Below are 57,671 nucleotides of genomic sequence, written 5' to 3' on the forward strand. Positions count from 1 at the left end.
ACGCACCTTATGAATGTTCTATTGGTAGCGAATGGAGTAGGAGCTACTGACAAGCATTCCTTGTCAGTTCAGCCAGCTGGTGGGCGTGTAAGCCATCGACAAGAAGCACAGATCAGTTTCTTTCTGCGCTGTGATGTGCAGAAAGAATGCAGAAAGAGAATGTCATGAAGCTGAAATTCAAAACCCAAGCCTACCAGACCCAAGCCGTAAAATCGGTAGTGGACTGTTTTGCCGGTCAGCCACCCCTCGATGGCTTGAGCTATAGAATAGACCCCGGAGAAGTGAAGAAAGGGCAACATATCCGGCCAGAGTCGGAATTCGAGGGCTTTAAAAATGCTAACCTGGAGCTCAGCGAAGCCCAGCTGCTGGAGAACATGCAGGCTGTTCAGCGCCGCCAGAACCTGCCGGCCTCGCAGTCGCTGACCGACTTCACTAAATATGACAACAAGGGTAATCAAGTGCCGGTAAAGGCGGCCTATAAGAGGGACGCCCTAGCTGCCACCCGTATTCACCTCGACGTGGAGATGGAGACCGGCACTGGCAAAACCTACTGCTATATTAAGACCATTTTTGAGATGAACAAGCTCTATGGCTGGAGCAAGTTCATCATCATGGTGCCGTCTATTGCCATCCGTGAAGGGGTCTACAAGTCCCTGCAGATCACCGCAGAGCACTTTGCCGAGAGTTATGGAAAGAAGGCGCGCTTCTTCATCTACAACTCTAAGAGTCTTCATGAACTGGAGAGTTTTTCATCGGATGCCGGCATCAACGTCATGGTGATGAACATCCAGGCATTCAATGCGCGGGGCAAGGACAACCGGCGTATCTACGAAGAACTGGATGACTTCCAGTCTCGCAAACCGATAGACGTTATTGCCGCCAACCGGCCGATTCTGATTCTGGATGAACCGCAGAAGATGGAAGGCAAGGCCACTATGGAAGCCTTGCCCCAGTTCAAACCCCTGATGATCCTGCGCTATTCGGCCACGCATAATACCCAGCACAATCGCATTCACCGCCTGGATGCGCTGGATGCCTACAACCAGAAGCTGGTCAAAAAGATTGCCGTGCGTGGCATCCAGGCGCGGGGGCTAGCAGGCACCAATGCGTACCTTTACTTAGAGGGCATCGACGTCTCCAGGCAGGCCCCAGTCGCCCGCATTGAGCTGGAAGTGAAGCTCAAGTCTGGTGAGATCAAACGCCAGCTACGCCGCTTGCGGTTCCGGAATGATCTGTTTGCTGAGTCCGGCGAGCTAGATCAGTATCGTGACGGCTTCACCATCAGCCAGATTGACGCCACTAACGATACCGTGGAGTTCACCAACGGTTTGGTTCTGAAAGCCGGGGAAGCCAACGGTGACGTGTCTGAACGTGATATTCGGCGAATCCAGATCAGAGAAACCATCAAGGCACATCTGGATCGAGAAAAGCAGTTGTTTGCTCAGGGCATCAAGGTGCTATCGCTGTTCTTTATCGATGAGGTGGCTAAATACCGCGACTATGATCAGCCGGATGAGCAAGGTGAGTATGCACGTATCTTCGAAGAAGAATATCAGCTGTTGAAAGATGAATACCTGTCTGAGCTGGCTATCGAGAATGAAGCTTACCGAGCCTATCTGGACGGCATCGATCCAGCAGCCACCCACAACGGTTACTTCTCCATCGACAAGAAGACAAAGCGCCTGAAAGATCCTGCTGTCGGTGCGCGCTCCGTTGATTCCGACGATGTAGACGCCTACGACCTGATTCTTAAAGATAAAGAAAGTCTTTTAGCCTTTCATACGGTACCGGACGACGCAGAAAGCAGTGCTAAACGGCAGGTTAGATTCATTTTCTCCCACTCTGCTCTGCGCGAAGGCTGGGATAACCCTAATGTTTTCGTAATGTGCATGCTCAAGCACAGTGACAACACTATTTCACGCCGCCAGGAGGTGGGGCGCGGGCTGCGCTTGTCAGTGGACCAGCACGGCGACCGCATGGATAACCCTGCAGTGGTACACGACATTAATGTGCTCACGGTGATTGCGAGTGAAAGCTATAAGAATTTTGTGGCCGGCTTGCAGCAGGAGATCAGTGAAACTCTGAGCGCAAGGCCACGCCAGGCGACCGAAGCCTACTTTACCGGCAAACAGCTGGCGACCGAGCAAGGCTCAGTAGACGTGACCGCCGCCATGGCCAAGCAGATATACCGCTACTTGGTTAAGAACGACTACACTGACGATGCGGATCATATCGCTGACCTTTATCATCAGGCCAAACAAGAAGGCAACCTGGCCGCATTGCCGAGCGAGCTGCAACCCTATGCGAACCAGGTCTTCGAGTTGATAGACAGCGTCTACAGTGAAGCCCAGTTGCCAAAACCGGAAGATGGCCGTAAACCGAAAACCAACCCTCTTAACGCCAACTTCGATAAGAAAGAGTTCCAGGCGCTGTGGCAACAGATCAATCGAAAAGCGGTATACCGCGTCGATTTTGACTCTAATGAGCTGATACGCAAGTGCATTAACACTCTGGACAAAAGCCTGCGCGTCACCCCGCTACAGTACACCGTCCAAAAAGGCATCCAGCAGGATGGCCTGACCGATGAACAACTGAAGCAAGGCGATGGTTTCAAGGTTGATGAAACTGCCACTGAATATGGCGACTCAATTCACTCGCGGGTTCGTTATGATCTGCTCGGTAAGATAGCCGAAAATTCTCAACTGACACGCCAGACGACGGCAAAAGTTCTACAGGGTATACAACTTTCTGTATTCCAGCAGTTTCGACAAAATCCTGAGCACTTTATTGCCGAGGCTTCGCGGATAATCACTGAGCAAAAAGCCGCCATGGTGATCGAGCGCCTGGCCTACGATGAAGTTGATGAGCGTTACGACGTAGATATCTTCACCGCCAATCAGACGGGGCAGGACTTCTCACGTGCCACCACAAAGCTGAAGAACCATGTCTACGACTACGTCATAACCGACTCTAACGTCGAACGGCGCTTCGTTAAAGAGCTCGATACCAGCAGCGAGGTGGTGGTGTATGCCAAGCTGCCCAAGGGGTTCCTGATTCCCACGCCAGTAGGCGACTACAATCCAGACTGGGCAATCTCCTTCCGTGCTGGTAGCGTGAAACACATCTACTTCGTCGCCGAAACCAAAGGCAGCATGTCATCTATGAAGCTGCGCGAGATCGAAAAAACCAAGATTGAATGTGCCCGTAAGTTCTTCGACGATATCAGCCAACAGATAACCAGCAATAAAGTGAAGTACGACGTGGTGACGGACTACGCCAAGCTAATGGACATAGTTGGGCCAAAAATGCACGTCTAAGCCTGACAACTTGGGGGCTGCTGAACGTCAGAGCCCCCAGACTGACCTAAAAGCAACTGTCGAGGATTACTTGACAGTTCAAGGAAGGTCAACCAAGTGGCATACAGCGCTGCTTGCAGGCTAGCCCTATGGGATGGCCCAACCTGTACCGAGATGGCACCTTCAGCGGTACAACAGCGGTACACACACCAGCTTCGTGTGCTATCCTCAAATTTCGCTAAGCTACTGATTCCAAAGAACTGTGCCTTTCGCTTGATTACGGTCTCTTTTCCTTGGGTATCAGCATCTTATAGATTTACAAGCGAACTCATAATCCCTTGGTCGCTGGTTCGAGTCCAGCTGGGCCCACCACATTAAGCCCCAAGCCCTTGCGGCGTGGGGCTTTGCTTTGTCTGTTACACATGTGGCGCGTCGTGAACATAGCGACGCCGCGACACTTGAATTGGGGCGCGTACGGGCTAGCTCAGCCACGAGATCCTGCTGCGGATAGGGTTGCTCCTCTTCACTTTCTTTGCTGGCGGCGATTCCTTCCAGGCATCAGTTTTGCAAACGGGGCGGGCCTTGCTGGCACCGGCCCGGCGCCTCTCACCAGCCTCGCGGTTTGCTCTGCCTGCCGCTCAGCTTCCGTTTGCCCTTGCTCAATGGTCACCGGCTCAATCTATGTCCCATGCCTGCTTCAGGCGCGTCACTGTATGATCCCATTTTGGTGTCGTGGGTTTGCAGACAGTGTTCTGATTGCCGAACAGGCCGACTTCGCTGAATGCCTGCGATACAGGAAATGAGGCGATCCAGCGGACCGGCACGAGATATTCCGCTGCCTCCTCGTCACCTTCATCGATCACACCGTGGATCTGCGGGTACTCGGTGGCCGTAGTAAGATCCTGGAGTCGCTGACTTCCCTGATCGGTTTGCACCGTGAAATGGTCGCCTCGGCAACGCTCCCCGGTCACCTCGGCCACGCCTACATAGCCGGTCTTGGGGATGTTGACCCAGACCCGGTCTCCCTCCGAGAGCATGGCGAGGGTCTTCGAGTACCAGGCCGCACCGCCGCCGGCGATGAAGCCGTAGCGTCGTGCCAGCTCCCAAGGGCGGTTATCACCGAAGGAAGCGTAGAACTCGCCGTTCCAGGGCTCCTTGCGCGTCTTGCGGGCGGCCGGCTGAGTTGGCTCGTCCGGGTCGATCATCCAGGCGCGGCTCAGGTAATGGTTGCCCTGGTCCTCGAACGCGGCGAAGAACATGGCGTTGATCGAGAGCTGGGCATGCTCGTTGAGGTAATTGATGATCCGCTCGCTGCTGGCGTCGAGCTGGGTGGCCACGACGACCAGCTGGTGATTCTCGTTGAGGGTGACACTGTCCAGCGTGATGCCGAACTTGGCCTCGAAGGCGTCCTCGAGAGACGCGTGAGGGCGCTGATAGCGTTCGGCGAAGGCCTGGTAGATCTCGATCAGCTGGTAGTCGGCCAGGGTGACGACCCAGGAGGCATAGTCGATGGCCTGAGCGACCACGTCGCGGGGCGTCTTGTCGCGCTTGAGCTCGATGACGATGACCGTGCCGTTGGCGTCGATCGCCATCAGGTCGATCAGCTCGTCGAAGCCGGTGCGTACCTGCCGGCCAATCAGCAGCCAATCCCGATTGAGGATCGAGACATCCTGCATGATCTGCTCTTCCAGCCGCCCCTCGTCGGCCAGCCCCGTGGGCCGCAGCTTCTGCGGCAGCTCGCCCGCATTACCTGCAAGCTTCCAGATACCTTGTTCGATGGCCATCCAGGTGCCTCCTTGCGCTTGGTAGAGAAAAGCGTTGCCTCGCCCAGGGTGGTGCTCTACCATGGTTGTCAACACGGCCCCCGCCTCTTGGCTCTCACGAGCTTACGCGGGGGTTCTTATTTGTGTTCTCACCGCCTCATTCGGTCCACCAGCGCTCCCAGCCCGGTGGAGCCCCCATGTCCTCCAGCGATAGCCTCCGCCTGGAATGCGGCACCGGGAAACGTTCCAGATGTGCCTGTAGGCGTCGATGCCACCCGGTATTGGGGCAGACCACCAGGGTCATGTGCCGAACGATGCTCAGTAGCAGGAAAGGACGGGCGAGCCGCTGCTCGTCATGGAACGCATCGCACCATACTATCTCGCCTGGCTTGGGCAGCCTGGGCTGGTCGATGACGTTGCGGTTCCAGAGCCGGCTGTGGTGGGCACAGACGTTGCGCAGGTAGTTCAGCGAGCGAAGCCAGCTCTGGAAGACCTTCCAGTCCTGAACGCCGTATTTCTGCGCGATCCGTATTTGGTCCGGTACCTTCATCATGGCGAAGAGCTGCGAGAGGGTGCCGAAGTCCCAGGTCTCGACGGCGACCCAGATCGGCAGCCGCGGCCCGTGCTTTTGCCGATAGTGCTTGACGAAGTCCTCTTTGGAGCGTCGCTCCATCCCCTCGCAGCGCTCTTGCCACTTCTCGAAGCTGTCGCGCGGGTCACGTCCGGATTTGCGGCGGGCAAAGGAGGGATGGAAGGTGGCGCGATGCAGGTGTGCGAAGGCATCGCTCTCGCCCAATAGGTAGGCGATATCCACGCGCAACGCGATCTCGATGCGCTCCAAGGCATCGGTCAGGCGAAGCCGAAGCTCCTTGTCGAAGAGGTATAGTCGCACCGCGTAGACGAACTGGGTGCCGGGAACGAACTGATCCGTTGCTCTGGTGATTGGGCGGTCATGTCGGTCATGACCGACCGTCTCGAAGACCCGGAAGGGATACCAGTAAGCACTCAGCCGGTAGTAGCCGACGCGCTCCAGATACTCCAGGGCGGCGCTTTCATCGCCGACCTGCATTCCGCGCACGGTGAGCAGGGCCAGCTGCTCTTGAAACGACTTCCAGGGGCGATCGTAGGCCATCAGCTCACCGCCTGTTCCACAACCGTTTTAGCCAGTTGGGCGCGAGTCTCACCAGCTTCACCCAGACGTGCCTTGAGCTGGTCGCAGAGGGCCGTTAGCTCTTCGAATTTCTCGGTGATCCTTTGTTGCTCTTGTTTCGGGGGAAGGCCAACGACAATACTGTTCATCTTTGCCTGATTCATTTTCGGCTGAGCAGTCCCGGTCACATAGGGTTCGAGCGATATAGCATTGATGTAGAGACAGAGGTATTTCAAAAAATCTTCACTTATCCCGTCTATGACATGTGCGTGATTGTTGACCCAGTATTTTCCTCTGGCTATAAAAGCAATCGGTGTGGAGCGGTTTATAAGATTGGCGCCATCTTCTCCGATCAGCAGTAGAGGCTTGTCGAATAAGTATTCGTCAATTTTATCGATAACGCCTGATGCTCCATAGTAATCATATCCACCCTGCCGGCGTGACCTGTCGTCAACCGATAATGGAATGCGCTCCGAGTCCCTGTTGAATGTTATCGTTCCAAATCTTATCCATCTCCATGTTTTAGGTAGAAAAAAAGCTTTTTGATTTTTTTCTATTTCAGGAAGTGGTTTCGATTTCTTGATCTTACCTTCGTTCAACAGCCGTGCTTTCTCCTCAGCGATACGCTCCAGTAGCACGCTGACGGGCTCGTCATTGGGATCCTGCTCTACCAGTCGTCCCATCACCGCCAATTGGAGGATGGTCTGCTTGAGTTTGTCGATGCTGGCCTCAGAAGTGAAGAGGGTATCGAAGTGCTCGGCCACGCGGGCCCAATTCTCGGCTAGCTCGGCAGCATCGGTGGAGCGGGCCAGGGCGTCGAGCAGGGTGTCAACCAGTATCTGATGGGCTTCCCACTGGTCGCCGATCTGCTGTTCCAACCGATCGCAGAGGGCCATCAGCTCGTCGACTTTTTCGACGATGCGGTGTTGCTCATCAAGTGGAGGAAGAGGAGTCGGGAGAGAGCTGACATGTTTTTGATTGACTGTCTTTTGCCCGGCTGTACTGACAAATAGCTCTTTTATTCTGGAGCGAAAGATAGATGAGGCACTTAAAAGACAGAGGTACTCGGTTGCCACCAGACTTTCAGGAATTCTTACCCTTATGAAGTGATCGCAATATATCGCGTTGAGGTTGTTTCTGACAGGAATTAGCTGGCCCACCAAGTCTTGGCTGCCGTTGACTCGGATGATTAGTATATCATTTTTTGTGACGCTGTATTTTTCTATAGATTTTCTGTCTATGGGGAGCAGGCGTGTATTTTCTAGGGAAATTTCAAGATTATCTATGTCGGCAAGCCGAATTACGGCGACCTGTTCGCCATCATTGTCACCTCGACTTGATGCTCCGTTTTGAAAGCTGGGAAATAGATTGCCAAACCTGACCCACTTCCAATTTTTGGGGGCCGCGTAAGGCATATCTTCCGTAGCAATCTCCGGCAGTTTCTTCGGCTTCTTGATCTTCCCTTCCTTGACCAGCCGGGTCTTTTCTTCGGCGATACGATCCAATAGCACGCTGGCGGGCTCTTCGCTCGGGTCTTGCTCCACCAGTTTGCCGCGCACGGCGAGCTCGAGGATCAGCTCGCGCAGCTTCTTGATACCGGTAAGCTCGATTTTCCCGTTCTTACCCGATGCATTCCGCCCTGAGCCGTTCTTGTGCGTCACGGCGCTAGTCCAGAGGTCGAGATGGTCGGTGATCAGCTTCTGAGCGCTCATGCCGGCTCCTCCGCTTGCTGGGGGGCTGGCTGATCCTGAGATGTATGACTGAGCGCGTCGCTGAGTACAGTCTTCAACTGGTCACGTAGCTCCTGGATCTCGGCCTGTTGGCGAGCGTATTGCGCGAGCAGCTCTTCCGGGTCGTGGCTGACCTGCTCTTCCTGCCAAGGGTTCTTGATGTCCAGGTTGTAGTTGCGTGCCTTGATCTCGTCGATACCGACCTTCCAGGCCTGCTCGGTTTCCTGGCGGCTGGCAAAGCCATCAGCCTCGTCGCCCCACCAGTCGATCTCGGTGGTGAACTCCTCGACGCGCATGGGCTTGGTCTTGCTGTAGTTCTTGTAGCCCTCGGGGTAGGGGTGCTCGTAGTACCACACCTGTTCGGTCGGCTGGCCCTTGGTAAAGAACAGCAGGTTGGTCTTGATACCGGTGTAGGGGTTGAACACGCCGTTGGGCAGGCGAACGATGGTGTGCAGGTTGCACTCGCTGAGCAGCTTTTCTTTGAGGCGCGTCTTCATGCCCTCGCCGAACAGGAAACCATCCGGCAGCACCACGGCGGCGCGGCCATCCTGCTTCAGCAGACGAATGAACAACGCCATGAACAGGTCGGCGGTCTCACGGGTGCGGAATTCCGCCGGGAAGTTGTTCTCGATGCCGTCTTCCTCGGTTCCGCCGAACGGCGGGTTGGCGACGATCACATCGACTCGCTCATTCGGGCCCCAGTCCCGGTAGGGACGGTTCAGGGTGTTGTCGTGACGAATTTGGCTGGGGACCTCGATGCCATGCAGGATCATGTTGGTGGTGGCCAGCAGGTGCGGCAGCGGTTTCTTCTCCCAGCCGTAGATGCTGTGTTGCAGCGTCTGCTCGTCGGCGGGCGTCTGCACATAATGTTTACGCTTGTGCTCGATAGCGCAGGTGAGGAAGCCGCCGGTGCCGCAGGCCGGGTCCATCACGCTCTCGGCAAGCTTGGGATCGACGCGGTTGACCATGAACTCGGTCACGGCGCGCGGCGTGTAGAACTCACCGGCATTACCGGCGCTTTGCAGGTCCTTGAGGATCTGCTCGTACATCTCGCCGAAGGCGTGACGCTGCTGAGAGGCGTTGAAGTCGATGCCTTCCTGAATGCGGTTGATCACCTGGCGCAGCAGATGGCCGGACTTCATGTAGTTGTAGGCATCCTCGAACACGCTGCGGATGACGGCGGCGCGGGCGTCGCCGCCGGCATCCAGCTGTTGCAGTCCGGGAAAGAGGGTGTTGTCGATGAAGCTCTTCAGGCCCTCGCCAGTCAGCCCCTCCGGGTCGGCGGCCCAGCTGCTCCAGCGCAATTGCTCGGGGATGGGGCTGACGTAGTCGTCGTAGTCCAGCTCCCATTCCTGTTCGCGGTCATCGTAGATCTTCAGAAACAGCATCCAGACCAGCTGGCCGATGCGCTGGGCGTCGCCGTCGACGCCGACGTCCTTGCGCATGATGTCCTGGATGCTCTTGATGGTGGTGCTGATGCTCATGGGAATCTCGTCTCGATAACCGAAAGCGCGCCGGTGTGGCTGCCGGCGCGCAGAATGCGACGTATTGTACCTAGCTGTGTCAGCCGGCTGTAGCGGCGTCGTCGTAGAGCGTTTCCTCGAGGGCTCTCACGGCCTCGCGATAGCCGGCCTTGCCGCCGAAGGCCTTGGCGAGCTCCACGGGGGTACCGAGCTGGTCCAGCGGTGCCAGTTTCAATACCTTGGTGTCCTCGATGGTGGCCACGCCGTTGTCGGCGTACTTGTCGAGCAGGGCGTCCAGCACGGCGCGGGCCTGGCCTTCATAGCGAGTGAAATAGTCCGACTGGCGGGCCTTGGCCGCGCGCTGGCGACGGGTGAGTGCAGGCTGGCCGTAGACGATGTGTACGATGGCATCGAAGGGGTCCGGTGTATCGCCGAGTGTCTTCTCGACCTCGCTGGTGAGTTCTTCCCAGAACACGCCTTGTTCGGCCAGCTCATCCAACACGGCCTGCTTGCGGTCGCTGGCCTCCCAACGGCGCAGGAAGTCCTTCAGGGTGGCGTAGTGGGCGCGTACCGTCTCGCGGGTGTAGTCGGTCAGCTCTTCGGTGATCAGCTTGCCGTCCGGCCCCAGGTACTGCACGCGCCGGCCGATGACCGCCACGGTGACGTCATCGACGACGTATCGCTTGGGCGGCTCGCCGATGCCGCCGTCTTCGTCATCCACCCAGCCCCCTTCGGGGGGCAAGGCGGGATCGTTCGGTGACTCGTCGTCGGGGGATGCGCCGTCTTCGTCAGCGGGCGCGTTTCCATCGCCGCTGTCCTCGGCTTCATCGTCGTCGTCCGGTAGTAGCGGGTCGCCTTCGCCAGGTACGTAGACCTTTTCTGGTTCGCCATCGAAGGCAGGGTCGGCGAAAAGCTCCGTGGCCTTGCGGAAGTCCAGAATCGTGAACCAGAACTTATTGTGCTCTGCGTCAATCCGCGTGCCGCGTCCGATGATCTGCTTGAACTCGGTCATCGACTGGATGCGCTGGTCGAGCACGATCAGCTTGCAGGTCTTGGCGTCGACGCCGGTGGTCATCAGCTTGCTGGTGACGGCGATGACGGGGTAGGGCTCTTCGGGGTCGATGAAGTGGTCGAGCTCGGCCTTCCCCTCGAGCTCGTCGCCGGTGATGCGCATCACGTACTTGCGGTTCTTGGCCACGTGTTGAGGGTTGAGATTGACCAACGCCTGGCGCATCCGCTCGGCGTGGTCGATGTTCTCGCAGAAGACGATGGTCTTCTGCATCGGGTCGGTCTGGGTCAGATAATCGGTGACGGTTCGAGCTACCAGCTCGGTGCGTTGCGTCAGGATCAGGTGACGGTCAAAGTCGCGCTGGTTGTAGATACGATCCTCGATCACCTCGCCGTGGATGTCGGTCTGGCCGTCGCTGGGGCGCCATCCCTGCAGGTCACGGTCCAGGTCGACCCGAATCACCTTGTAGGGCGCCAGGTAGCCGTCGTCGATGCCCTGTTTGAGCGAGTAGGTGTAGATGGGCTCGCCGAAGTAGTGGATGTTGGAAACCTCGGTGGTCTCCTTGGGCGTCGCAGTCAGCCCGATATGGGTGGCCCCGCTGAAGTAGTCCAGGATGGCGCGCCAGGCGGAGTCTTCGGCGGCGCTGCCGCGGTGGCATTCGTCGATGACGACCAGGTCGAAGAAGTCCGGACTGAACTGCTTGTAGATGTTCTTTTCTTCCTCGCTGCCGGTGACGGCCTGATACAGCGAGAGGTAGATCTCGTGCGACTTCTCGATCTGGCGCTTGGAGATCTTGGTCATGGCCGCGCCGAAGGGCTTGAAGTCGCCGCTCTTAGTCTGGTCGACGAGTACGTTACGATCGGCCAGAAACAGGATGCGCTGCTTGCGGCCGGCTTTCCACAGTCGCCAGATCAGCTGGAAAGCGGTGTAGGTCTTGCCGGTGCCGGTGGCCATCACCAGCAGCAGGCGATCCTGCCCTTTGGCGATGGCTTCGACCGTGCGATTGACCGCGACCATCTGGTAGTAGCGGGGCGTGCGGCCGCTGCCGTCATCGTAGAAGGGCTGCTCGACGACCGGGCGTGTCTCTTCACTTAGGCCTTTCCAGCGGCGGTAGCCGTGCCAGAGCGCATCGGGCCCGGGGAGCTGATCGAGCGCCAGGTTGGTCTCGGCCTGATCGAAGACCAGGCGGTGGGGGTCGCTGAACAGGAAGCCGCTGCCGTTGGAGCTAATGGCGAAGGGGACATCGAGCTTCTCCGCGTAGGCCTGGGCCTGCTGCATGCCATGGCCCAGGCTGTGGCTGGCGTCCTTGGCCTCGATGACGGCGATGGGCTGGTTCTTCTGGAAAGACAGCACGTAATCCGCCCGACGCGGGTGAGCCCGGTGGTGCATGCGGCCGCGTACCATGATTCGGCCATCGCTAACCGGGAACTCTTCGCGTACCTGGGTGTGGATGTTCCAGCCCGCCCGCTCGATAGCGGGGGTGATGAACTTGGTGCAGATGTCCCGTTCGCTGAAAGCTTGCCTTGTCATAGCTGCTTCCCTGCTGCGTCTTATAGATTAGTTTTTCACTCTTTCCGCTAGCTTACGTGAAGTTGAGCAGATACGCATGCGGGCGAGGAAAGGGGCCGGCAAGCCTCAAGCCTCACGATTCTGAGAAGCAGCGCCTGGCTGGGGTCATCAACCGGCTCAATGATCTCCATGGCGCCGAGGTCAGCGACGATAACAAGCTGCTTTTCAGGAAAATTATCCAGCATCAGGTTTAAAATCTATAGATAAAACGGCTTTTTATGGCGATTTTAGGCTTGAAGATAAACCGGTATGGTTTATTCTTCACTTTGAAGACGGAATTTAAGGCCGCTTTTATACGTGAAAATAAACCAGTTGCTGCACAAGATACCGTATGGCGCCGTCGTGACGACCGCCTGGCTGGCGTCACACGGCGTCACCTCGGATCAGGCGCGTAAGCTGGCCGGCAGTGGCTGGCTGCAACGCGTGGGGCACGGCGCCTACTGCCAGGCGGGGGAGCCTCTTACCTGGGAGAGCGCTGTCTTCGCTCTGCAGACGAGCGACGACACGGGCTTACCACCGCTTTGGCCGGGTGGCCAGACGGCTCTGGCACTGCATGGCTTTGCCCACTACCTGCCCATGGGGGAGAGCACGACGCACCTGTATGGCAAGGATGCCGCTCGGCTGCCCCGGTGGTTGAATGATGCCGAGTGGGCAGGGCGGATGGTGCTCCACTCTGAAAAGGGCCTTCCAGCGCAGCTTCCCGGCAGCTTCACGGACTACGCGCCGGATGGCAGGGCCTTTAGCTTGCAGGTATCGACCCCAGAGCGAGCCGTCCTGGAGTGGATCGCCGTGACGCCGAATGAGCTGCTGTTCAGCAGTGAGCTGGTGGACACCTTCGGTGGGCTCAATACGCTGCGTCCGCGACGGTTGCAGGCATTGCTGGAGGGATGCCGTTCGGTGAGAACCAAGCGGGCCTTCCTGGTGCTGGCTCGCCACGCCGGGCATGCCTGGTACGGTCGTCTGGAACCACGTCGACTGGATCTCGGCAAAGGCAAGCGGCAGCTCTGCCAGGGCGGCAAGCTGGACAGAGAATATCAGGTCACGGTGCCGGAGGCGTTCCTGCATGCCGATTGAAGCTCACTGCCACGAACAGGTCAGGCTGCTGGTCTCGCTGCTGCCGCTTCTCAATGACGAGCCGTGCTTCGCCCTGAAGGGCGGTACGGCCATCAACCTCTTCGTGCAGCCATTACCCCGCCTTTCGGTCGACATCGACTTGGCCTACCTGCCGCTGGAGCCCCGTGACGAGGCCCTGCGACGCTGTCGTGAGGCTTTACAGCGGCTGTCGCAGGCCATCAGTACCCGACTGTCAGATGTGCGGGCCGAGCTTCAGGACAATCGCCGAGATGAGCTGAGGATCCTGGTGCGCCGAAGGCGTAGTCAGGTAAAGGTGGATATAGGTACGCTTTCGATTAGTATTCATTGATTAGAGAAATTGCGCTTCCTGACACTAATGCTAATGTATCGGTCATTGAGGTCAATGCCACAAAAACGAGCATAACAGAGTGGAGCGAAAGGCCTGGAACCCATGCTGTAAAGGGTTCAGGCCTTGAGTTACAGCTGCTGAGTGAATCACTTTGCTTGGGGGCGTAGTTCACTGCTTGGTGGTTTTATTTGCTTAGGAAACCTAATAAATAAAAGAGCAAATCTTCAGTTCGCTTGGATGCCCCTTTCAGACGATGAGGGATTAGGTTCGATATTTTCAGTTGTACGCCAGATGGCGATGTTGGCGTAGCCGTAGAAGATGGAAATTGCAATGACCAGCATGTGATACCACAGGAACGGCAAGTATCCGAGAGTGGAAACCCCCAAGGTCGTTGCCATGAACACACCGCCATCTGTCCAAGGCACCATCGGTGTAGTAATAGTACCCCCAGCCTCGGCATTGCGTGACAGTACTCGGCGGTCAACGCCTTGATCGTCGTAATTTTTTTCAGTAATGGTGCTAGCGGTAATCAGAGACACATAGGCCGCGCCACCGAAGAAATTTCCAAAGAAGCCACCAAGCATGGTTGAGATGGTCAACCGTCCGGGGTTATTGGCCCAGCGCAGGAAGCCGTTGCTGATGGCTTTCAGAATTCCGACTCGCTCCATCAGACCGCCGAGGCCGAGAGCAAACAGTATCAGGGCTACAACGCCGAGCATGGACTCGATACCCCCCCGATTGAGAAGGGTGTTAAGAAACTCCACGTTCGATTGCATAGCGTTGCCTACATAGGCGATCCGTATGGCCTCGACAGGGCTGACCCCCTGTGCCATCCAGGCACAGATGCTGCCAAGCACCGCACCAAAGGTTATGACGGGAATGGCGGGAAAGCGACGAGTCAGAAGCCCGATTACGATAACTGCCGGCAGGAGAAGCCAAAGGCTGATAGTGAAGTGGCTTTCCAGTGCTTGCATGGCAATAGTCGTGCGAGAGGTGTCGACACTACCGCTGATGTAAAAAAATCCAACAACAATGAACAGAACCGAAGCGATCAGGATTGCCGGTGCGCTAACCAACGACATCGAGCGAATATGATCGATGAGATTGACCTTGCATAGCGATGCCGTCATGACTGTCGTATCGGAAAGCGGAGACATCTTGTCGCCGACATAAGCGCCGGAGATGACTGCGCCGGCTACCAGCGGGAGAGGAATGCCGAAGCTGTGGCCAATACCCATCATGGCAACGCCTGCGGTACCGGCCGTGCCGAATGAAGTGCCGGTTGAAAGAGAGGTCAGGGCGCAAATGATGAAGGCAGCGAACAGAAAGATCTGCGGATTCATGACCGACAAACCGTAGTAAATGATGCTGGGAACAATGCCTCCAGCAATCCAGGTGCCAATCAGGGCGCCCACGGTGGTTAGCACAAGCACGGCTTCCATGCCATTGTGTATGCCATTGATCAATCCGCTCTGCATGCTTTCATAGGAGATCTTCAGCCTCACCCCCAAGGCCATGACCAGGAACCAGGATGCGAAGAGGGCAAGCTGAATGGGGAGGCCCAATACATTGATGCTGACAAACATGATGGCAATGAAGCCGACCATGACAGCAAGAACTTCTGTCATGCTGGGGAGTCTTGTGGAACCCATCTGTGAGGACATGTTTGCTCCTTGTGAGTTGTTTTGAATTGGCGTTAAGTGGCGTTCAAGAGAAGCGATCTAGCCGGTACGGCCTGAGATCAGGGATTGAATGACTGGTGTTTTTCTTGCTGGGATCTCCGTGGTTGGTCAGGTGAGTAATGATATCGGCGGTAATAGCAGCCTGGGTCAGCCCAAGATGATGATGGCCGAAGGCCAGCAGCACCTTGCCACCGTTAACGCTGTCGATGATGGGCAGTGAGTCGGGAAGGGAAGGGCGGAACCCCATCCATGGGGTGGCATCCGAAACGTCAAGATCGGTCTTGAAGAGCCCCTGGCTCAAGCGGTGAAGCTGCCAGGCGCGCTGCATTCTGGCGGGGCGCTGGAGTCCGGCGAACTCAACGGTGCCTGCCAGGCGCAAACCTTCTGCCATGGGGGTCATGATGAAGCGGCGCTCGAAAGAGGTGACTGCAACCGGCAATCGCCCCTGCTCCTCCGGAAGCATCAGGTGGTAGCCACGTTCAGTGTCTAGCGGAATCTTGACGCCGGTGAGCTGCCTGGTCAGGGGCCCTGAGTGTGCGCCGGCTGCCAACAGCATTCTGCGTGTATTGATACGTTTTCCGCTCTGGGTAATAAGTTTCACGCCCTGCGCCGTTGTGTCCGCCGTGGCGAGGTGCTCCTGCTCGAAAATGGCCCCGTGATGCTTGGCGGCTTCGATCAGGGTTTTGACCACCCTCCCGGGGTCGACGACGTGCCCGGTACGCGGAAAGAACAGCCCGCCGAGGATGTGGTCCGACAGTTGCGGTGCCTGCTTGCGGATGGTGTCGCCTTGCCAGGCTTCGACGTCGACACCCTGCTGTGACATGCGTGCGCCTAGGGCGGTGATAAGGTCGCGAGATTCCGGCTTTTCATAGATGAGGAAAGAGCCATCTGCTTTAAGTTGCTCGGACTCGTCTAGGCTGGACAGCAGGCGCTGCCAGGCCCCCAGGCTACGTTCATTGAGGGCGCGAATTCCTGCGACACTGTTCTGGTAAGGGTTAGGGCGCAGGTTCCACAGCAGGCGGGTGAACCAGGGTAAAGCCTGGGGAAAATACCGCCAATCCAGGCGCAGCGGCCCCATGGGGTCCAGCAACATGCGGGGCAGCTGCATCAGGATCGAGGCATCCGCTATCGGGAATACTTGCTCGGTGGCCATGTGCCCGGCGTTACCCCAGGAAGCTCCCCTTGCGGGTACATCCTTGTCCAATACCAGGACTCGCCAACCCTGACGGCTCAATGCCAGTGTGCAGGCTACGCCTACGATGCCCGCGCCCACGACTACGATATCGGCATCGATAGATCGGCTATCGGTCGCGGGTGTACGGGCGTTTTCGCAAGCGGGCATGGAAGTCCTCGTAGTCTGGCTGGAGCCTAAGTGTCATCTCGGCAACTGGGAGCTTCTTCATTGGGGCGCAGCTTCCCAGAGGCGGGTCTGTTTTGAAGATTGTATAAAATATAAGATACACGAATGAGCGACACAACCTCGACTAAAGTCTACGTTTGCCACGCGATCCGCCACATGCGGCTCATACGGGGGTAACGATGGGAAGGCGAGGAGGGAGAACGGCGATAGTGCAGCTATGAAGAGCGCCGTCTAAGGCTCTCTACGTAATGAACAGGACTGAAATACTGAACAAGAAGGGGGAGGCACAGCCGAAACGGCTGGCAAGGCGTCTGTCTCGGGCATGCAAATAGTGAGGTGAGAGGGGCATTCGACGTCAGGCTTGTTGCATCATGGCCTTGGCCCGATTTTCCAGCACGGCGACGATACCTTCGCAGGCTTCCTGAATGTGTGTCTCCAACAGCGCACAGGCCTGGTCAGCATCGCCTTGGCGAGCAAAGTCGAGAAGACCGTGGTGCTCCTTCTCGGCTTTCTCGATTTCCTGGGTATACAGCAGCTGCATGCGGATATAGCGGTCAGACTTGGTGTTCAGCTGGCTGATGAGCGCCATGGTTTCCGGTAGCTTGGCGGGCGCATACAGCGCCTCGTGAAAGGCAAAGTTGTATTCACTCCAGTTGCCGATCTCACCTCCGGAATTCAGCGCTTCATCATACTTGATGAGAATGCTCTCGGCCTTGTCCAGGTCGGCCTCGGTCAAGTTGTCTATGGCTCGCCGGAGAATGTGAGTCTCGAGCAGTACGCGCAGCTCGAACAGCTCGCGGATCTTGCTGACGGAAAGCTCTGTGGTAAAGGCGCCGCGGTGCGCGTGAAACTCCACCAGACCCTCCGACTCGAGGGTCAGTAGGGCTTCACGTACGGGAATGCGGCTGACCTCATAATCCTTGGCCAGGGCATCCTGGCGCAGTTGGGTGCCGCCTTGGAACTCACCACCCAGAATTCTCTGACGCAAGTCGTCGGCAACGAACTGTGCGCGTGTCTTGTATGTCGCCATGGCCGTGCCCCTCAGCTGTTACACTGCACATTGTATACAACCTGCAATAAATGTCCATTTGCCAAATCCGACATTATTTTCCCAGACAGGAGAGCAGGTTATGGCACTGCCAGGCACATGCCATGGAGATCGGGCCAACGCTGTGAAGCAGTCCGCCCAAGGGAGGGGAGTGAAGGCAGGGATGAGAAAGGGAGCAAAGTTCGAATAACCGCGAGGCAGCGAGCCGTACCCGAGCCGCTGCCAGGCAGCAGCTCGGGCAACAGGGCTTACGGCTCTTCGCGTTGGCCGTCGACCAGGCGTCTGAGCGACAGCGGGTTGTTGGCTCGCAGGGCCTCCGGCAGCAGCGCCTCCGGCAGGTCCTGATAGCAGACGGGGCGCAGGAAACGGAAGATTGCCGCCGTGCCGACGGACGTCGTGCGAGGGTCCGACGTGGCCGGGAAGGGGCCGCCGTGCACCATGCTGTCGCAGACCTCAACGCCGGTGGGCCACCCATTGACAAGAATCCGGCCGGCCTTGCGCTCCAGGATCGGCAGCAGGACACGCGCGGCGTCGAGATCGTCGGCTTCCATCTGCAGAGTTGCCGTCAGCTGTCCCTCAAGGTGTTCGGCGACCTGCCGCAGTTCGTCGGCATCGTTGCACTCCACGATCAGCGAGGTCGAACCGAATACCTCGGCCTGCAGCGCCTCGCTGGCCATGAAATCCCGGGCTGCGGTAGCGAACAGGCCCGCCTGACACTGATTGGGGGCGTCGCCCGGCTGTCCGCGTGCAATCTCGCGAGCCTGGCCGCTGTCGGCCAGGGCGCTGACGCCACCTGCATAGGCGTCGAAGATGCCGGGCGTCAGCATGGTTTGTGCAGAACTGGCCTCCACGGCTTCCTTCGCCGCAGCAATGAAGGTATCGAGCTCTGGTCCCTTGAGAGCGATCACCAGGCCAGGGTTGGTACAGAACTGGCCTGCCCCCATGGTCAATGAATTGGTGAAAGCCTCGCCCATGGCCTTGCCGCGAGCCTTTAGCGCCGCGGGAAGCAGGAACACCGGATTGATGGAGCTCATCTCGGCATAGAAGGGGATGGGCTCCGGACGCGATTGTGCCGCCTGCCACAGGGCCAGGCCGCCGCTACGGGAACCGGTAAAGCCGGCGGCCTTGATTCTGGCGTCGGTCACCAGGGCGTGGCCGACTTCACGGCCTGCGCCGAAGATCAGCGAGAAGACACCCTGCGGCAATCCGCTTTTCGCTACCGCCGCCTGAACGGCTTTACCGACCAGCTCGCTGGTACCGGGATGTGCCGAGTGGGCCTTGACGATTACCGGGCAACCGGCGGCAAGAGCAGAGGCGGTATCTCCGCCTGCCACCGAGAAGGCCAGCGGGAAGTTGCTGGCGCCAAACACGGCGACCGGACCGAGAGCCACATGGCGCTGGCGCAGATCGGCGCGCGGGAGTGGCTGGCGTTCCGGGAGGGCCGGGTCAATGCGCACGTCCAGCCATTCGCCAGCGCGCACCGTGCGTGCGAACAGGCGCAACTGGTTGCAGGTGCGCCCACGCTCGCCCTGAATGCGCGCCTGCGGCAAGCCGGTCTCGGCTACGGCGCGTTCGATCAGGGTGTCACCGATGGCTTCGATCTCATCGGCGATCGTCTCGAGAAAGCGCGCACGTTTCTCCAGCGTGGTTTCGCGGTACTCATCGAAGGCTTCCCAGGCCAGTGAACAGGCGCGTTCAACGTCTTTGCGGCTACCGCCGGGGTAGGCTGGATCGAGACGTGCGTTGGTGGTCGGGTTGATGGCATGGATGGGATCTTGTGTTCCTGCCACGGCCTGTTGGCCGATCAGCATCTTGCCTTCCAGTGTCATGGTCGTCTCCTTGATAAGCGGGACATCGAATGGGATGTGCGCTTGCGGGTGAATCTGTCGGCGTCGCTGGTCAGGCCAGCTGCTGCAACTCCAGGTAGAGGCTGTCGGGAATCTCCACTCCCTGCGTGAGGCTTCGCTCGCGCGCTTCATAGCGACGCTGCGACGGCAGCCTGGCGCCCTGGGCGGTCATGGCGGTGAACAGCGCCTCGGCACGCTGCAGGTGCTCGGTGGCGCTGTCGCCCAGAAAGCGTCTCGGGTCCAGTGCCAAAATCAGCTCTCCATGATAAGGCGAGGCGCCCTTGCCCTCGTCGTGGGCCAGGGATTCTGCACTGGTCAAGTCCCCGATCAGCGGGCCGGCAATCAGCTCGATCATGGCCGCCAGGGCAGATCCTTTATGGCCGCCGAAGGTGAGCATCGCGCCCTCGAGCACCGCGGCGGCGTCCTGGGTCGGTTGCCCATGGCGATCAATCCCCCATCCATGAGGAACGGGTTTACCTTCACGTCGATGCAACTCGATATCGCCACGCGCAATGGCGCTGGTCGCAAAGTCGAAGATGAACGGTGGCTGGCCATCGGGTCGCGGCCAGCCGAAGGCAATCGGGTTGGTGCCGAAGAGGGGCTTAGTGCCGCCGGCGGGGGCCACCCAGGCGTGGCTGGGGTTGCAGGCCAGCGCCACCAGGCCGCATTGAGTGATGGCTTCGATTTCGACCCACAGGGCAGAGAAGTGAACGCAGTGATTTATGGCCAGCGCGGCGATACCCTGTTGGCGCGCCTTGCGTGTTAACTCGGGCAGCCCGGCTTCGAAAGCCAACTGTGAGAAACCGCCCTTGGCGTCGACGCGAACAATACCGGGGGCCTGGTCATGTACTTCCGGCCTGGCATGGACATTCACCTTGCCGGCAGCCAGGGTCGAAACACAGTTCAGCAGGCGATAGAGGCCATGAGAGTGGCACTCATCGCGTTGCCCGGCGATCACGGTATGGGTCAGGGCGCGAGTCTGCTCCTGACTGAAGCCCTGCCGGCGGAGCACCGCTTCGCTCAACTCGGTTGCGGCTTCCAGCGTCATGCGAACCATACAACGTTTCCTGTCGAGAAGTGGTCGGCCGAGCGGGATGGCTCGGCCGCGCGTGTCGGAACTCGAGTCGGCACGCAAGTGTTATCAGGGGCTCGAGTGGACGGTGAACGACAGTGAGAGGGGCGTTATGCCGCCTCGAGCGTGGTCAGCCAGTTGCGGTACCAAGTGCGGAATAACTGGTATTGCGTTTCCACATAGCGGCGCTGTGCCTCGCTGAGTGCGTCACTTTCATTGAAGTGCAGGGCGTACTCCTCGTCTCCATTGAGCACCATCAGGTGCTTGTAATAGAGGACCAGATCCGCTCCCTCGTCGAAGGATGAGAGCACGTGCAGCGCCTTCTCCAGCTCGAGCGCCTGGCGGCGCGCCTTGACGTCGCCCTGAGCGGCTTTCTTGCTCAATGCCACCAGGTGCAGCACCTCCCGCGGCAGCGCGTTGCCGATACCGGTGATGGCGCCAGTTGCGCCACAGTTGACGAAGCCATGGAAGACCGTGGTGTCGACACCGACCATTAACGTGATCGTTTCGTCCTGGGAGGTGATGTTCTCGGCGGCATAGCGTAAGTCATCCGCACCACCGAATTCCTTGAAGCCGATCAGGTTCGGGTGCTGGGCACGCAGCTCGAAGAACAGGTCGGCGCGAGTCGCAAAGCCGTAGTAGGGGCTGTTGTAGATCACTGCCGGCAGGTTGGGAGCGGCCTCGAGAATGGCCGAGAAGTGGGCCTTCTGAGCGGCCACGGAAGTGCCGCGGGACAACACGCGAGGAATGACCATCAGACCGTGGGCGCCAACCTTGGCGGCATGAACGGCGTGAGAGACCGCCTCTCTGGAATTGACCGCCCCGGTGCCGACGATCGTCGGTATGCCGGCTTCGACCAGCCGTGCAACGCCTTCCTGGCGCTGGGCTTCAGTCAGCAGTGGCCAGTCGCCCATGGAGCCGCAGTAGACCACGCCGCTCATGCCGATATCGATGAGCTCCTGGCCTTTTGCCACCAGGGCATCGAAATCGGGCTGACGGTCGGCATTGCAAGGCGTCATCAGGGCAGGGATGCAGCCAGTGAAAATGTTGTTCCTCATGTTGGGATCCTTATTGGTTTGTCACGTCATCGCACGGTGAATAGCGACCCTACTACCCGTTACCGGAGGGCGCTGGAAGATACCGGCTACCCTTGGTGTGAGGCCGGTGGTATCGATTCATGAGGCGTTGATGCCCCAAGCAAAGTCATCCTGCTCGTCGATAAGTAAAGTGGCCTCGGCGCTCAGGTGGGCGCGCCCTTTGATGTAGGGGCGAATGGCGTCGCCTTCCCACTCGTAGTGCCCCTCGAATCGACTGCCGGTGATGCTGGCCTGCGTCCACGGCTGTCCGGGAGCCAGCTTGCCGTCGGCGGCGAGGCAGGCGAGCTTGGCACTGGTGCCGGTGCCGCAGGGAGAGCGGTCGTAGGCCTTCCCGGGGCAGAGCACGAAATTGCGGCTATCCACCGCGGCATCGCTGGTGAACAACTCGATGTGATCGATCGGGCTACGGTTTTCGCCGGTGATGGATTGCGCCTCGAGCGCCTGGCGAATGGCCCAGGTGAATGCGGTCAGTGCCTCGACATTGTCCAGCGTCAGAGACTGGTCGTGATCACTGACGAGAAAGAACCAGTTGCCGCCCCAAGCGATGTCGCCCTGAACCGGGCCGAACCCTGGGACATCGACGATGACGTCCTTGCGATAACGCCAGGAAAGCACGTTGCGAACTGTCACGGCGCCGTCGTCATGCAAGGTGGCGCCGACCGGCCCTACTGGCGTGTCGATCTGGTGCGATCCGGGTGACAGCTTGCCGAGATGGTGCAAGGAGGCGACCAGCCCAATGGTGCCGTGCCCGCACATGCCCAGATAGCCCGTGTTATTGAAGAAAATGACACCACAGCTCGCATCCGGGGATTGCGGTTCGCAATACAGCGCGCCGACCAGCACGTCATGGCCGCGTGGCTCGAGCATGCAGGCACGACGCCACTTGTCGTGGTGGTAACGCAAGACATCACGCTTTTCCGCCATGGTGGTTCCTGGCAGTGCGGGAAAGCCATCCATCACCAGCCTTGTCGGCTCGCCTCCGGTATGGCTGTCGATCACATGCACGCGTTTCATAGGGCACCTGTTGTCGTTGATCTCGTCTCGGTGGCCGCGGTCAGAGGCAGTCACCTTGATTTTTATATTTTATACAATCTTCAAAATGATTTGTGAAGCCTTGGAGCGCGGTGAAGGTGCGCTTCGCGAAGTGACATAGGCCCCTCTATGGAGCAAGATCTTGTTCTGGCGCAGCTTTGCCGCTCGCCGACGCGACTTCGGGGCACAATTACACTGGACTAAGGTATAAGTTCATGAGAACAGCGCAGCGCCTCGGAGCACATGACGCTTGAAGCAGCGCTCAAGCGTTACCTGGCCGACGTTATCCCTACCAAGAAGCTCTGCACCCAGAAGAGCGAGCGGCACAATGCAAGCATGCTGACCGAGCACCTGGGCTAGCTTCAGCCGGTTAATGTGGTTTATTCGAGTCCAGCTGGGCCCACCACCCTCTTTCAAAAATTCCTACACCCGATCTCCTGTCCCTGTGGTGGTGGTTTGATTTCGCCCACCCAGCCTAGCTGACAGGAATGCCGCTAGCCTGACTTTGACGCGCATACCTAGAGGCAAGAACGGCACACACCATCAGTTGGATTTGGTGAAAGATCATGAGTGGTAGCAGGGCGGGGCCCAAGGCGCTTCCTGAAAACAGGATCTGTGCCAGGGGGACTCCCGTGGCCATGCTCTTCTTGGAGGCGCAGAACACGATGGTGATTTCGTCTTCGCGGGGGAAGCCCAGTGATCGAGCTAGCCAGGTGGTGCTACTGAGCACCAGGGCCAGGAGCAGGCAGCAAACCACGCTCAAGGTTACCAGCGCTGACAGTGACACCATGCGCCACAGCCCGTCCACGACTGAAGCACTGAAAGCGGTATAAACGATCAGCAAGATCGAACTCTGGTCGACTCTTCCCAACCAGGTGCGATGCCGGTCGACCCACGCGCCGAGCCATGGGCGAGATAGATGGCCTGCCACGAAGGGTAATAGCAGTTGTGCGCTGATCTTGAGTGCCGCTTCCGCTGCTGAAAAGCGCTCCCCTACACCCTGGGTATCGAGTATCCACACCATCAGCAGTGGAGTTAGCAGAATGCCGATCAAACTGGAGGCGGAGGCGCTGCAGATGGCTGCCGGCACGTTTCCGCGGGCCAGGGAAGTGAAGGCAATCGCCGACTGCACCGTGCCGGGCAGCACGCACAGGTAGACAAGACCGCGTGTCAGGGCTTCGCCCAGCAGCGGTTCCAGCACCGGTATTGTTGCCCAGCCGATGAGGGGGAAGGCGACAAAGGTGAAGAGAAAAACCAGTAGGTGTAATCGCCAGTGCACGACACCGGCGATAATGGCGTGGCGTGAAAGCTTGGCGCCATGCATGAAGAACAGCAAGGCAATGGCCAGGGCGGTCAGTTTTTCGAAGAACGCAACCCCCGCTCCGTGTGCCGGCATCAGCGTGGCGGTTACTACCACGAGCAAGAGTATCAGCGTGAAGTCATCGAACACGAGTCTCAGACGTTGCAGCATCACCAAAACAACTCCATGAAAATATTTTCCAAATTATTATAAGGTAATGCGTAATGTGAGTATTTCGGAAAAAAGACGTGAAGCATCGCCAAACGGACACGCCGGCTGCCGTGGTAGCGCCAGAAGAACCCAGCCGCCTTGCGGAACTGGTCGAATTGCCCCGCCCCCTTTATGGCAGTACGCACTCCTTGCCGAACCGGGCCATTGTGGAGCCCCACGACCATCCTTGGGCGCAGCTGTCCCACGCGCTGCGTGGCACGCAGCGCGTCGAAACCGAGACAGGCCATTTCCTGGCGCCACCCGGGCGGGCAGTGTGGGTGCCGGCGGGCATGCGGCATGCCGTTACCTGTTCGCCCGGTACCCTCATGCGCAGCCTCTATATCGAGCCTGCGGCCATGCTTAGGCCACGCCCCGAGTGCGAGGTGATCGTGGTCAGTCCATTGCTGCGGGAGTTGATTCAGGCATTCAGTGAGCTACCTGTACGCTACGATGACGCGGGAGCCGATGGGCGACTGGTCGGGGTCTTGTTGGATCGGCTTGCTGTCGCCGAACAAGCCGGCTTGATGCTGCCTTGGCCCGAAGATCCTCGGCTTGGGGATATCTGTCGCCAGCTGCAGGAGAAACCAGCGGACCGCTCGTCAATCGAGGACCACGCTTGCCGGCTCGGGGTATCGGGACGCACGCTGAGCCGCTGGTTCCTGCATCAAACCGGCTTGACGTTTCGCCAGTGGCGGCAGCGGTGCCGTGTGCTTGCCTCCATACCGGCACTGGAGCGGGGCGAGAGAGTCACCGATGCCGCTCTGGGTAGTGGGTATGAGAGCATGTCGGCCTTTATTGCTGCCTTCCAAGAACAATTGGGCGCCACACCCAAGGACTTCTTTTCCTCCGATTACTAAGATCAGGCGCACTTGCCGATATCCCGTGCATGCACTGGTGAGGCCTATCAGCGGTTGGTTCGAAGCGCGCTGGACGAAGGCTCGGCCCCTCGACCGAATGCGTTCAAGCCTCGCCAGCGGGCCCTACCATGTGCTTCACCTCCAGAAATGCCGCCAGGCCCCATGGGCCCAGTTCCCGACCGATCCCGCTGCGCTTGAAGCCGCCCCAGCCGGTCTGGGGTAGCACCAGCTGTTCGCTGTTGTACCAGATGCTGCCGGCCTTGAGCTGGCGGCCGATACGTCGGGCCCGCTCTGGATCCCCGCTGATCACGGTGGCGGCGAGGCCGAAGTCGGTGTCGTTGGCGAGGGTGATGGCCTCAGCTTCGTCGGCCACGCTACGGGCGCAGAGTACCGGGCCGAATATCTCCTCTCGCCATAGTCGGCTGGTCGAGGGTACGTCGCGGTAGAGCGTGGGTGCCAGGAAGAAGCCGCGGTCGGGCAGGGTGCGGTGGCGTGCATCGCGTACCGCCAGCAGCCCTTCACGCTCGGCGATGGCGAGGTAGGCCTGCACCGCGTCGCGCTGTCGTGCGCTGGTCAGCGGGCCCATGTTGCTGCCCTCGGCCAGCGGGTCGCCCAGTTCGAGGGCGTCGATGCGTTTTGCCAAGGCTGCATAGAGCGGCTCCGCCACGTCCTGATGGACCAGCAGCCGCGACGTCGCCGAGCAGATCTGCCCCGCGTTGTAGTAGATGCCCGCCATCACCCAGTCCGCGGCCTGCTCGGGGTCGGCGTCCTCCATGACCAGCACGGGGGATTTCCCGCCGAGTTCCAGCGATACCCTAGCGGTGCGGTCGGCCGCGGCGTGCATCACCGCTTCGCCCACCCGGTTGCTGCCGGTAAAGGAGATCTTGTCGATATCGGGGTGGGCGCACAGCGGGATGCCGATACCCTGGCCGTCGCCGAAGAGCAGGTTGAGAACGCCCGCCGGCAGTTCTATCTCGAGGGCGATCTCGGCGATGGCCCGTTCGGGCAGCGGCGTCACCTCCGAGGGCTTGAGCACCACGGTGCAGCCCGCGGCGAGTGCCGGGGCGACTTTCCAGGCGCTGGTCACCAGCGGGAAGTTCCACGGCGTGATGAGCCCGACGACGCCGACGGGGTCGTGATAGCAGCGCGCCTCGACGCCTTCCATGTCGAGTCGCACCGGCTCGCCCTGGCGGGCGTCCAGAGCGCGTGCCTGCCGGGCGTAGTAGCGATAGCAGGCGATGGCGTCGTCCAGGTCGATGAACGCTTCCGCCAGCACCTTGCCGTTATTGGTCGACGACACACGTGCCAGCTCATCCCGCCGGCGCGTCAGCGCCTCGGCGAACGCCTCGAGATACCGGCCGCGTTCGGCACCACTGAGCGACTGCCAGGCGGGGAGGGCGCGCTTGGCCGCGTCCACGGCGGCATCCACGTCGCGCGGGTGGCCGGCCGTCACCTCGGCGATGAGCTCTTCCGTGTAGGGGTTGGTCACGGCCAGGCGGCGTTCGCTTGCCGAGGCGACCCATCGGTTGTCGATGAACTGGTGTTCCAGGTGGGTCATACGGGCTCCTTGGCCGCGGTTGCGTTGTCCCCGCACCAGGCCATCCAGGCATTGGCATCGACCTCGATGAGTAAAGGCCCGTCGGAGGGGCGGCTCTCGAGTGCCTTGGCCAGCTCGGGGGGCGAGTCGACCCGGGTGGCGAGGCAGCCGAACCCGCCGGCGAGCGTGATGAAGTCGGGTGCCTGGATGTCGACGCCCAGGCGCTCGACGCCGTGAGCGTCCATGTAGCGCCGAATCTCCTCGTAGCCTTGGTTGTGCCACAGCAGGATCACCACCGGCAGGCGGTATTCGACGGCGGTGGCCAGCTCCGAGAGGGTGAACATCACACCGCCGTCACCGACCAGCGCAATCACCGGCAGCTGCGGCTGGCCGAGCTGGGCGCCCAGCGCTGCCGGCAGGCCGTACCCCAGCGTGCCGTAGCCGGTGGAGGCGTTGAAGAAGTGGCGGGGGGCCGGCAGTGCCAGCAGATGGTTGGCGGCATAGACCGGCGCCGTGGAGTCGCCTACCCAAATGGCCTCCGGCAGTACCGCGCGCAGCGTCTCGCACAGCGGCACGAAGGGAGCGAGGGTGGTGTCCTGGGCAAGATTCAGCGCCTCGCGGGTGGAGCTGGCGCGGGCGAAACCCTGCTTGTCCAGCGGGATGGGGAAATGCGCGAGCAGTCCCGTGATGGCCTGCGCCGCATCACCGACCAGGCCCAGCGACAGCGCCTGGTTGCGCACCAGCTGCTGGGCGTCCAGGTCGATGCGTATCAGCCGGCCGGTGAGGGCGAAGCCGTCGTCGAAGACCACGTCGTAGTCGGTCTCGCCCAGCTCGGTACCAATGGCCAGGATCACGTCGGCCTCGCGGGCCAGCTTGCGTACGGCCGGCAGCCCTGTGTTGGCGCCCAGGTCGAGCGGGTGCGCATCGCCCAGCAGGCCCTTGGCGTTGATGGTGGTCGCCGTCGGTGCGTCCAGGCGGGTGACCAGTTCCCTTGCCGCCGCGGGTGCCTTGACGCAGCCGCCGCCGAGCAGTACCAGCGGGCGCCGGGCGTCACGCAGCCACTGCGCCGCCTGGGCCAGTCCGTCGGGGTCGGGTGCCGCTGGGTAGATTGTCGGTGCGCTCCACTCCCGCGGCGGGCTGACGGGGGCGTCGAAGAGGTCGATAGGAATCTCGACATGCACCGGCCCCGGCCGCTGGCCCTGGAAGACGGCGAAGGCCCGGGCCAGCACTTCGGGCAGGCCGGCGGGATCGAGCAGGGTATGGCTGAAGCGTGCCACGCCGGCCACCAGGTTACGCTGGCTCTCCAGTTCGTGCAGCCGGCCCTGGCCGCGGCCCAGGGTGTCCCGGCGGTTGACGCTGGAGATCACCAGCATGGGCACCGAGTCGGCCAGGGCCTGGCCCATGGCGGTGGCGATGTTGGTCATGCCGGGCCCGGTGATGATCAGGCAGACGCCGGGCCGGCCCGTCGCCCGGGCGTAGCCGTCGGCCATGAAGCCGGCGCCTTGCTCGTGGCGCGGCGTGACATGGCGCACACCGCTCGCCTCGAGCCCGCGATAGAGCTCCACGGTATGCACTCCGGGGATGCCGAACAGCGTATCGACGCCGTAGCGGTCGCGCAGCAGGCGAATGAGTAGTTCAGCACAGGTCATGTCATGACTCCGTAAAGCGGCATTGTCGTGGCGTATCACGAGGCCAGGGTGGGAGGTTGGCCCTGCCAGGTGGCCTCCAGATCGAAATCGATCAGCGTGCGGTCGCGGTCGTAGACTGGCTGGCCCTGTAGGAAGCTCAGCTCGACCTGGGTGCGGTGCAAGTTGCCGCGTACCTCCCGCGTGAATGGATTGTGGTCCAGCACGATGAGATCGGCCGACTTGTTCACTTCGAGCGAGCCGGTTTCATGTTCCAGGCCCATGGCGTAGGCGCCGTTGAGCGTGGCGACACGTAGCGCTTCCTCCAGGCCGATCGGCGTGCCGAAGCGCTCCTCACCCGGTTCCCAGGGGTTCTGGCGCGTCACCAGGGTTTCCAGCGCCAACCAAGGGTCGATGGAGGCGACCGGAAAATCGGTGCCGAAGACCGCCACGCCGCCCGCATCCAGCACGCCGCGCAGGTTGTAGGCGCGCGACAGGCGCTCCGGCCCATAGCCGGCCCGGGCCCCCGAGGTGAAGCGCGAGGGATACCAGGCCGCCGGGGAGAACTCGGCAATGACGTCCAGCTCGGCGAAGCGGGCGAGGTTGGCGTCGTGCAGGATGGTGCTGTGGGCGCACTGATGACGCACGCCGCTGGATCCGTTGATGCGCCGGATGGCCGCCACTGCATCCAGGAACAGGTCGGAGGCGCCGTCGCCGGTGCAGTGGGCGATGACCCGAATGCCGCGGCGGTCCATGTCTATCAGCATATCGCGCAGGTGTTCGGGGGTCAGGTTGATCTTGCCGCGCCAGTCGTCGCCGCTCTCCCACGGCGTGAGCAGGAAGGACGAACGCGGCTCCACGGTGCCGTCGAAGTGGAACTTGACGGCGTTGGCGTTCAGGCGGCTGCTGGCGTAGTAGTGGCGTTCGCCGCAGAGCAGCTCCCAGCGCCGCTTGACCGGGAATATGTCGTCCTGCCAGCTGATGGCTGCCTCCACCCGCAGGCTGAGCTTGCCGGCATCGTCGAGCTGCTTGAGAGCGGCCAGCCGCTGTTCGCACACGTGCACGTACTTGGTCGCCGTAACGCCGCGGCTGGTCTGGAAGTGCATGCCCTCCTGATAGGCCTTGCGCAGCACCTCTACCGGCGTAGGCGGCATGGCGGCGTGGATCATGGCATAGGCGCCGTCGATCATCAGGCCGGTGGGCTCGCCGGTCAGCGGGTCGCGCTCCATGTAGCCATTGCGCGGGTCCGAAGTGTGGCGGTCGATACCGGCCAGGGCCAGCGCCTTGCTGTTGGCCATCATGGTGCCCCACATGCGGTCGAGGATGGCCACGGGGCGGTCGGGCATGAAGCTGTCCAGCCATTCCCGGCCTGGCGTCAGCCCGGCCTGACGAAAGGTGTAGCGTACGAAGTAGGCGCCGTGGATCCAGCCGTCGCCGGGGTGGCTGGCGGCATAGTCGAGAATGGCTTGCTTGACCTGCTCGGGGGTGGGGTCCTCGATGCCGATCTTGAGCGCATCGTCGTACTTGGCGGCCAGCCCCAGGTCGGGGTGGGTATGCATGTCGTGCAGGCCGGGCATGACGAAGCGACCGCCCAGCGGGATCACGCGGGTATCGGGGCCGATCCACTCCTGCATGGCGCTGTCGTCTCCCACCGCGCACAGCCGACCGCCGGCCATGGCCAGCGCCTCGGCCCAGGGGCGTGCGGGATCGAGCGTATAGATCTTGCCCCCTTGCAGCACGATATCGGCATGGCGTGGGGCGGGCGCATGGCTGGAGCGCCAGGGATCGAACATGGCATTCACCTCTAATTGTTGTGCAAGATTCACCATAAACCAGAGAAAAAGGCCATGAGGTGTTAATTTCTTGCGCCTGAGGTGAACGTTCTTGCCGCTTCAATCGCTCAACTGGACACGGCTGAAGCGCCGAGCAAGCTCTCCAATAGCTTCTTCAGCCAATCGCTAAAGGCCTGCACGTTGGGGTCCTCCAGCCGGCTATGCGGCGTGACCAGATAGTAGGCCCGGTCGCTGGGGATCTTCTCGCCGAAGGGGCGAACCAGCTGGCCATGACGCAGGCTGTCGCCACATACCACGTCGTCGCCGATGGCGACTCCCTGGCCGGACAGGGCCGCTTGCAGTACCAGCAGAATGTTCGAGAAGTACAGCCCCGATTCCACCTTGATCTGGTGCTTGCCGCCGCAGCCAGCCAGCCACAGCTGCCAGTCGTGGGCATCGTGCAGGTGCAGCAGGGTGGCGCGATCCAGGTCGCGAGGGTGGGTGATATCGAGCTCGTTGAGCAGGGTCGGGCTGCACACGGGGTGGTACATCGGCTGTGCCAGCAGCTCGGCATGGTGGTCGGTATGCACGCCGTCGCTGAAGACCACGAAGAGATCGAAGTTGGGCTGATTGATCGTCTCGTCTTCGCGGTTGGTGCTCAGATGAAGGCGAATGGTGGGGTAGGCACGGTAGAAATCGTTGATATGGCGGCTGATGACGCTGGCGGCGAAGCCCGGCGGCATGCATACGTGCAAGTGGCCGTTGTACTCCTGGTCCGGCAGGTTGGCATGAATGCGCTCGAGGTTCTGAAGCACCTCACGTACCTCGCCGGCATACAGCTGCCCCGCCGGGGTCAGGATCACGCCGCGTCCGCGACGTTCGTAAAGGCGGAGGTTGAGCTGGCTTTCCAGCAGTCGCAGCTGGTGACTGATGGCGCTGCGGGTAAGGCTGAGATAGTCGGCGGCATCGGTCAGGCTGCCAAGCCTGGCCAGGGCCTCGAAAGCGCGCAAGGCCTGTAGCGAGGGGAGATGGTTCGCTTTTTGTTGAGCCATTTTGACCAATCAGATGATTATTTTTGACTTTTGATGAGTTGAGTTTGCTCTATAGTGGATTTCAAAGCAACAACACTCCCGAGAGGAGCCTGAATGACCACGCAGACTCAACGTGATGCTCTCACCCGGCGCGTCGAAGCGCTGATGCCCAAGCTTTCCGAGTGGAACCAGACCATCTGGCACTATGCCGAAACCGCCTGGCGGGAATACCGCTCGGCGCGTTTCTACGTCGACCTGCTGCGCGAGCATGGCTTCGAGGTGGAAGAGGGCTCGGGCGGCATGCCCACGGCCTTCTGCGCCACCTGGCGCAACGGCGAAGGCCCCACGCTCGGCGGCTATGCCGAGTACGATGCGGTGCCGGGCAATTGCCAGGCGGCCGACGTGGTGAAACGTCCCCGCGACAACCTGAGCCCCTGGGCCGGCGGCCATACCGACCCGCACTCCGCGCTGGGCATGGGCTCGCTGGGGGGCTTTCTGGCCATACAGGCCCTGATGAAGGAGCAGGGCATCGGTGGCACGCTGAAGTTCTTCGGCGAGCCGGCCGAGAAGGTGCGCGGTTCGAAGCCGATCCATGCGGCCCGTGGCTACTACGATGACCTGGACGCGGCGATCAGCTTCCATCCTTTCTATATGCTGCCGCTGTGCAATACCACGCGCTGGGACACCCACTGCGGTGCCGCCTACGGGGTCATCTATACCTTCCTGTGCGACAGCCCCGAGACCTGGATGACCCGCGGTAGCCACTCGCCCATCGCGGCTTCGCATGCCAGCGCTCGCGCCCCCGGCGCCAACGACGCCGTCACCCAGATGTATACCAACGCCAAGGCCCTGCGCGAGCACGTGCTGGCCAGCGGCCTGAACTGGTCGATGAACGAGGCGATCCTGAATGCCGGCCAGGCGACCGCCGACAACCTCGCGGCGCAGATGTCGCAGATCCAGTACTTCATTCGTGTCTCGTCGGTGGAACAGGCCGAACACGTGGTCAGGGGGCTCGACCATATCGCCGAATCCGTGGCCAAGCTGACCCACTGCCGGGTCGAGCGCCACTGGGTCGCCAAGTCGCGCCCCGGGCTGCCGAACCATGCCCTGGCCGAGCTGACCTACGCCAACCTCGAGCGGGTCGGCGCGCCGCGGTTGGGCGACGAGGCGATCGAGCTGGCCCGCCAGATCCAGGCCAACCTGGGCATGACGCCGATGGAGAAGCCCTTCCTGGCCGATATCGAGACCCTGCGCAAGCCGCAGGACGCGGAGCGGGAACTGCGCCAGATACTCCCGCCCAACCAGACCCATTTCACCTCCGACGACTACACCGAATACAGCTGGCATGCGCCGACCGTGCGCCTCTACATCGGCCGCCCGGCGCTAGCGCCCCGCAATGATGGCGGCGCCTACCCGGACTGGGTGATGAACGCCCTGGGCGGGTTGGCGCCGTGCATCGACCCCATGATCGAGACGGCGGCGAAAACGGTGGGGCTGACCCTGCTCGACCTGTTCCAGCAGCCGGAGGCGCTGAGCGCGGCGCAGGCCGAGTTCGAACGGCGTACCGGTGGCGGCATCGGCGGGGACCAGTGGCTGGCCCCGCTATGTGACTACGAACCGCCGCTTCATTTCCGCTGGCCCGAATACATCACCACGCCACGTGGTGAGAACGACTGGGTGATTCCGGCACCCAAAGAGTGCTCCCAGGCACCCCGGTAGGCTTCACGCTTCCCACTCAGCAGGAGAACACCATGGATAACAACAAGTTCACCAATCGACCCGTTAGCACTTCTCTCAAGGCCGGCCTGGCGTGCCTGGCCCTGGCGGGAAGCGCCCTGGCCTTTCCGGTCGCCGCGCTAGCCCAGGACGATGTCATCGAGATCCGCATGCAGCGCTATACCGGCACCGAAGAGGACGAGATCTTCCAGCGTCTTCAAGACATGCTGCTTGAGGCCAGCGATGGCCGCATCAAGCTGAATATCTTCCGTGGCGGCGAGTTGGTACCCAACGACCAGATGTACTCGGCACTGCGCAGCGGCACCCTTCAGGCCATCTACGGCTACGGCGGCTACTGGGGTGGGCAGATGGATACCGCGGTACTCGAGTCGGGCATTCCCATGGCCTGGACCGATCTCGACGAAGCCAAGGAGCTGTGGAACGAGCGTGGTCTCGGCGAACTGCTGGCCGAAAACTATGCCGAGCAGGGCGTGCATTACACCGTGCCGGTGTTCGGCGGCAAGTTCGATCTACTCACCAAGGAGCCGGTCGAATCCCTGGCCGACATGAGCGAGCTCAAGATTCGCGCGACCCCGTCCGTCTCGGCGGTACTCAACCACTTCGACATTCCCACGGTCTACATCCCGCCGCAGGAGTTCTACATCGCGCTGAGCACCAACGCCATCGACGGCCTGATCTATGGCGGCCCCTACGACTACTCGGTGCTCAAGCTCAATGAGGTGGCGACCAGCTACACCGAGATGAACATGCTCTACCCGGGCTTCGTCGACAACGTGCTGGTCAACCAGAACGTCTGGAATCGCATGCCGGAGGATCTCCAGGAGACGTTCATGGACGTCACCGCCGAGTGGGCCGACTACCGTCACCAGAAGTTCGTCGAGTGGAACGAGGAGGCGGCCCACCTGTTCGAGATTACCACCCTGCCCGAAAGCGACGTGGTGGCAATGACCGAGGCGGCTCAGGAAGTGTGGGATGCCGAGGCCGAGAAGTCGCCGCGTGCCGCCGAGGCCATCGAGATGATCCGTGACATGGCACGTGACAAGGGTCGCCTCGAGTGACCGGGAGTCCAGCGATGCATCTGCTTCATGCCTGGATCCGCTGGCAGGACCGCCTGAGCGAGTGGCTCGGGCGGTTCGTTGCCTGGCTTGGCTTCGCCCTGGTTTGCATACTGGTGTACGAGGTGGCGGCGCGGCAATTGATGCGTTCGCCCACCAACTGGGCGCATGAGGCCTCGACCCTGACCTATGGCGTCTATGCCATCCTGGCCGGGGCCTACACCGAGAAATGGCACGGCCATGTGCGGATCGATATCTTCTACCAGCGCCTCTCGACGAAGGGGCAGGCGCTGGTTTCCTTTCTCATCGGCGTGCTCACGCTGATCCTGCTGACGCTGCTGCTGGAGAGCGCCTACGACTTCGCCATGCAGTCGGTGGCCATGCAGGAGCGCTCCTTCCGCAGCACCTGGGCACCGATCATCTGGCCGGTAAAGGTGATGATTCCGTTGGCCGTGCTGCTGATCATGCTGCAGATGCTGGCCAATACCCTGCGCCACCTCTGCACCCTGCTGGGGCATCCCCTGGAGACCGATTCCTCGATCGGTCAGGACACCGACAGCCGGGGAGATTCCCATGGTAAGCATTGACCCCATCTTGCTGACGCTACTGATGTTCGGCGCCATGCTGACCCTGATGTTCTTCGGGGTGCCGCTGGCCTGGACCCTGATGGGAGTGGGCGTCGGCTTCGGCTACTGGATCTGGGGGCCGGACAGCCTCGGCATCATGATGCCCTCGATCTTCGGCCTGATGAACGAGTTCATTCTGGTGGCCCTGCCGCTGTTCATCCTGATGGGAATGATCCTGGAGCGATCGGGTATTGCCGACGACCTCTTCCAGATGATCTACAAGATCATGGGCGGTGTGCGCGGCGGGCTGGGCATGGGAACCGTGGTGATCTGCGCCTTGATTGCCGCCATGGTGGGCATCACCGGTGCCGCTACCGTGAGCCTGGGGCTGATCGCGCTGCCCGCCATGCTCAAGCGCGGCTACAGCAAGCAGCTCTCGGCGGGCGCCATCATGGCGGGCGGCGCACTGGGCTTCTTGATTCCGCCTTCGCTGGTCATGATCCTCTACGCCTTCCTGACCCGCGAATCGGTGGGCAAGCTGTTCGCTGCGGGCGTCATGCCCGGCCTGATGCTGGCCGCCATCTACATGCTCTACATCGGCATACGCTGTTACCGTAACCCGACGCTGGGGCCGCCCATCGAGGCTTCCGAGCGGATCGGCTTCTGGCAGAAGGTGGTTGCGCTGAAGGCCATGATCCTGCCCGGCCTGCTGATAGCCGTGGTGCTGGGCACCATGGCCGCCGGCGTCGCCTCGCCCACCGAGGCCTCGGCCCTGGGCGCCTTCGGTGCCATGCTCTGCGCCCTGGCCCACGGCAAGCTCAACGTCACCATGCTCAACAGTGCGCTGTTCAGCACCGCGCGCATCATGGGCATGCTGATGTGGATCATGATCGGTGCGGTGATCTTCTCGAAGATCTACATCGCGCTGGGGGCCGGCCAGGCGATCGTGGGCCAGATCATGGCCGCCGAGCTGAGTCCTTACCTCGTGCTCAGCGTGATTCTGCTCAGCTATCTGGTGCTGGGCATGTTCCTGGACGACTCGGCCATCCTGTTCATTACCGTGCCGCTCTACGTGCCGATCATCAAGGCGCTGGGCTTCGACCCGATCTGGTTCGCCACGCTGTTCGTGCTGGCGATGCAGAGCGCCTATCTGACACCGCCCTTCGGCTACAACCTGTTCTACATGCGCTCGGTGGCGCCTCCCGAGGTCACGACCGGCGACCTGTATCGTTCGGTGGTGCCGTTCCTGGCCATGCAGGTACTCGGCATCGTGCTGCTGGTGCTGTTTCCGCAGATCGCCCTGTGGCTGCCCGAGCTCATCTTCGATTAGGAGGTTTCATGAGCCACCAACCATTACCGGCCGAACCGACACGGCAGCTCGAGGATGACAAGGTCATCGTGACGCGCTGGGATTTTGCGCCCGGTGCGGAAACCGGCTGGCACCGACATCCCCATGACTACGTCGTGGTACCGCTGGTGGATGGCGTGATGCGCCTGCAGACCCCCGAGGGCGACCACGAGAGCGAGGTCAAGGCCGGCGTTTCCTATCGCCGCCAGGCCGGGGTCGAGCACAACGTCATCAATGCGGGCGAAGGTCAGTTCGCCTTCGTCGAGATCGAACTCAAGGTGAGCCGGGAGGAGAAGTAACATGGCGACGTTCAATCAACCGTTGGGCGGCAACGAAATGCCCCGGTTCGGCGGGCCCGCAACCATGATGCGCTTGCCCGCTCATGACAGTGCCAAGGGGCTCGATGTAGCGTTCATCGGCGTGCCGATGGACATCGCCACGTCGAATCGTCCCGGCACTCGACTGGGTCCGCGTCAGATTCGCGACGAATCTCGCATGCTGCGGCCCTACAACATGGCCACGCGGGCCGCACCGTTCGACAGCCTGCAGGTGGGTGACATCGGCGACGTGCCGATCAATACCTTCCACCTGCCCAAGACGGTCGAGATCATCGAGCGCTACTACAGCGGGGTGCTGCAGCACGCCTGCATACCGCTCACGCTGGGGGGCGATCATCTCATCACCCTTCCGATACTGCGCGCGATGGCGAAGAAGCACGGGCCGGTGGGCCTGATCCACATCGATGCCCATGCCGACGTGAACGAGCACATGTTCGGCGAGCCGCTGGCGCACGGTACGCCATTCCGGCGTGCCCAGGAGGAGGGGCTGCTGGCCCAGGGCAAGGTGGTGCAGATCGGTCTGCGCGGCACCGGCTATGCGGCCGAGGATTTCGACTGGTGTCGGCAGCAGGGCTTTCGTGTCGTCACGGCCGAGGAGTGCTGGTATCGCTCGCTGGGGCCATTGATGGAGGAGGTGCGCACGCAGATGGGCGATACCCCCGTCTACATCACCTTCGATATCGACGGCCTCGATCCGTCCGTGGCGCCGGGTACGGGCACCGTGGAGATGGGCGGGCTGACCTCCGCCCAGGGCCTCGAGATCGTGCGCGGTGCGGCGGGGCTGAACATCGTCGGTGGCGACCTGGTCGAAGTCTCCCCGCCCTACGATCCCAGCGGCAACACCGCCCTGATGGGGGCCACGCTGCTGTACGAGATGCTCTGCGTGCTGCCCGGCGTCCTGCGTCGTGATTGAAGAGCGCACGCAGGCCATGACCGCTGAGCTCGGCGTCACTGTGGTGGCCGGCTTCCTGGGGGCCGGCAAGACGACCCTGGTGAATCACCTGCTGCAGCATGCCGACGGTCGTCGGCTCGGGGTCATGGTCAACGACTTCGGCGCGCTCAATATCGACGAGGCGCTGGTCGACGAGCGTCGCGACGACCTGATTACCCTGAGCAATGGCTGCGTGTGCTGCAGCCTGCAGGGCGAGCTCTCCGCTTCCATCGAATCGATGATCAAGCGACGCGGAGGGCAGCTCGATCATCTGCTGATCGAATGCAGCGGCGTGTCGGATCCGGAGCGGGTGGTGAATGTCCTGCACTATCCACGCATTCGGGCCAGGGCCCGGCTGGAGGCCGTCATCTCCCTGGTCGATGCGGCACTAGATCCTGCCGACCTGAGCCCGGCGCTGCGCCACTTGGTGGCCTCCCAGGTCGACAATGCCGATCTGGTCGTGATCAACAAGACCGACCTGGTGGACGAGCCAACCATTTCCCGGCTCGAGCAGGCCGTCCTGCTGCCCGGCTCCCGTCACGTGAGAACCACCCAGGCAGCCCTCCCGCCGGAATTCGTCTTCTGGCCGGCAGCGAGCGAGACGCCGATGTTTCGCCGCGTGCGTTCGGGGCCTTCCCCGGCGACCAGCATCGAAGCCCTGGGGCTCGAGACGCTCAGTTGGAAGCGCGAGGGGGCTGTGGACATGAATGCGCTAAGTGCTCTGCTGCATGACATGCCCAGACAGATCCTGCGCTTCAAGGGCGTCGTTCGCCTGGACGACGGTCGCGTGCTGGCGCTGCAGCGTGCGGCGGGGCGATTGACCAGCCGGGAGCTGGAGCACTGGATGAAAGGCGAGAGCCAGCTGGTTTTTATCGGCGAGGACTCGCCGTCGCTCTGGGAGTGGCTGAATCAAAGGCTGGATAGGTTGTAATCCTGAGCGGTTAGGGTTCATCCAAGAAACATCAGTAGTACGCCCCAGGTTAAAGTTAGCCTGGGGCTTATCTCCTATTTCTCTCGAATGGCAATGTCCTTGTTTACAATGTCGCCATTGATCAATACGGGGTTATCGTCGAGAAAAAGAGAGCAATTTCTCATGGGAATGTCAAGATGACAGGCTGTGTCATTTGTTCCGCCAAGCTCATTGTTGGGGCCGGTTGAGAACATCACATTCCCATAAAAGCTTCTGGGTTCCATGCCCATGCCGCCTGGGAACTCTCCTGGAACCATTCTATGCCATTTGGCATCACGGTTCATCCCCCAGCCGACGTGGCTCATGCCAAACCCACGTTCATCATTGAAATCTTTCATGTATGATTTGACGATGTCGGCATCTAGTCCTCCTCGAATATCTGTAATCCATCCTTTTTCTATTGTGTAAGTGATCGATTCGCGGACATAGATGTTTTGTGGCAGCAGGACATCACCGGGAGCTACGACGATCTGACCATCAACGCCGTCGTCGTCCCCGCCCGTAAAAACGAACCCCGACGGCCAATGATCCCATCGTCCCGGCTCGTCCGTGCAGGCGTACTCTGTGACGGTAGGATAAGTGTTTAGCTTGTATGTGACATCCGTGCCATGAGCCGAGGTGATTCGCATCACCTTTGCTTTAGAAAGAAGCTCGCCGGCAATCTCGACCTTCTCCTTTAGCTCTTGGTTGGGTAGCATTCTGGCCAGAAGCTCCGGAGGCTCTACGACAGTGAGTATGCGCGTCCCCGCTGCCTGTATGGCCATTTGCTCTGGTGAAAAAAGAAGAAAAATACAGTCTATCAGCATGTCGCACTGTTTCAGTGCCTCAACTGCATCAGGCATGCTTGATAAGCTGTTTACGCCGACATTCCAGCCTCCAGAAGGTAGTGGGGCGGGCAAGCGCATGTGATACATTTTAGCGCCAATTCTCTGTCCTGCCGCCATGAATGCATCAGCGTAGTCGATTCTTTCATTTCCCTGTGTTAGAACGATCACTTTTTCGCCTTCATGAACGCCCGACATTTTAAGCTGATGAAGGCAAATTTCTGTAAAGCTCGCCTGATCCATGATGTTCTCCGCTTCAAGTAGGTGGTTGAGGCTCAAGCCTTGGGATACGTTGTGCGAATCTGAATTGAATGAGTTTGGTTTTTGTCATACCTGACTTTGGGCAATGAGCGCTCTAGGAGAGGGGGCAATTATGCCCCCTGTTGAGTGATAATTACGCCACTGGTTTTTGTGCAGTGTGTCCGTGTTGCTACTGCACTTTACTCTGAAGTGCAGGAGGAAATTCCGTCTCGCTTTTATTGGGCTTCAGTGACTTTTTCGAAAGCTCTTCCTTGATGGCTTCCATAAAACTGTCGGCAGAAGATTGGCAAGGTTGGGTAGCAAGGCTTACGCCAACGAATAGCGCGCTGGAGACGATGATCCCCCATACCCCAGCGGGGAGTCCCAGGAAGGAGTTGCCGATGGCATAGACGAACAGAACGAAGGCGCCGGTACCCACCACGCTCACCAGAGCGCCGGCGGCGGTGCCGCGTTTCCAGTAGAAGGCGCCGATGATCGCCGGCACCATGGCCACCAGCCCGGAGGAGGCCGCTACCGACAGTACCGCGATCAGATCGAGCTGTAGCTCGGCGAATCCCAGCGCCATGAGCGCGATTACTGGAATGACGATCTTGCCGACCAGCAGCTGACGTTTCTCGCTGGCACCCGGTTTGACATTGGCATAGACGTCACGCGCCAGCATCGAGGAGAGGGTCAGCATGATCGAGTCGATGGTGGAGACCGCCGCCGCCATGATGCCGATCATCACGATGACGCCCAGCACCGGCGGCACGAACTCGGACGCCAGCAGCGATGGCGTGGCCAGGTCAGCACCTTCCAGGCTCGGGAAGGCGGCGAGGGCCGAGAAGCCCCAGAGCACAGACACCAGGGTATAGATGAAGCCGAAGACCAGGAAGCCGATCAGCATCTGCCGCATGGAGCGCAGCGAGGAAGGCATGAACAGCCGCTGGCTGACCTGAGGATTGGACAGGCTGAAGAAGAACCAGGGAATGGTCAGGCCGAGAAAGGTGATGAAACTGAACAGGCCGGAGCCCGGTACCGTCAGCGACTGGGGATGCTCGGTAGCCAGGGTATCGAACAGAGCGCCGAAGCCGCCGAGGCCTTGGATGACCAGGAAGGCGACCAGGGTCGAGGCGACGATCATCATGATCGCCTGCAGCGAGTCGGTCCACATGACCGAGCGAATGCCTGCCACATAGGAAAAGAAGATTGCGATCGCCGTGGCCAGCATCACCCCAGTGGTGAAGGGGATAGCACCGTTGGTGGTGCCTTGCAGCAGGTAGCCGACCCCGGCCAGTTGCACTGCCGCATAAGGTATCAGGAAGATGCAGCTGGCGATCGATACCGCCATGGCGACTCGCTTGCTGTTGTAGCGATGCCCCAGCATCTCGCTCGGGGTCACGAAGTTGAACTTCTTGCCGACTGCCCAGAACTTCGGCCCGAAGATGGCCACCAGCGACACACCCGCGAAGTAGATGATTTCGAAGCCCAAGGCGCCAACGCCACCGGCGTAGGTGAGCCCGGCGAGCCCGACCATCATGAAGGCACTATAGGTCGTCGCACTATAGCTCAACGCCGACACGAATCCGTTCATCTGCCGGTTACCCAGGAAGTAGCCCGACATGCTCTCCGACTTGCCTTGACGCGACAGGATGGCGATGCCGATGGCAATCAAGAGATAGATAGCGATCGACCACCAGATTAGTGACTCAGTCATTGCTGTGCTCCTCGAAGTCCTTGGTGATGAAGAGGTTCAGAGCGATGACCGCGAGACCGGCAATCGTCCAGAACAGGAAGCTGCCATACCATGCCTGCACATCGTTCAACAGCGTGTAAGGAACCAGGTAGCAGAGCAGGACCACTGCCCAGACCAGCCATATCCACTTACTTCTTTTCATGATCAACCTCGTCTTGTTGTTGCTTCAGGGGTGTAGGAAGGGCTGTTGTTATGCTGGCGAATCGTCTTCACGCGCGACTCGATGTTTCGCCAGGGGGCTTGATCGGGCGCAAAACGCGCCCGTAGATAGGCCGTCAGGGTGACGACCTGGGAGTCGCTGAAACTGTCGGCGAAACCGGGCATATTGCCGAGGCCGGGTACATGGTCGGCATGCACGCCACCCAGAATCGACTGGATGACATTGTCGGGATGCTGGCTATGTAGGTTGGTGTTCAATGCAAGCGTGGTCTGGGCGCTGGTGAAGGAAGGTGCGCCACTATTCATGTGGCAGCCGGCGCAGGCCCCTTCGAATAGACGTTCTCCCTCCTCCATGTCGATGGGGCCGCTTTGAGCGGTGGCGATACGCGCTGCAGCGTCGGCTCGTACGGTTTCGCTATCGCCTGCCGGTGCGCCCATCTGGACCGCCACATAGTGAGCCAGGGCGCGTACGTCATACTCGGGCAGCTCGCCCAGGCCGGCCACCACCGGTGCCATGGGGCCTGAGGCTGCTCCATGCAGTGACGACGCGCCGTGGCGCAGGTAGTCGTAGAGGGAGGCCTCGCTCCAGGGAATCGGCGAGCTTGATAGCCGATTGAGCGGCGGGGCCTCCCAGCCGTCCACCATGGCACCGGCCAGGCTGTGTTCCCCCTTCCGCTCCGCTCCTATGATGTTGCGTGGCGTATGACAGGCGCTGCAGTGCCCCAGGCCCTCGGCGAGGTAGGCGCCGCGATTGTAGAGATCGCTCTGGCCAGGATCGGGCTCGAAGGAGCTGGGGGCGTGGTAGAGAGCGTTCCAGCCGGCCATCAATGGCCGGAAGTTGAACGGAAAGTTCAGCGCATTGGCCGGTCTCTCGGCGCTCACTGCGGGCTGCGCCATCAGGTAGGCATACAGTGCCTGCATGTCGGCATCGCTGATCTTGGCGAAGGCCGTGTAAGGGAAGGCCGGATAAAGATGCTTACCATCGCGGCTGATGCCGTGACGCATGGCACGCTCGAAGGCGGCATAGGACCAGCGCCCGATCCCGGTTCTCTCGTCGGGCGTCAGATTGGTGCTGTAAAGGGTTCCGAAGGGCGTCTCGAAGGCACGTCCACCGGCATTCTCCCGACCTCCCTCGGCGGTATGGCAGGCCGCACAGTCGCCGGCCGCGGCCACCAGGCGTCCGCGTTCGATGGTCTCGGCGGAATAGAGGTTGGCCGCGGGGCGGTTGATCGGCGCAATAGCCCCCTTCCAGGGCCAGGCCATGACCGCTGTGCCGGCCACCGCGGTCAGGGCTGCCGCCTTGAGCCAGCGGCGTCGGGGGCGTTTGGTCGGTCTGCCGGGTGCCTCTTCCTGGAAGGGATTGGCTTGGTCCTGGAGAGCTTGACGTACGCGACCGGCGGTGAAGGGTGGCTGGCGGAAGCGCACTCCGGTGGCATCGAACAGCGCATTGGCGATCACCGCCACGCCGGGGGCAAGATTCACGTCATCGAGTGTCTGTGGCAGCGAAGTCGTCGCCTCGCCGTATGCGTTCTCCTTGGTTGGCATGTCGGTGCGGGTCGCCAGCGCACCGCCAGTCGTCGACTCGACATGTCGAGTATGATCGCTGCCATCACCCCATTCGTCGAACGCCGGGTTGCGTCCCAGCAGCGGGCGGGCGCTACCCAGCACCCGGGTCTGCAGAGTCTGCTGCAGGCGCTCCGTATCTACTTCGGGGCCGGCGTCCTGGCCGACCACCAGCCGAGTCAAGGTAACGTCGCCGGTAATACGGTTCACCTCCACATCAGCGATCCAGGCCGAGCGCACGCCTTCGGGGATGCGTTGATGCCGGTCGGGCAGCTGTGAATAGGCGAAGCCGCGACCGCGCATCCGATCCGGCGATTTGGCGACAGCGGAAGGCAGCGCTTCGCCCCACCGGGCACGCTGCGACACCAAGGCGATCAGCTCGACGCCACGGGCATCGTCGAGGTGACGTAGCCGCAGCGCCAGGGGGTCCTGGCCACTGTCGTGGGCCACCTCGTCCAGGAAGGATTCCCGGGCAAAGGCCTGCTGGATCTCGGCGAGGTCCTCGCTGTGCCGACCGGTGCCATGATCGTCGCGACGGGTGGTCAGTTGGGCGTTACTGAAGGCATAAGGCGAGAAGGACGGTGTTTCGCCGGCCTCGGTCCGCCGGGTGGGCTGCCTGCCGCAGAGCCACAGGCCCACGGCGGCGATATTGCCCGAGGCATGGGCCTGATGATAGCGGTAGTCGGCGATATCGCCGCTCTTCGCCAGGTCGGCGCTCAGGGTGATGCGCTGTGCCTGGCCCAGGGCATGCACATCACGGTTGTAGGCGGCATCCAGCCATACCGCCACGGGGCAGCCCAGATGCCGGGACATCACTGCGGCATCGACCGCGGCGTCGTCACCGCAGTGACGCCCCAGACCGGAAACCCGCGCAGGGGTGTTCCCGTATAGCTCGATCTGCTCGGCCGGTAGGCCGGTGAGGGTCTGCAGGTCTTGGATCAAAGTCTCGGGAGTGATCGTTTCCGCCCATAGCATCAGGCGTTGACCGGAACAATCTGCCACCACCCAGCCAGGGGCGTCGCCCCAGCGCAGGCGGCTAGGCCAACCATACTCATGGCGATGGACCGAGGCCGCCTCGGCATGTCCAGCCGACAGCTCCCGGGACGCCGCCTCGGTTGTCGCGGGAAGCGGGGCGGCGTCACCTTGACCAGCAGCGGAGGGAGCCCGCCATTCGAGCTGCAGGTGACGCGCGGCGTCTTTCGCCGCGGAAAGACTGTCGGCCACCACGCCCACGAAATCGCCCTCGTTGACGATTTCAACACAGCCCGGCAGGCCCTCCACACTGGTCCGATCCACGGCTACCAGCCGATCGCTGATGAAGTGTTCGCCGTTCCAGCCATAGTGGGGCGGCCTTACCGCTACGCCGAAGCGCCTGGGCGACGCCAGCGGAGCGGGGAGCTCTGTGGGTTCAGCCATGGGGGTGGAGAGCTGCCGATCACTCATGGGGTGCCTCCGGCGACTCGGCGGCGTTGATTGCCACGGCGCGATTCGCCGCCTCGAGGATCTCCACGTGAGTGCCGCAGCGACAGAGGTTGTACTCCAGAGCGGACTGCAATTGGGCCGATGAGGGTCGAGGGGTGTGATTGAGCAGGGCACGCACGCTGATGATCATGCCATTGAGGCAGTAGCCGCATTGGGCGGCCTGGGCCTCGATGAAGGCGCTTTGGACTGGGTCGAGGCGGCCCTCGCTGGCCAGGCCCTCGAGGGTAAGAATCTCATGCCCGACCGCGACCGAAACCGGCAGCACACAGGCCCGGGCGGCCATGCCGTCGATCAGCACGCTGCAGGCCCCGCACTCGCCCAGGCCGCAGCCGTACTTGGGGCCATTGAGCTCCAGGTCATTGCGCAGGACGGTCAGCAGAGGGGTGTCCGGCGGTATTGCCAGCTCGTACGAGCGGCCATTCACAGTCAGGGAGATCGCTTCGGTCATAGGGACTCGTCGTTATTCTTGGCGCTATCCACATTTATCGACTCCTGAAGGAGCCAGTTCAGGCATCACCCTGCGCTTCCCTTTGCGGATCCGGATGTGCTGATTGATTGCAGTGTATACGCTATTAATTTTAGGTTTCTACACATATAGCACCTTGCGTCCTATCTCTGCAAGCTATGATCTGCGTCATGCTTTCCCTTCGAAAAATTACCGTTTCATGGGCGTTGATCAAGGTTCTTCTCTTTTTCCCCTGATGTGGGTGCTTGGCGAGACGATCAGGTAAACGGTGCTTGACGTAAAAATAAATGGTGTATACGTTGTAGTTGAGCCTCGTTTTACCCCGGCGTGTGCCCCATGCTGGAGCGCCCCCCGACGAAGAGTCGCTCTGCGCATGCCCTCTGCCCATTGGGCATCGAGGAAGATCAATAAAATCAAATAGGTGGAGTTAATGACCAAGAATCGAAAAATTGCCGTTATTGGTGCAGGTCTCGGAGGCGCAGCAGCGGGTGCGCTCCTGCAGCAGGCTGGCTACGACACCAGGGTCTACGAGCAGGCACCGGCCTTTTCCCGGCTGGGTGCCGGTATTCACCTCGGTCCCAACGTCATGAAGGTGATGCGTCGCATCGGCATCGAGGACAAGCTCAACGCCATGGGCTCCCACCCGACGCACTGGTTCAGTCGCGATGGCAAGAGCGGTGAGTACCTGTCCCGCATCCCGCTCGGCGCTTTCGCCCGCGAAGAGTATGGTGCGGCCTATATCACCGTGCACCGTGGTGACCTGCATGAGTTGATGGTAAGCACCCTGGATCAGGAGCGGCTCTACTTCGACAAGCGGTTGGTGGACGTCGACGACAGCGGCGACAAGGTGGTCATGACCTTCGCCGATGGCACTACCGACGAGGCCGACCTGGTAATCGGCGCCGATGGCGTCAATTCACGCATTCGAGAGAAGCTGCTGGGGCCCGAGGCGCCTATCTACAGTGGCTGGGTCGCCCATCGCGCGATCATCTCGGCAGAGAAGCTCAAGGCCTATGACCTCGACTTCGAGGCGTGCGTGAAGTGGTGGTCGGAGGATCGCCACATGATGGTCTACTTCGTGACCGGCGATGAGAAAGAATACTACTACGTCACCGGAGTGCCCGAGCCGGAGTGGAATCACGGTACCTCCTTCGTGGACAGCTCCCGCGAGGAGATGCGCAAGGCGTTCGAGGGTTATCACCCTACGGTTCAGGCACTGATCGACTGCACCGAGACGGTCACCAAGTGGCCGCTGCTCGAGCGCAACCCCCTGCCACTGTGGCATGACAACCGCCTGGTGTTGCTTGGTGATGCTTGCCATCCGATGAAGCCCCACATGGCCCAGGGCGCCGCCATGGCCATCGAGGATGCCGCCATGCTGGTGCGTTGCCTGGATGAGGTCGGCGCCGACCGTTACCGGGACGCCTTCGAGCTGTACCGTACCAACCGCTTCGAGCGCGCCTCCCGCGTGCAGAAGGTCTCGCACGACAACACCTGGCTGCGCCGGGACGAAGACCCGGCCTGGGTGTTCGGCTATGACGTCTACGAGGTGCCGCTAAGGCAGCTTCAGCACACCGACGAGGAGAGTCCGGCATGAGCAGCACCTTCCTGTACGGCGCCAACGTCCAGGCCAATGGCATTCGCCAGCACTACCTGCGCTATGGCGGTGAGGCATCGTCCACCCGCCAGCCGCTGGTGCTGATCCCCGGTATCACCAGCCCGGCCGTGACCTGGGGCTTCGTGGCCGAGCGCCTCGGCCGACACTTCGATACCTATGTGCTCGACGTGCGCGGTCGTGGTCTCTCCTCCAGCGGACCCGAGCTCGCCTACGACACCGATACCTGTGCCGATGACGTGAGCGCTTTCATCGCGGCGCTGGGGCTGGAGCATGTCATTCTTGCCGGCCACTCCATGGGCGCCCGCTTCGCCTTGCGTGCCCTGTCCCGGGGCGCTCGGAACATCGACAAGCTGGTGCTGATCGACCCGCCGGTCTCCGGACCGGGACGCCGCGAGTACCCCAGCAAACTGCCCTGGTACGTGGATTCGATCCGCGACTGCACCCGGGGGGCTGATCTCGAGACCATGCGTGGTTACTGCCCGAGCTGGAGCGAGGATCAGCTGCGCCTGCGCGCCGAGTGGCTGCATACCTGCTACGAGCCAGCCATCGTCCAGGCCTTCGAGGAGTTTCACAGCGTGGATATCCATCAGGACCTTCCCGGTGTGACGGTACCAGCGCTGTTGATCTGCGCCGGCAAGGGCGGGGTGATCCAGGACCAAGATCGTGCCGAGATCCGCGACCTGCTGCCATCGATTCGCATCACCACTGCCGAGCGGGCGGGACACATGATTCCTTGGGACGACTACGAGGGCTTCTTCGACGCCTTCGAGGACTTCCTGGGCACTGAACTCTGAGGGGGGCCTTGCGCCATGACCAAGACATACCGTATCGGCCAGATCGTACCCAGCTCCAACATCACCATGGAGACGGAAATTCCCGCGATGCTGACCGCGAGGCAACTGATTCGCCCCGAGCGTTTCACTTTCCACTCCAGTCGCATGCGCATGAAGACCGTGAGCAAGGATGAACTGGCTGCCATGGACGCCGAGTCCGACCGCTGTGCGCTGGAGCTCTCCGACGCGGCAGTGGACGTGATGGGCTATGCCTGCCTGGTCGCGATCATGTCCATGGGACCGGGTTACCACCGCGAATCCCAGCGGCGCCTGCGCAGCCGCACCGAGGAGAACGGCTGCGATACCCCGGTGGTGACCAGCGCCGGCGCCCTGGTGGATGCCTTGGGCGTAATGAAAGCCAAGCGCGTGGTGGTGGTGGCGCCCTACATGAAGCCGCTCACCGAGATGGTGGTGGATTACATCCGTGAGGAGGGCGTCGAGGTGGTCGACTACCGTGCGCTGGAGATTCCCAACAACCTCGATGTGGCCCGCCACGATCCCGCCAATTTGCCGGAAATCGTCGCCGGCCTCGACTACAGCGACGTGGATGCCATCGTGCTCTCTGCTTGTGTGCAGATGCCCTCGCTGGCCGCCGTCTCCAAGGTGGAAGCGCTCACTGGTAAGCCGGTGGTCACCGCGGCCATCGCCACTACCTATGCCATGCTCAAGGCCCTCGATCTCGAACCGGTGGTGCCGGGAGCCGGCGCCCTGCTGTCGGGCGCCTACTGAGGAGATCGTCATGGCGCAATACGCTCAGGAAGCCAGCGACAACTACAAGGGCGTCTGGGATGGCCGGATCGGTTTCGGCAATAAGGCCGCGTTGTTGGTTGTCGACTTCATGCAGGGCTACACCACGCCTGGCTCGCCGCTATACGCCCCAGGTGTCGTAGAGGCAGTGGCCAAGATGCCGCGGCTGTTGGCTGCAGCGCGCGAGGCCCGGGTGCCGATCATCCATACCAATATCCTTTACCAGGCGCCGGATCAACGTGACGGCGGCATCTGGGTCAAGAAGGCACCGGTAATGCGTGCCATGGTGCCGGGCAACCCCTATGCCACATTCTGCGAGGAGGTGATCCCGTCTGACGATGAGCTGGTGATCACCAAGCAGTACGCCAGCGCCTTCTTTGGTACCTCGCTGGCCTCGACGCTGGTAGCCATGGGAGTGGATACCCTGATCCTGACAGGCTGTTCGACCAGCGGCTGCATTCGTGCCACCGCCGTGGACGGCCTGCAGCATGGCTTCCGCGTGATGGTTGTGCGCGATTGCGTCGGTGATCGCCACCCCGCGCCCCACGAGGCCAACTTGTTCGATATCGACAGCAAGTACGGCGACGTGGTCTCCCTCGACGAGACGCTGAACCACTTGCGGCATGACTGACCCGACCCGGCCGACGGCGGCCGGGTATCCACCTCAGCCGTCGGCGTTCATCTTCTCCAAAAGATGCATCAGGGCGATACGTTCGGCAGGGTTGAGGTTGCTCATGGTCTGATCGCTGATCTGCTTGGCGATGGGGACCATCGTCTCGACCAGGGTCTCACCCGCCTCGGTGATGACCACCATCACCTTGCGCTGGTCGCTGGGGTCGGTGGTCAGGGTGATCCATTCCCGTGCCTTGAGCCGCTTGATCACCCCGCGGATCGTGGCGGGATCGATGGCGGTGGCATTGACGATCTCGGTGAGCGAGCTTGGTCCACGCTCCATGACCGTGCACAGGGTGACGAACTGGATCGCGGTCAGCTGCTTGTCACAACTGTAGCGCTGGAAGATTGCCGTATGGCGCTGGTAGGCCTTGCGCAACAGGTGACCGACCTGTTCGGAGAAGTCATAACCCTGCTCGGCGGGGGTTCGGTGGTCGCTGGACATGGCGGCGTGAGCTGGCGTCTCTGTAGTCATGGAGCATCCTTGGTGTGCTGTCGACGACCTTTGGCTGTCACGGTGTCAACGCCGAGTATGGCCTTGGCGGCGGGGCAGAGCAGCCTCGAGTGTCAACGCAGGCGCGACATAGGCTTGCAGGCGACGGGGAATTCGTGCTTATTTATGGTGTATACACTATAACTAAATGACGGATAGGGCAAGCTTGTCTGGCCCCTTTCAGGCCGTTCCGCTGCTTCCTCCGTATCGCGTTCCTGGCCACCGATAACAGATAAAGAGGCTTGAATGGCGTCCATATCACTGCCGGATAGACACTTGCTCCTCAATGGAACCGACCTGCTGGTGGTCTACCGAGAGCCCGTGGTGCCACCCAAGCCGGCGCCGGGCCAACCGGGCACACACTCTGATTTCATACCCACGGAGCCCGAGCTCTTCATCGCCGTGCTCACGGATGGTCGGGTAATGGCCTTCAACGGCCACGTGGATCTGGGCACCGGCATTCGCACGGCCCTGGCCCAGATCGTCGCCGAGGAGCTGGAGGTCGCCCTCGAGCAGGTCACCATGGTGCTGGGCCATCCCTTCGAAGTCCCCAACCAGGGGCCGACCATCGCCAGCGCTACTATCCAGATCACCGCCGAGCCGTTACGACGTGCGGCAGCCCAGGCGCGCGAATACCTACTGGATCTGGCGACGAGCCACTTTGGCGTAGAGCAGGGCGGTCTGCGTTGCGTCGAGGGAACCATCCTGCCGGCCGAGGGGGATCGTCCCGCCGTGAGTTACGGTGAACTTCTCTACGGCGATCGTCATGCCTTGAAGCTCGCCGATGAGGTACCGCTCAAGCCGGCCGGTGACTATCGGCTGGTAGGGCAGGCGGCGCCGCGGGTGGACATTCCCGACAAGGCCGTCGGCAAGCTGACTTTCGTGCATGACCTGCGCCTGCCCGGCATGCTGCACGGTCGAGTGATCCGCCCCCCCTATACCGGCCATGATCGCGGCGACTTCGTGGGCACCAGCCTGGTGGCGGTGGATGAGGCGTCGGTGGCTGGCATGCCCGGGCTGGTTCAGGTAGTGGTGATCGGCGATTTCGTGGGCGTGGTCGCCGAGCGTGAGGAGCAGGCCGCGGCGGCGGCCAGGCGGCTCAAGGTCTCCTGGCGCGAGCCGGAGGGCTTGGCCCGGCTCGACGATCTTGAACAGGCTCTGCGAGAGCTGCCGGCCCAACGGCGCTCCCTGCTGGAGGAGGGCGACGTGGAGGAGGCGCTGGCCCGGGCTGCGCAGCGTGTTTCTCGCACCTATGTCTGGCCTTTCCAACTGCACGGTTCCATCGGCCCCTCCTGCTCGGTGGCCGACTATCGTGACGACAGGCTGCAGGTGTGGTCCGGCACCCAGAACCCCCATAGCCTGCGTGCTGATCTGTCGCGGTTGATGGGGCTCGATGAGGGTGTGATCACCATCACGCGTATGGAAGCCTCTGGCTGTTACGGTCGCAACTGTGCCGACGATGTAGGGGCGGATGCTGCCTTGCTGTCGCGGGCGGTGGGGCGGCCGGTACGAGTACAGCTGACCCGGGAACAGGAGCATGGCTGGGAGCCCAAGGGCGCGGCCCAGTTGATGGATGTCGAGGGGGGACTGAACGCCGATGGCAGTCCGGCGGGCTATCGTTTCGTCGCCCGCTACCCCTCCAATAATGCCCCAACCCTGGCCCTGCTGCTGACCGGCATCGTCAAGCCCAGCGATATCCCCTTCGAGATGGGGGATCGTACCTCGGTCCCGCCTTATCGATACCTGCATCGGCAGATCGCCTGCGATGACGTGCCGACCCTGGTGCGCGCCTCCTGGTTGCGTGGGGTCTCGGCCATGCCCAACACCTTCGCGCATGAGAGCCATATCGACGAACTGGCCCAACTGGCCGGTGAGGATCCGGTGGCCTACCGGCTGCGCTACCTGGCCGACCCGCGCGCGGTGGAGCTGACCGAGGCCGTAGCCGAGCGAGCGGGCTGGCAGCCCCGGGTGGCCCATTCCGCGCCCCGGTTGGTCGAAGGTTGGCACCATGGGCGAGGGGTGGCCTATGCCCAGTACGTACACAGCAAGTTTCCCGGCTTCGGCGCGGCTCTGGCGGCCTGGGTGGTGGAGCTGAAGGTGCACCCCGAGAGTGGACGCATCATCATCGAGCGGCTGGTCGTGGGCCAGGATGCCGGCCTCATGGTCAATCCGGCCGGCGTGCGTCATCAGGTGCATGGCAATGTCATCCAGACGCTGAGCCGGACCCTCAAGGAGCGGGTCACCTTCGAGGATGGCCTGCCGGTGAGCCGAGAGTGGGGCGGCTATCCGATCCTGCGATTCTCCGAGCTGCCTGATATCGACGTCATGCTTCTTGAGCGCCCCGAGGCACCGCCGCTGGGAGTAGGGGAATCCACTTCCCTGCCCGGCGCTCCGGCCATCGCCAACGCCCTCTATGATGCCACCGGGGTACGCTTCACCCGTCCCCCCTTCACACCGGAGGTGGTGCGCCGCACCCTGGCTGCTGCTCGGTCGGCTCCGGTTGAGGCGATCGGCTGATGCAGCATCTCGATCTGCAGGTCATCGAGCGCGCCCTGCAGTGGGCCAACCGGGGCCATCGTCTATGGCTGTGCACGGTGCTGGCCACCTTCGGTTCGTCCCCCCGGGAGCCTGGCGCCATGCTGGTGGCCCGTCAGGACGGTGAGCATCTGGGATCGCTCTCCGGTGGCTGTGTGGAAGAAGACTTTCTCGAGCGGCTGCGCCAGGGGGAATTCAGCGAGCCGGTGCAACGGATCCGGTATGGCGGCCAGGGGGAGGCTCCGGGGTCTAGCCGTGTGCGGTTGCCCTGTGGTGGCAGCCTGGAGGTGCTGGTGGAGCGGCTGGAGCCCGACGCGGCCACCCTGACCCATCTGGAGGTGGTGCATGCCACCCTGCTCGGCCGGCGAGCCCTGATTCGGCGTGTGCCGCTGGATGGTCGCGGGGCGCACTTCGCGCTGGCCGAGGCGCCGGGGCCCGCCATTCTGCGGGAGGAAGGCGTGATCGGCGTGCGAATTGGCCCGGCGCTGCGCCTGATCATCGCGGGTATCTCACCGGTCTCCCAGGCCTGTGCCAGCTTCGCCAGTACCCTAGGCTTCGAGGTCATCGTCTGCGATCCTCGAGAGGAGGCGCGCCGGGCGTTTGCGGTACCGGGGGTGGAGGTACAGGCAGTATTGCCCTCGACCTTCATTGCCTCGGGTGCCTGCCATGCCGCCACCGCCGTGGTGGCCTTGACCCATGACCCCCGCATCGATGATCTGGCGATGATCGAGGCCGTTCGCACCGACGCCTTCTATGTCGGCGTCATGGGGTCGCGGCAGACCTCGCGTCAGCGCGAGGCACGGCTGCTCCGCTCTGGAGGGCTCGGCCCCGAGCAGGTCGCCCGGATCACCATGCCCATTGGCCTTGGTCTCGGCAGCAAGACGCCAGCCGAAATCGCTCTAGCGGTCATGGCCGATATCGTTCGGGTCCATCGGGGCAAGGCGCGAGATGCGCTCTAAGCACTCATTGGCCCTGATCATGGCGGCAGGGCACTCCCGGCGCTTCGGCAGTGACAAGCGACTGGCGCGTCTCGCCGACGGTCGCACGCTGCTCGCCACTACCCTGGCCGCCGCCATGGATGCCTTCGAGCAGGTGAGGGTGGTGGTGAATACCCGCGTAGCCCCCGCCGATCTGGGAATTCCCGAGGCCGTGGCGCTGGTCATCCGTCCAGCGGCCCCGGTGGGGCTGGGTGGTAGCATCGCCCATGCCTTCCGGGAGCTCGACCAGCCGCTGTCGCGCTGTGGATACCACAGCGTCGCCATCTGGCTGGGTGATATGCCTTGGGTGAGGCCCGAAACCTGCCAGCGACTGGCCCGGCGAGCCGCAGCCGACACCATCGTCAGACCCCTCTACCGCGATATGCCCGGACACCCGGTCTTCTTCGGTCGTGACTTCTGGCCTGCCCTGGCCGCCAACCAGGATGATCTGGGGGCCAGGCCGGTTATCGCCCGGTTCGCTGATAGGGTGATTGCCGTGCCGGTTGCGGATCCGGGGGTAATTCGCGATATCGACTATCCAAGTGCGATGCCGGGGCCCGAGTCGGCGCCCTGAGCCGTGCAGCAGGCCTGGCCGTCACGGATATCCCGCAACTCGGTGCCCACCACGACGCCTGGCGGGTCCTTGCAGCTCTCTATTGATGAGTTCAGACACGGGTGGAGTCATGCCTGGGTGGGGTGAAGAAAGCCACCTTAACTCCGGTGCGGCTCAGCCTTGCTTGTCGCCATCTTGATACTCAAGTGCCTCAAATTCTCAAAGAGTGTGGATCGTTATCCGTACCATGAACCGTCTTCCTCCTGAGGCTGTATAAGGAATACAGCGCATCGGCAAGCAGTGACCCCGTGGCATGCGAATTGATGCTGTTGCTGTGCGGTTTCGATGACTTGCGCTCCGGCCAAGGCGTTGAGTGGAAACCGAAGCCGGGGCGGTTGCTTGGTTGCCAAAGAAAATCAAACGGGAAGATGGGTCGTAATCGACCCTGTTGGGAGGGAAATGCCATGCGAATGCTATCTATTGGACTGTTGACCGGTGTGTTGGCCCTGGGACTGACTGGCTGCGGCACCACCACCGGCGAACGAGCGCTGAGTGGCGCCGGCCTGGGGGCAGCCGCCGGCGCCGGTACCGCCTACATGACGGGCGGCAGCGTGACCCGGGGCGCGATGATCGGTGGCGGCCTGGGCGCTGCCGTCGGTGCGGCCACCAATCGCGATGACATCGACCTGGGACGCTGGCGTCGCTAAGGAAGCGCTGAACAAATCGGCGAGCGGGATGAAGCACAAGGCGCACAGGAACAGGAGCATATGGGGTATATGTGATGATTCCGACGGTCCGACGCTTCGGCACCGCGCAACGCAGTGATTCGCTCGCGCAGGCATTTGTGCAGCGTTTCCCTAACGCCACTCCAGGTCCACCGCGATCGGATCATGGTCCGAGGAGCGGAAGGGATCAGGACGGAAGTGGGGTGCTGCGCTGTCCGACCCGTCATAGCCGAGGAATGGCGGCTCGTCGGCATTGATGTGCCACGGCCGCACCTCCGTCACTGCCGCGGCCAGTTCGGGGCTGGCCAGGGCATGGTCCAGGTAGCCCGACTCGCCGCGAAACACATAGCTGTAGCGTCGCTCCGGCGGCAGGTCGCGGGCGATCAAATTGATCAGCCCTGCGTGGGTCAGGGTGCGGATCGGGTCCTCGGCGCCGTAGGCATTGAGGTCGCCGGCCAGCAGCAGGCGCTCGTGCCCCTCGGCAGCGACCAGGCGCTCGAGAAAGTCGCTCATGGCCTCGGATTGTTCCACCCGGCGCTGATTCCAGCAGCCCTGGCCGCGATCGATATCGCCGCTGGGCGGGCATCCGCTCTTGGACTTGTAGTGGGCGGTCACGACTCCGAAGGCCGGGCCGCCGTTCACGCTGCGGAAGAAGGCTGCCAGTGGCGGGCGATGATGGGCAGGGTCGTCGTCGGCATAGAGCTCGCTCACGGCCTCCACCCGGTCCGGCCGGTAGATCAGGGCGAGCTTGATGGCATCGCTGCCGCGGTCTGCTTCCCCGCCCACCGCACGATAGCGAATGCCGGTCCGCTCGCTGAGCTGTTCTACCAGATCATCGAGTGCGTGCGGATCGTTCTCAACCTCCACCAGGGCCAGGATGTCGGCCTGCAGGCCCTCGACCGCAGCGGCGAGCTTGGCCCGCTGGCGCTCCAGCTCGTCGGCGTTGGCGGCGCCGCGCTGGCCGAGCGTAACGAAATAGTTCTCCACGTTGAAGGTCGCTATCCGTAGCCGCTCTCCCGGAGCCGGCAGCGGCTCCGGGCGCGGGTTGGCGTTCTCGAAGCGCGGCTCGAGGGTCGGGTGCAGTCGGTAGGCGTCGAAGGCGTGGGAAAGTATCCCGGTCAGGCCCTGAACGGTGCTGCCGACACGACGGGTGCTCTCCGCATCCAGGTAGGGAATGGGGCTCGAATAGGCGCGGTAGCTGCCGTCGTCCAGCACGAGGATGCCCCGCTGCCGGGGCTCGCCGGGGGTGTTCGTGGGTCGAAACAGGCGCTCGGTGGTCAGCCCCAGCGAGCCGTAGCGGGCCAGCTCGTCGTTGCCGGTGACGGCCAGCGTCTGCGGAAACCTCAGCAGTAGCCCTTCCTTGCGTGACAGCTGCTCTTCGCTGAGCGGCCAGTCGACCGCAATCGGCTCGGGTAGTCGGTCGCTAGCACAGGTCTCGATCTGCTCGACCCGCTCCAATTGCACCTGGCCGCGGTACTCACCGGTCCGGGCGTGGAGTTGCACGTGGCTGCCGGGAGCGATGAGCGCCCCATCGCTCGGCGTGGCGCCAGGCATGTAGACGAACAGGCCGACGGGGCCGTGCTCCGTCGCCTGCTGCAGATAAAAACCGTTCAGCCGCTCGCGGCCGAGAAACTCGCCCGTCACCACGCCGTCGACGACCACTTCCCGGCCGGCGGGCAAGGCCGTGCGCTCGCCAACGCCCTTGATGGCGGCCAAGTCAGTGCTGGAGGGATCGGGGCAACCGGCTGTCGCCGGTGAGCTCGTCAGCAGCAGGGTCAACAGCAGGGCGAGTGGTCCTGTCTGGCGGGTCACGGCATGGGATCGGCGCTGGTCGGATAAAGTCATGGAATAGAGCTCATGAGAAAAGCACCATCACCACGCCGTAGGCCGCCACGCCCGCGGCCACCGGCCAGCCCAGGGTGCGCTTGTACCACCATACGGCCAGGGTCGCCAGTACGCCGATGGCGGTGGCCAGCCAGGAGGTGACACCGGGCGTCACCGGCGTCAGCGATACGCCGAACAGGGCGCCGATCATCAACGGGCCGAGCAGGGTCAGCCACTGGGGCATGGCCTCGAGGCTGTCGTCGCCGCCTTGGCGCGCGAGACGGCGCTGCATCCACAGCAGTGGTAGCAGGCGGATCAGTAGGGTACCCAGCGCCGAGGCGAGCACGGCGATCCACAGGGCGCTACTCATGTCGCTCTCCTTGCGTGTACTCAGTCTTTTGGCAGTGGTCGAACTTGACGAGCTGGAAGCATAGCGCGCCGCAGACGGCAGCGAGGGGGACCGCCACGTTGGTCAGGCCCAGCAGTGTCAGTAGCAAGGCGCTGGCAATCGTCAGGCCCAGGGCCAGGCTCCAGCGCCGCGAGGTGAAGCGCGGTGCCACCAGCACCAGGAACAGCGCAGGCAGGGCGAAGGGCAGGATCTCACCCATCAGGGCCCAGCGTGCGACCAGTTCACCGCCGGCCACCGCACCCAGCGCCGTGCCGCCGATCCAGCTGAGCCAGGCCAGCAGCGCGGCGCCGGTGTACCAGCCGAGGCGCTGGGCGGCGGGCAGTTGCGGCAGACGAGCGTGGGCCAGGGCGAAGATCTGGTCGGTGAGGCCGTGCATCAACCAGGGCCACAGGCGGCTGGTGGGCAGCCAGGGGGCCAGGTTGGGGGCGTAGACCACATGGCGCAGGTTGATCAGCAGGGTCATGGCCACTACCAGCCACAGCGGCGCACCGGCGGCCACCATGCCGACGAACAGGAACTGCGAGGCACCGGCATAGATCAGCGTCGAGATCGCCACGGCTTCCCAGGCGCTGAAGCCGGCCTGAGTGGCGATCAGCCCGAAGGAGATAGCCACCGGGATATAGCCGCCGAGCAGCGGGATGGCCTCGCTCATGCCGGTCAGCCAGGGGCGGGTAGGCGAGGAGGCGGCTTGCAGGCTCATGACGCGGGTTCCTCGTGATAGACGACGCTGAGCAGCAGCGTGGCCCAGGTGTCTCCGGTGCGGTAGAGATGGGGACGGTCCGCGGCGAAGGTGTGGGTCTCGCCGGCCGACAGGGTTCGGGTGTCGCCTTCCGGGCCGGCTTCCAGCGTGCCGCTGATCAGGGTGAGCGACTCCCGGGCGCCGGGCGTGTGGGGCTCGGCAAGGCGCAGGGTATGCGGCGCGCAGCGCATCCAGTAGGCATCGACCTGAGGATGATCCTTGCCCTGATCGAGCAGGCGGACCTCCACGCCATCCTCGCCCAGCGGCACGGCGATGGGTGCGACCAGGGTGCCGAAGGGCACCTTCAACTGCACCGCCAGGCGCCAGATGGTATCCAGGGTGGGGTTGCCATTGCCCTGCTCGAGGCGACACAGGTTCGACTTGGCGATGCCGGCGGCAGCGGCCAACTGCGATAGCGACATGCCCTGCGCCTGGCGCAGCTCCTGCAGGTGTTGGCCCAGTGTGCCGAGAGAGAGCTTGTCCAAGAGTGGTGGCCTCGAGCTGTTCCTTTTAATGAACGTTCTATAAAAGGAACGGCTGGCTGTCAACTCTCCTTTTCAGCTTCCACTGCTCAGCTCCCGTCTCTCGGACCATGCATCGTGATGCGTTCGTAGCGTTAGGCTCTGTCTGAAAAGTCGGCGAGCGCAGCCAGTTTTCGGGCAGAGCCTAGACGAACTCCGAATCGTCGGTCCTTACGGTCACGCCGCCTTCCTCGCCCGGCACCATGACCATGAACTCGCCGTTACCGAGGTAGGTGACGTCGTGACCGTCATGGGTGCGAAAGAGAGGCGTGTCGCCGGTGGCGCCGGCGTGCTGAAGTTCGCTGAGTTCGCGTGCGCTGGAGAAGATGTCGATCATGTATTCGCGGCCCTGGTCGTCGAAGGCCATCACGGTTCTTTCATGCTGGGTCATGGCGTAAGCCTCTCGGAAAGTGTCTCCTTTACCCATAGCACACGGCGTTGGCTTGGCGAGTGCTCCGCATCATCGAGGCTGTAGGCGAAACGGGTCATTTCGACGCCAAAGGAAACATCATGCGCAAGGTGAGGCGACTGAAAGGCAAGGGAATCTGGCTGGTCTGGGGCGTGGTAGCGCTGTGCTATCTAGTGCCCTACACCCTGTTCAGCGACGTGGCGCGCTGGTACAGCAGTTTACTGTTCTGGGCGACGCGGTGCCTTATACCGCCTGGCCGCGGCTTGCCGGGTGCAGGAAGCTGCGCCCCGGGTGGTCGCGGATCGCCG

General features: G+C 61.8%; 49 protein-coding genes (2 of these 49 cut by a window edge). 21 read left to right on the forward strand and 28 right to left on the reverse strand.

The annotated features are described in order from the left end of the window. Positions 1-13, forward strand: the end of a protein-coding gene (locus KPL81_RS07575) for a site-specific DNA-methyltransferase (protein WP_219791283.1). Its footprint begins 2,096 nt before the window's first position; the window shows 13 of its 2,109 coding nt (coding positions 2,097-2,109); its start codon lies beyond the left edge, outside the window; the stop codon is at positions 11-13. A 151-nt stretch (positions 14-164) separates the two neighbouring features. Next, the gene (locus KPL81_RS07580; RefSeq protein WP_219791284.1) at positions 165-3,317 is read left to right on the forward strand and encodes a type III restriction-modification system endonuclease; all 3,153 of its coding nucleotides are present in this window, start codon (positions 165-167) and stop codon (positions 3,315-3,317) included. Between the two features lie 653 nt (positions 3,318-3,970). On the opposite strand, the gene KPL81_RS07585 is transcribed toward KPL81_RS07580, so the two are convergent. The 5 genes from KPL81_RS07585 to hsdR form a co-directional block, all read right to left on the reverse strand. Then, positions 3,971-5,080 carry a PDDEXK family nuclease gene (locus tag KPL81_RS07585; protein WP_219791285.1) on the reverse strand — a complete coding sequence of 370 codons (1,110 nt, stop codon included), beginning with the start codon at positions 5,078-5,080 and terminating at the stop codon, positions 3,971-3,973. Positions 5,081-5,216: 136 nt separating this feature from the next. Next, positions 5,217-6,191 carry an Abi family protein gene (locus KPL81_RS07590; RefSeq protein ID WP_219791286.1) on the reverse strand — a complete coding sequence of 325 codons (975 nt, stop codon included), beginning with the start codon at positions 6,189-6,191 and terminating at the stop codon, positions 5,217-5,219. Next, positions 6,191-7,921, reverse strand: coding sequence for a restriction endonuclease subunit S (locus KPL81_RS07595; protein ID WP_219791287.1), 1,731 nt, complete (start codon positions 7,919-7,921; stop codon positions 6,191-6,193). Before KPL81_RS07595 ends, KPL81_RS07590 begins: the two co-directional genes overlap by 1 nt. Beyond that, positions 7,918-9,423, reverse strand: coding sequence for a type I restriction-modification system subunit M (locus tag KPL81_RS07600; RefSeq protein WP_219791288.1), 1,506 nt, complete (start codon positions 9,421-9,423; stop codon positions 7,918-7,920). Before KPL81_RS07600 ends, KPL81_RS07595 begins: the two co-directional genes overlap by 4 nt. Before the next feature lie 79 nt (positions 9,424-9,502). Then, the gene (gene hsdR / locus KPL81_RS07605; RefSeq protein WP_219791289.1) at positions 9,503-11,941 is read right to left on the reverse strand and encodes an EcoAI/FtnUII family type I restriction enzme subunit R; all 2,439 of its coding nucleotides are present in this window, start codon (positions 11,939-11,941) and stop codon (positions 9,503-9,505) included. 336 nt (positions 11,942-12,277) lie between these two features. Here hsdR and KPL81_RS07610 point away from each other — a divergent pair, with 336 nt between their 5' ends. Both KPL81_RS07610 and KPL81_RS07615 read left to right on the forward strand, forming a co-directional pair. Next, positions 12,278-13,054: a type IV toxin-antitoxin system AbiEi family antitoxin domain-containing protein gene (locus KPL81_RS07610; RefSeq protein WP_219791290.1), complete on the forward strand. Its 777-nt coding sequence runs from the start codon at positions 12,278-12,280 to the stop codon at positions 13,052-13,054. Continuing rightward, positions 13,044-13,403, forward strand: coding sequence for a nucleotidyl transferase AbiEii/AbiGii toxin family protein (locus KPL81_RS07615; protein ID WP_240549094.1), 360 nt, complete (start codon positions 13,044-13,046; stop codon positions 13,401-13,403). Before KPL81_RS07610 ends, KPL81_RS07615 begins: the two co-directional genes overlap by 11 nt. A 224-nt stretch (positions 13,404-13,627) precedes the next feature. On the opposite strand, the gene nhaC is transcribed toward KPL81_RS07615, so the two are convergent. The 8 genes from nhaC to KPL81_RS07660 form a co-directional block, all read right to left on the reverse strand. Further along, positions 13,628-15,067, reverse strand: coding sequence for a Na+/H+ antiporter NhaC (nhaC, locus tag KPL81_RS07620; protein ID WP_240549095.1), 1,440 nt, complete (start codon positions 15,065-15,067; stop codon positions 13,628-13,630). A gap of 43 nt (positions 15,068-15,110) precedes the next feature. Beyond that, a complete protein-coding gene (locus tag KPL81_RS07625) occupies positions 15,111-16,427 on the reverse strand; it encodes an NAD(P)/FAD-dependent oxidoreductase (RefSeq protein WP_219791291.1) in 1,317 nt (438 codons plus the stop codon). A gap of 373 nt (positions 16,428-16,800) precedes the next feature. Continuing rightward, entirely contained in the window at positions 16,801-17,475 is a 675-nt protein-coding gene (locus KPL81_RS07630; RefSeq protein ID WP_219791292.1) for a GntR family transcriptional regulator, read from the reverse strand. Positions 17,476-17,741: 266 nt separating this feature from the next. After that, the gene (locus KPL81_RS07635; RefSeq protein WP_219791293.1) at positions 17,742-19,322 is read right to left on the reverse strand and encodes an aldehyde dehydrogenase (NADP(+)); all 1,581 of its coding nucleotides are present in this window, start codon (positions 19,320-19,322) and stop codon (positions 17,742-17,744) included. A 70-nt stretch (positions 19,323-19,392) separates the two neighbouring features. Continuing rightward, positions 19,393-20,397, reverse strand: a complete 1,005-nt coding sequence (locus KPL81_RS07640) for an Ldh family oxidoreductase (RefSeq protein ID WP_219791294.1) — start codon at positions 20,395-20,397, stop codon at positions 19,393-19,395. Between the two features lie 125 nt (positions 20,398-20,522). Continuing rightward, entirely contained in the window at positions 20,523-21,470 is a 948-nt protein-coding gene (locus KPL81_RS07645) for a dihydrodipicolinate synthase family protein (protein WP_219791295.1), read from the reverse strand. 117 nt (positions 21,471-21,587) lie between these two features. Further along, positions 21,588-22,523: a 4-hydroxyproline epimerase gene (locus KPL81_RS07650; protein WP_219791296.1), complete on the reverse strand. Its 936-nt coding sequence runs from the start codon at positions 22,521-22,523 to the stop codon at positions 21,588-21,590. Positions 22,524-23,016: 493 nt separating this feature from the next. Beyond that, positions 23,017-24,012 (reverse strand): bile acid:sodium symporter family protein, encoded by a 996-nt coding sequence (locus tag KPL81_RS07660; RefSeq protein ID WP_219791297.1) that lies wholly within the window; start codon positions 24,010-24,012, stop codon positions 23,017-23,019. A 77-nt stretch (positions 24,013-24,089) separates the two neighbouring features. On the opposite strand from KPL81_RS07660, the gene KPL81_RS07665 reads away from it, so the two are divergent. Further along, positions 24,090-24,908 carry a helix-turn-helix domain-containing protein gene (locus tag KPL81_RS07665; protein WP_219791298.1) on the forward strand — a complete coding sequence of 273 codons (819 nt, stop codon included), beginning with the start codon at positions 24,090-24,092 and terminating at the stop codon, positions 24,906-24,908. A gap of 103 nt (positions 24,909-25,011) precedes the next feature. On the opposite strand, the gene KPL81_RS07670 is transcribed toward KPL81_RS07665, so the two are convergent. The 4 genes from KPL81_RS07670 to KPL81_RS07685 form a co-directional block, all read right to left on the reverse strand. After that, positions 25,012-26,466, reverse strand: a complete 1,455-nt coding sequence (locus KPL81_RS07670; protein WP_219791299.1) for an aldehyde dehydrogenase family protein — start codon at positions 26,464-26,466, stop codon at positions 25,012-25,014. Continuing rightward, positions 26,463-28,094, reverse strand: a complete 1,632-nt coding sequence (locus KPL81_RS07675) for a 5-guanidino-2-oxopentanoate decarboxylase (protein WP_219791300.1) — start codon at positions 28,092-28,094, stop codon at positions 26,463-26,465. The genes KPL81_RS07670 and KPL81_RS07675 overlap by 4 nt, the downstream gene beginning before the upstream one ends. Before the next feature lie 35 nt (positions 28,095-28,129). Then, positions 28,130-29,863, reverse strand: a complete 1,734-nt coding sequence (locus tag KPL81_RS07680; RefSeq protein ID WP_219791301.1) for an amidohydrolase — start codon at positions 29,861-29,863, stop codon at positions 28,130-28,132. Between the two features lie 107 nt (positions 29,864-29,970). Further along, positions 29,971-30,894: a LysR substrate-binding domain-containing protein gene (locus tag KPL81_RS07685; RefSeq protein ID WP_219791302.1), complete on the reverse strand. Its 924-nt coding sequence runs from the start codon at positions 30,892-30,894 to the stop codon at positions 29,971-29,973. Positions 30,895-30,987: 93 nt separating this feature from the next. On the opposite strand from KPL81_RS07685, the gene KPL81_RS07690 reads away from it, so the two are divergent. From KPL81_RS07690 to KPL81_RS07720, 7 genes are read left to right on the forward strand one after another with little or no spacing between them, the layout of a single operon-like run. Then, positions 30,988-32,592 (forward strand): zinc-binding metallopeptidase family protein, encoded by a 1,605-nt coding sequence (locus KPL81_RS07690; RefSeq protein ID WP_219791303.1) that lies wholly within the window; start codon positions 30,988-30,990, stop codon positions 32,590-32,592. Positions 32,593-32,624: 32 nt separating this feature from the next. Continuing rightward, positions 32,625-33,668 (forward strand): TRAP transporter substrate-binding protein DctP, encoded by a 1,044-nt coding sequence (gene dctP / locus KPL81_RS07695; protein WP_219791304.1) that lies wholly within the window; start codon positions 32,625-32,627, stop codon positions 33,666-33,668. A gap of 14 nt (positions 33,669-33,682) precedes the next feature. Next, positions 33,683-34,252: a TRAP transporter small permease subunit gene (locus KPL81_RS07700; protein WP_219791305.1), complete on the forward strand. Its 570-nt coding sequence runs from the start codon at positions 33,683-33,685 to the stop codon at positions 34,250-34,252. Continuing rightward, on the forward strand, positions 34,239-35,561 hold the full coding sequence (locus KPL81_RS07705) for a TRAP transporter large permease (protein ID WP_240549096.1): 1,323 nt from the start codon (positions 34,239-34,241) through the stop codon (positions 35,559-35,561). Before KPL81_RS07700 ends, KPL81_RS07705 begins: the two co-directional genes overlap by 14 nt. 8 nt (positions 35,562-35,569) lie before the next feature. Further along, the gene (locus KPL81_RS07710) at positions 35,570-35,878 is read left to right on the forward strand and encodes a cupin domain-containing protein (protein WP_219791306.1); all 309 of its coding nucleotides are present in this window, start codon (positions 35,570-35,572) and stop codon (positions 35,876-35,878) included. A 1-nt stretch (position 35,879) separates the two neighbouring features. Continuing rightward, a complete protein-coding gene (gene speB / locus KPL81_RS07715) occupies positions 35,880-36,830 on the forward strand; it encodes an agmatinase (protein WP_219791307.1) in 951 nt (316 codons plus the stop codon). A 16-nt stretch (positions 36,831-36,846) separates the two neighbouring features. Then, the gene (locus KPL81_RS07720; RefSeq protein ID WP_219791308.1) at positions 36,847-37,779 is read left to right on the forward strand and encodes a CobW family GTP-binding protein; all 933 of its coding nucleotides are present in this window, start codon (positions 36,847-36,849) and stop codon (positions 37,777-37,779) included. Positions 37,780-37,853: 74 nt separating this feature from the next. Here KPL81_RS07720 and KPL81_RS07725 read toward each other — a convergent pair whose 3' ends face one another. From KPL81_RS07725 to KPL81_RS07745, 5 genes are all read right to left on the reverse strand, one after another. After that, complete coding sequence (locus KPL81_RS07725) at positions 37,854-38,885, reverse strand: 2,5-dihydroxypyridine 5,6-dioxygenase NicX family protein (protein WP_219791309.1); 1,032 nt, start codon at positions 38,883-38,885, stop codon at positions 37,854-37,856. Positions 38,886-39,072: 187 nt separating this feature from the next. Then, complete coding sequence (locus KPL81_RS07730) at positions 39,073-40,599, reverse strand: sodium:solute symporter family protein (protein WP_219791310.1); 1,527 nt, start codon at positions 40,597-40,599, stop codon at positions 39,073-39,075. Further along, positions 40,592-40,780: a hypothetical protein gene (locus KPL81_RS07735; RefSeq protein WP_209476899.1), complete on the reverse strand. Its 189-nt coding sequence runs from the start codon at positions 40,778-40,780 to the stop codon at positions 40,592-40,594. Before KPL81_RS07735 ends, KPL81_RS07730 begins: the two co-directional genes overlap by 8 nt. A gap of 2 nt (positions 40,781-40,782) precedes the next feature. Further along, positions 40,783-43,803, reverse strand: coding sequence for a c-type cytochrome (locus KPL81_RS07740; protein ID WP_219791311.1), 3,021 nt, complete (start codon positions 43,801-43,803; stop codon positions 40,783-40,785). Continuing rightward, complete coding sequence (locus tag KPL81_RS07745) at positions 43,796-44,290, reverse strand: (2Fe-2S)-binding protein (protein ID WP_219791312.1); 495 nt, start codon at positions 44,288-44,290, stop codon at positions 43,796-43,798. Before KPL81_RS07745 ends, KPL81_RS07740 begins: the two co-directional genes overlap by 8 nt. A 448-nt stretch (positions 44,291-44,738) precedes the next feature. On the opposite strand from KPL81_RS07745, the gene KPL81_RS07750 reads away from it, so the two are divergent. From KPL81_RS07750 to KPL81_RS07765, 4 genes are read left to right on the forward strand one after another with little or no spacing between them, the layout of a single operon-like run. Next, positions 44,739-45,905, forward strand: coding sequence for an FAD-dependent monooxygenase (locus KPL81_RS07750; protein ID WP_219791313.1), 1,167 nt, complete (start codon positions 44,739-44,741; stop codon positions 45,903-45,905). Next, positions 45,902-46,720 carry an alpha/beta fold hydrolase gene (locus KPL81_RS07755; protein ID WP_219791314.1) on the forward strand — a complete coding sequence of 273 codons (819 nt, stop codon included), beginning with the start codon at positions 45,902-45,904 and terminating at the stop codon, positions 46,718-46,720. The genes KPL81_RS07750 and KPL81_RS07755 overlap by 4 nt, the downstream gene beginning before the upstream one ends. 15 nt (positions 46,721-46,735) lie before the next feature. Then, positions 46,736-47,488: a maleate cis-trans isomerase family protein gene (locus KPL81_RS07760; protein WP_479688648.1), complete on the forward strand. Its 753-nt coding sequence runs from the start codon at positions 46,736-46,738 to the stop codon at positions 47,486-47,488. 10 nt (positions 47,489-47,498) lie between these two features. After that, a complete protein-coding gene (locus KPL81_RS07765) occupies positions 47,499-48,137 on the forward strand; it encodes an N-carbamoylsarcosine amidohydrolase (protein ID WP_219791315.1) in 639 nt (212 codons plus the stop codon). Positions 48,138-48,170: 33 nt separating this feature from the next. On the opposite strand, the gene KPL81_RS07770 is transcribed toward KPL81_RS07765, so the two are convergent. Continuing rightward, positions 48,171-48,653, reverse strand: coding sequence for a MarR family winged helix-turn-helix transcriptional regulator (locus tag KPL81_RS07770; protein WP_275951359.1), 483 nt, complete (start codon positions 48,651-48,653; stop codon positions 48,171-48,173). A 294-nt stretch (positions 48,654-48,947) separates the two neighbouring features. Between KPL81_RS07770 and KPL81_RS07775 the strand changes: the two genes are divergently transcribed. The 4 genes from KPL81_RS07775 (at position 48,948) to KPL81_RS07790 (ending at position 53,443) form a co-directional block, all read left to right on the forward strand. Continuing rightward, positions 48,948-51,188 (forward strand): xanthine dehydrogenase family protein molybdopterin-binding subunit, encoded by a 2,241-nt coding sequence (locus KPL81_RS07775; protein WP_240549097.1) that lies wholly within the window; start codon positions 48,948-48,950, stop codon positions 51,186-51,188. Next, positions 51,188-52,165, forward strand: a complete 978-nt coding sequence (locus tag KPL81_RS07780) for an XdhC family protein (RefSeq protein ID WP_219791317.1) — start codon at positions 51,188-51,190, stop codon at positions 52,163-52,165. The genes KPL81_RS07775 and KPL81_RS07780 overlap by 1 nt, the downstream gene beginning before the upstream one ends. Then, on the forward strand, positions 52,155-52,757 hold the full coding sequence (locus KPL81_RS07785; RefSeq protein ID WP_219791318.1) for a nucleotidyltransferase family protein: 603 nt from the start codon (positions 52,155-52,157) through the stop codon (positions 52,755-52,757). Before KPL81_RS07780 ends, KPL81_RS07785 begins: the two co-directional genes overlap by 11 nt. Before the next feature lie 449 nt (positions 52,758-53,206). Beyond that, on the forward strand, positions 53,207-53,443 hold the full coding sequence (locus KPL81_RS07790) for a hypothetical protein (RefSeq protein ID WP_209478532.1): 237 nt from the start codon (positions 53,207-53,209) through the stop codon (positions 53,441-53,443). Positions 53,444-53,593: 150 nt separating this feature from the next. On the opposite strand, the gene KPL81_RS07795 is transcribed toward KPL81_RS07790, so the two are convergent. The 5 genes from KPL81_RS07795 to KPL81_RS07815 form a co-directional block, all read right to left on the reverse strand. Continuing rightward, positions 53,594-55,306 carry an ExeM/NucH family extracellular endonuclease gene (locus tag KPL81_RS07795; RefSeq protein ID WP_219791319.1) on the reverse strand — a complete coding sequence of 571 codons (1,713 nt, stop codon included), beginning with the start codon at positions 55,304-55,306 and terminating at the stop codon, positions 53,594-53,596. Between the two features lie 10 nt (positions 55,307-55,316). Then, positions 55,317-55,655, reverse strand: coding sequence for an AzlD domain-containing protein (locus tag KPL81_RS07800; protein WP_219791320.1), 339 nt, complete (start codon positions 55,653-55,655; stop codon positions 55,317-55,319). Beyond that, positions 55,648-56,394, reverse strand: coding sequence for an AzlC family ABC transporter permease (locus KPL81_RS07805; protein WP_219791321.1), 747 nt, complete (start codon positions 56,392-56,394; stop codon positions 55,648-55,650). Before KPL81_RS07805 ends, KPL81_RS07800 begins: the two co-directional genes overlap by 8 nt. Continuing rightward, positions 56,391-56,918, reverse strand: coding sequence for a helix-turn-helix domain-containing protein (locus tag KPL81_RS07810; protein ID WP_219791322.1), 528 nt, complete (start codon positions 56,916-56,918; stop codon positions 56,391-56,393). Before KPL81_RS07810 ends, KPL81_RS07805 begins: the two co-directional genes overlap by 4 nt. 181 nt (positions 56,919-57,099) lie before the next feature. Further along, complete coding sequence (locus KPL81_RS07815; RefSeq protein ID WP_209476924.1) at positions 57,100-57,345, reverse strand: hypothetical protein; 246 nt, start codon at positions 57,343-57,345, stop codon at positions 57,100-57,102. A gap of 119 nt (positions 57,346-57,464) precedes the next feature. Between KPL81_RS07815 and KPL81_RS07820 the strand changes: the two genes are divergently transcribed. Then, on the forward strand, positions 57,465-57,671 hold the 5' portion of the coding sequence (locus KPL81_RS07820; protein WP_219791323.1) for a hypothetical protein. Its footprint extends 15 nt past the window's final position; the window shows 207 of its 222 coding nt (coding positions 1-207); it begins with the start codon at positions 57,465-57,467; its stop codon lies off the right edge, out of view.

Source organism: Billgrantia antri, from assembly GCF_019430905.1.
In the GTDB taxonomy this organism is placed as follows: Bacteria; Pseudomonadota; Gammaproteobacteria; order Pseudomonadales; family Halomonadaceae; genus Halomonas; species Halomonas antri.

Excerpts from the sequence above, each read along its gene's own strand:
- KPL81_RS07580 (WP_219791284.1), top strand. The coding sequence starts at position 165 with ATGAAGCTGAAATTCAAAACCCAAGCCTACCAGACCCAAGCCGTAAAA.
- KPL81_RS07585 (WP_219791285.1), bottom strand. The coding sequence starts at position 5,080 with ATGGCCATCGAACAAGGTATCTGGAAGCTTGCAGGTAATGCGGGCGAG.
- KPL81_RS07590 (WP_219791286.1), bottom strand. The coding sequence starts at position 6,191 with ATGGCCTACGATCGCCCCTGGAAGTCGTTTCAAGAGCAGCTGGCCCTG.
- KPL81_RS07595 (WP_219791287.1), bottom strand. The coding sequence starts at position 7,921 with ATGAGCGCTCAGAAGCTGATCACCGACCATCTCGACCTCTGGACTAGC.
- KPL81_RS07600 (WP_219791288.1), bottom strand. The coding sequence starts at position 9,423 with ATGAGCATCAGCACCACCATCAAGAGCATCCAGGACATCATGCGCAAG.
- hsdR (WP_219791289.1), bottom strand. The coding sequence starts at position 11,941 with ATGACAAGGCAAGCTTTCAGCGAACGGGACATCTGCACCAAGTTCATC.
- KPL81_RS07615 (WP_240549094.1), top strand. The coding sequence starts at position 13,044 with ATGCCGATTGAAGCTCACTGCCACGAACAGGTCAGGCTGCTGGTCTCG.
- nhaC (WP_240549095.1), bottom strand. The coding sequence starts at position 15,067 with ATGTCCTCACAGATGGGTTCCACAAGACTCCCCAGCATGACAGAAGTT.
- KPL81_RS07625 (WP_219791291.1), bottom strand. The coding sequence starts at position 16,427 with ATGCCCGCTTGCGAAAACGCCCGTACACCCGCGACCGATAGCCGATCT.
- KPL81_RS07630 (WP_219791292.1), bottom strand. The coding sequence starts at position 17,475 with ATGGCGACATACAAGACACGCGCACAGTTCGTTGCCGACGACTTGCGT.
- KPL81_RS07635 (WP_219791293.1), bottom strand. The coding sequence starts at position 19,322 with ATGACACTGGAAGGCAAGATGCTGATCGGCCAACAGGCCGTGGCAGGA.
- KPL81_RS07640 (WP_219791294.1), bottom strand. The coding sequence starts at position 20,397 with ATGGTTCGCATGACGCTGGAAGCCGCAACCGAGTTGAGCGAAGCGGTG.
- KPL81_RS07645 (WP_219791295.1), bottom strand. The coding sequence starts at position 21,470 with ATGAGGAACAACATTTTCACTGGCTGCATCCCTGCCCTGATGACGCCT.
- KPL81_RS07650 (WP_219791296.1), bottom strand. The coding sequence starts at position 22,523 with ATGAAACGCGTGCATGTGATCGACAGCCATACCGGAGGCGAGCCGACA.
- KPL81_RS07660 (WP_219791297.1), bottom strand. The coding sequence starts at position 24,012 with ATGCTGCAACGTCTGAGACTCGTGTTCGATGACTTCACGCTGATACTC.
- KPL81_RS07670 (WP_219791299.1), bottom strand. The coding sequence starts at position 26,466 with ATGACCCACCTGGAACACCAGTTCATCGACAACCGATGGGTCGCCTCG.
- KPL81_RS07675 (WP_219791300.1), bottom strand. The coding sequence starts at position 28,094 with ATGACCTGTGCTGAACTACTCATTCGCCTGCTGCGCGACCGCTACGGC.
- KPL81_RS07680 (WP_219791301.1), bottom strand. The coding sequence starts at position 29,863 with ATGTTCGATCCCTGGCGCTCCAGCCATGCGCCCGCCCCACGCCATGCC.
- KPL81_RS07685 (WP_219791302.1), bottom strand. The coding sequence starts at position 30,894 with ATGGCTCAACAAAAAGCGAACCATCTCCCCTCGCTACAGGCCTTGCGC.
- KPL81_RS07690 (WP_219791303.1), top strand. The coding sequence starts at position 30,988 with ATGACCACGCAGACTCAACGTGATGCTCTCACCCGGCGCGTCGAAGCG.
- dctP (WP_219791304.1), top strand. The coding sequence starts at position 32,625 with ATGGATAACAACAAGTTCACCAATCGACCCGTTAGCACTTCTCTCAAG.
- KPL81_RS07700 (WP_219791305.1), top strand. The coding sequence starts at position 33,683 with ATGCATCTGCTTCATGCCTGGATCCGCTGGCAGGACCGCCTGAGCGAG.
- KPL81_RS07705 (WP_240549096.1), top strand. The coding sequence starts at position 34,239 with ATGGTAAGCATTGACCCCATCTTGCTGACGCTACTGATGTTCGGCGCC.
- KPL81_RS07710 (WP_219791306.1), top strand. The coding sequence starts at position 35,570 with ATGAGCCACCAACCATTACCGGCCGAACCGACACGGCAGCTCGAGGAT.
- speB (WP_219791307.1), top strand. The coding sequence starts at position 35,880 with ATGGCGACGTTCAATCAACCGTTGGGCGGCAACGAAATGCCCCGGTTC.
- KPL81_RS07720 (WP_219791308.1), top strand. The coding sequence starts at position 36,847 with ATGACCGCTGAGCTCGGCGTCACTGTGGTGGCCGGCTTCCTGGGGGCC.
- KPL81_RS07725 (WP_219791309.1), bottom strand. The coding sequence starts at position 38,885 with ATGGATCAGGCGAGCTTTACAGAAATTTGCCTTCATCAGCTTAAAATG.
- KPL81_RS07730 (WP_219791310.1), bottom strand. The coding sequence starts at position 40,599 with ATGACTGAGTCACTAATCTGGTGGTCGATCGCTATCTATCTCTTGATT.
- KPL81_RS07735 (WP_209476899.1), bottom strand. The coding sequence starts at position 40,780 with ATGAAAAGAAGTAAGTGGATATGGCTGGTCTGGGCAGTGGTCCTGCTC.
- KPL81_RS07740 (WP_219791311.1), bottom strand. The coding sequence starts at position 43,803 with ATGAGTGATCGGCAGCTCTCCACCCCCATGGCTGAACCCACAGAGCTC.
- KPL81_RS07745 (WP_219791312.1), bottom strand. The coding sequence starts at position 44,290 with ATGACCGAAGCGATCTCCCTGACTGTGAATGGCCGCTCGTACGAGCTG.
- KPL81_RS07750 (WP_219791313.1), top strand. The coding sequence starts at position 44,739 with ATGACCAAGAATCGAAAAATTGCCGTTATTGGTGCAGGTCTCGGAGGC.
- KPL81_RS07755 (WP_219791314.1), top strand. The coding sequence starts at position 45,902 with ATGAGCAGCACCTTCCTGTACGGCGCCAACGTCCAGGCCAATGGCATT.
- KPL81_RS07760 (WP_479688648.1), top strand. The coding sequence starts at position 46,736 with ATGACCAAGACATACCGTATCGGCCAGATCGTACCCAGCTCCAACATC.
- KPL81_RS07765 (WP_219791315.1), top strand. The coding sequence starts at position 47,499 with ATGGCGCAATACGCTCAGGAAGCCAGCGACAACTACAAGGGCGTCTGG.
- KPL81_RS07770 (WP_275951359.1), bottom strand. The coding sequence starts at position 48,653 with ATGACTACAGAGACGCCAGCTCACGCCGCCATGTCCAGCGACCACCGA.
- KPL81_RS07780 (WP_219791317.1), top strand. The coding sequence starts at position 51,188 with ATGCAGCATCTCGATCTGCAGGTCATCGAGCGCGCCCTGCAGTGGGCC.
- KPL81_RS07785 (WP_219791318.1), top strand. The coding sequence starts at position 52,155 with ATGCGCTCTAAGCACTCATTGGCCCTGATCATGGCGGCAGGGCACTCC.
- KPL81_RS07790 (WP_209478532.1), top strand. The coding sequence starts at position 53,207 with ATGCTATCTATTGGACTGTTGACCGGTGTGTTGGCCCTGGGACTGACT.
- KPL81_RS07795 (WP_219791319.1), bottom strand. The coding sequence starts at position 55,306 with ATGACTTTATCCGACCAGCGCCGATCCCATGCCGTGACCCGCCAGACA.
- KPL81_RS07800 (WP_219791320.1), bottom strand. The coding sequence starts at position 55,655 with ATGAGTAGCGCCCTGTGGATCGCCGTGCTCGCCTCGGCGCTGGGTACC.
- KPL81_RS07805 (WP_219791321.1), bottom strand. The coding sequence starts at position 56,394 with ATGAGCCTGCAAGCCGCCTCCTCGCCTACCCGCCCCTGGCTGACCGGC.
- KPL81_RS07815 (WP_209476924.1), bottom strand. The coding sequence starts at position 57,345 with ATGACCCAGCATGAAAGAACCGTGATGGCCTTCGACGACCAGGGCCGC.